Source organism: Streptomyces sp. NPDC001970 (assembly GCF_053594115.1).
Genome location: NZ_JBSFDW010000001.1, coordinates 225,779 through 283,449, shown reverse-complemented (window position 1 = coordinate 283,449; position 57,671 = coordinate 225,779). Strand labels below are relative to the sequence as shown.

The window sequence follows — 57,671 nt, the reverse complement described above, 5'->3', positions numbered from 1 at the left end:
GCGGGGGCACGGGGCACGTGGAAAACAGACGGAGCACGGGAGCGGGACTGCTGCTGGCCGGCCGGTACCGGCTGGCCGAAGGCATCGGTCGCGGCGGCATGGGCAAGGTCTGGCGCGCCCACGACGAACTCCTGCACAGAACCGTCGCGGTCAAGGAGCTCACCGCCGGGCTGTACGTGTCCGAGGCCGACCGGACGGTCCTGCACGCCAGGACCCAGAAGGAGGCCAGGGCCGCCGCCCGGATCTCCCACCCGAACGTGGTGACGGTGCACGACGTCCTGGAGTACGACGACCGCCCGTGGATCGTCATGCAGTACGTCGACGGGCCGTCACTCGCCGACGCCGCCAAGGAATCGGGCCCTGTCCGCGCCACCGAGGCCGCCCGGATCGGCCTGCACGTCCTCGGCGCGCTGCGCGCCGCGCACGCCGCCGGTGTGCTGCACCGCGACGTCAAGCCGGGGAACGTGCTGCTCGCCTCCGACGGCCGCGTCCTGCTCACCGACTTCGGCATCGCCGCCATCGAGGGCGACTCGACGATCACCAGGACCGGCGAACTCGTCGGCTCCATCGACTATCTGGCTCCGGAACGGGTACGCGGCGGCGACCCCGGACCTGCGTCCGACCTGTGGTCCCTCGGCGCCACGCTGTACACCGCGGTGGAAGGGAGCTCTCCGTTCCGCCGTACGTCGCCGCTGTCCACGATGCAGGCCGTGGTGACCGAGGAGCTGCCGCCCGCCCGGAACGCGGGCCCGCTGGCCCCGGTCATCACGTCGCTGCTGTGCAAGGATCCCGGGCAGCGCCCGTCCGCCGCCGAGACCGAGCGGATGCTGATGGAGGCGATGGAGGGGCGCAGCCCGAGGGCGGCGCAGGCGTACGTACCGACGCAGACGGTGGATCGCGAGGAACGCCGCGCGGCGACGGCGCAGTTGCCAGGGCCTCCGTTCGCACCCGCCCCCACCACCGCGCCCACCGTTCCCGCGGAATCCGCGGCCCCCGCTTCGGCCCGGAAGCCGGCCGGCCGCTGGCGTGCGGCACTCCTGGCCGGCGCCATCGCCGCGATCGTCGGTGGCGGCGCGGGATTCCTGGCGATGCACTACGCGGACGGGAGCGGCGGCGGTACCCCGACCGGCCGTGGCACCACGCCGGGGCCCGGCGCGTCCTCGTCTCCCGCGCCCGCCAGGACCGGTTCCGTGCCGGAGGGCTGGCATCGGGAGAACGACCCCGAGGGCTTCAGCCTGCTCGTACCGGACGGCTGGACGCGGCAGCTGGACGGAGATCAGATCGACTACACGCCCGACAACGGCCGCCATCGCATCCGGATCAGCATCGACACGTCGCCCGACTTCGAGAACCCGTACATGCACCTGCTGGATCTGGAGAAGATCGTCGACGGGCGGGCGGACTACCATCGGCTGACGCTGCACCCCATCACTTACCGCGACCAGACGAAGTCGGCGCTCTGGGAGTTCACGTGGACCGAGATCAAGGACCACCCGGGCAAGCGCCGTGCGATCGACCAGGTCTATTACGACGACGACGGGACCGAGTACGCCCTCTTCATGGCCGGCCCCGCCGAGGACTGGCCCACGATCCGGCAGCAGTTCGACGTCATGGTCCAGAGCTGGCAGCCCCCTCCGTCTGCCGCCTGACGGCTCCGTTACCGTTTTGCATCGCTCAACTACGCAAGTAGCGACCGCAGTCGCGTTTCGCCAGGATGTGAACATGACGAACGACGGGGGACGGGCCCACGAGCCCACGAGCTATGCGCTGCAACCGCCGCAGCATCCGGTGCCGCCGCAGGCGCAGCACCCGATGCAGCAGCAGAACGGCGCGGAGCCCCAAGCCACGCACCAGGCGCACCAGGCGCACCAGCCCACCCAGTACGCCCCGCAGGCGCAGGCGCCCCAGGGGTCCGACGGCCGGCTCATCGGCGGCCGCTACCGCCTCGTCGCCCGGCTCGGCCACGGCGGGATGGGCACGGTGTGGCGCGCCCACGACGAGGTCGTGGACCGCGACGTCGCCGTCAAGGAACCGCGCGTGCCGGAGCACCTGGGCGAGCGCGAGCGCGAGACCGTGTACCTCCGGATGCAGCGCGAGGCGCGCGCCGCGGCCCGTATCTCCCATCCCTCCGTCGTCACCATGCACGACGTCGTCATCGAGGACGGCAAGCCGTGGATCGTGATGGAACTGGTCCGTGGTCAGTCTCTCGGCGACCGGCTCCAGGAGGGCACCCTCGACGTCCGTGAGGCGGCCCGCATCGGACTCGCCGTTCTCGGCGCGCTGTCCGCGGCGCACGAGGCGGGTGTGCTCCACCGGGACGTCAAGCCGGACAACGTGCTCCTCGGCAGCGGCGACCGGGTCGTCCTGACCGACTTCGGCATCGCCCAGGTCGAGGGCGAGCAGGGGCTGACGGAGACCGGCGCGTTCGTCGGCTCGCCCGAGTTCATCGCGCCCGAGCGGGTGCTGGGGCAGCGGCCGGGGCCGGAGTCGGACCTGTGGTCGCTGGGCGTCGTGCTGTACGCGGCGGTCGAGGGCATGTCGCCGTACCGCCGTTCGCACACCCCCGCCACCCTCCAGGCCGTGCTGTCCGCCGAGCCGCAGATGCCGGCGCGGGGCTCCGGGGCGTTCGGCATGCTGGTGATGCAACTGCTGCGCAAGGACCCGGCGGCCCGGCCGGGCGCGGCCGAGATCCGCGCGACGCTGGAGTCGGTGGCCAGGCCGCCGCAGGCGACGCTCGATCCGACCGCGGTGTTCGGGCCCGCAGGGGCCGGGGCGGCTTCGGGGACGGGCGGCTCCCGCTGGGTGCCGCCGGTCCTGCACCGCAACAGGCCCGCGCAGTTCAGCCTGCTCGGCAGCGTGCTCGCGGTCGCCGTCGCCCTCGTGTTGATCCTCGTGAAGCCCTTCGGCGGTGACGAGCTGCCCGAGGGATGGCAGGTGCGGCCCGAGAGCGAGATCCTCTCGGCGGACGTGGGCGTTCCCAGCGAGTACGAGCGCTCCGAGGGCGACAGCGGCGACGGCGTCACGTACCGCGACCCGAGCGGCGTCTTCGGCATCTACCTGGAGCACGTCGAGATCACCGAGGACAACGCCGACAAGGTGCTCGAGCCCAAGAAGGACGTGTGGGACGAGTACTACACGGCGGGCGGCGAGAACGGCGTGGACTACAAGGAGCCCGACGTCGACACCAAGGACGTCACGTACCAGGCCGAGCCGGCCTTCGAGACGACCGTCGACTACATCCCGTACAGCTCGTCGGGCGACGACCCGATCCGCTACCGCCTGCACGAGCTGATCGTGCCGGGCAAGGACAAGGAGAAGTCGTACTGGCGGCTGCAGGTGACGATGCCGGCGGAGGGCGCCGCGCGGCAGGACGGTGAGGAGATCTTCACGAACGTCGTCAAGCACCTGAAGATCCAGGGTCTGTGAGTCCGCAGGGCTCGACAAGCCCCTGATCAGGCCTTATCGCGCCAGTGATCACTGGCGCGATAAGGGACGCGCCCGGTCGGGGGTGTGAGGGCCTCGCGAAAAGCTGTTACCGACGGGTACCCAAAGCCTTGATTGCGTCATACTCTCGCCCCCATGACGGACTCGCAGGCCCTCGCCCCCCACCCCAGCAGTCACCTCGGCACGAACCCGGTCGCCGCCGCCCCGGCCGGCGCGCGCTCCGCCGCCGACGTGGTCACCCCCGAGGTGGTCGCCCAGCTCACCCGTGGTGTCGTCGGCTCCGGCCGCACCGCCAACCACACCCCGTTCACCGGGGAGAAGCTGGCCGACCTGCCCGAGTCCACCCCCGAGGACGTCGCCGAGGCCTTCGCCCGCGCCCGTGCCGCCCAGCCCGCCTGGGCCGCGACATCGCCGCGCGCCCGCGCCGCCGTGCTGCTCCGCTTCCACGACCTGGTCCTGGAGCGTCAGGCCGAGGTGCTCGACCTGATCCAGCTGGAGACCGGCAAGGCCCGCCTCCACGCCCACGAAGAGGTCCTCGCCGTCGCCGTCGCCGCCCGCCACTACGGCCGCAAGGCCCCCTCGTACCTGAAGCCCAAGCGGCACACCGGCGTCGTCCCCGTCCTCACCAAGACCACCGAACTGCGCCAGCCGCGCGGTGTCGTCGGCCAGATCGCCCCCTGGAACTACCCGCTGGAGCTGTCGGTCGGCGACGCGCTCCCGGCCTTCGTCGCGGGCAACGCGGTCGTCATGAAGCCCGACACCGAGACCGCCCTGACCGCCCTGTGGGCCCGTGACCTCCTCGTCGAGGCCGGACTCCCGGCCGGCGTCTTCCAGGTGGTCATCGGTGAAGGCCCGGTCGTCGGCCCCGAGGTCGTCAAGCACGCCGACTACGTCTCCTTCACCGGCTCCACCCGCACCGGCCGCGAGGTCGCCCAGGGCGCCGCCGCCCGCCTCATCGGCGTCTCCCTCGAACTCGGCGGCAAGAACGCCATGCTGGTCCTGCACGACGCCGACATCGACAAGGCGGCCGCGGGCGCCGTTCGCGCCTGCTTCTCCTCCGCCGGGCAGCTGTGCATCTCCATCGAGCGGCTGTACGTCCACGAGTCCGTCGCCGACGCGTTCCTGGAGCGCTTCGCGGCCCGTACGAAGGCGATGCGGCTCGGCAACTCCCTCGCCTACGGCGCCGACATGGGCTCCCTCGTCGGCGAGCGCCAGCTGGAGACCGTCAAACGGCATGTCGAGGAGGCCGTCGCCAAGGGCGCCACGCTCGTCGCGGGCGGCGTCCACCGCACCGACATCGGCCCGCTCTTCTACGAGCCGACGATCCTCGACGGCGTCGAGGCGCCGATGGCCGTGTGCACCGAGGAGACCTTCGGCCCCGTCGTCTCCCTCTACCGCTTCAAGGACGAGGACGACGTCATCGAGCAGGCCAACGCCACCCCGTACGGCCTCAACTCCAGTGTCTGGACGAAGGACGGCAGGCGCGGCCACGCCGTCGCCGCCCGCCTGCGCACCGGCACGGTCAACATCAACGAGGGGTACGCGCCCGCGTACGGCAGTGTGCAGTCGCCGATGGGCGGAATGAAGGACTCCGGTCTGAGCCGCAGGCACGGCTCCGAGGGCATCCTCAAGTACACCGAGGCCCAGACCGTGGCACAGCAGCGGCTGATCCCGCTGGCCCCGTCCTTCGGCATGGACGACGCGAAGTACGCGGCGTTCATGAGCACGTCCCTGAAGGTCATGAAGGCCCTGCGCCTGCGCTAGCACCCGCCCCCAACCCCGCACCCGCACGTTTCTCGACGAGGAGAGCCGCCATGTCCGAGGTCCCCCCTGCCCAAGAACAGGACGACTCCGCATCCGAATCCGGCTACGACTACGACGTCATCGTCGTCGGCTCGGGCTTCGGCGGCGCGGTCTCGGCGTTGCGGCTGACCGAGAAGGGCCACCGCGTCGGGGTCCTGGAGGCGGGCCGCCGTTTCACGCGCGAGACGCTGCCCAGGAACTCCTGGGACCTGCGCAACTACCTGTGGGCCCCGGCCCTCGGCCTCTTCGGCATCCAGCGCATCCATCTGCTCGGCAATGTGATGGTGCTGGCGGGCGCGGGAGTCGGCGGCGGCTCCCTGAACTACGCCAACACGCTGTACGTCCCCCCTGCCCCGTTCTTCAACGACCCGCAGTGGAAGGACATCACGGACTGGCAGGAGGAGCTGGCGCCGTACTACGACCAGGCGAAGCGCATGCTCGGGGTTCGCCTCAACCCGACCATGACCCCGTCGGACGTGCATCTGAAGGCGACCGCCCAGGCGATGGGCGTCGGCGACACCTTCCACATGGCGCCGGTGGGTGTCTTCTTCGGGGACGGGAAGGATGCCGTCGGCAGGGATGAGGTCGGCACGGCGAAGGCCGAGCCGGGCGCGGAGGTCCCCGACCCGTACTTCGGCGGTGCGGGCCCGTCGCGCCGGGCCTGCACCGAGTGCGGCGAGTGCATGACGGGCTGCCGCCACGGCGCCAAGAACACCCTCAACGAGAACTACCTCCACCTCGCGGAGAAGGCGGGCGCGGTCATCCACCCGATGACGTCGGTGGTCGCCGTCACCGAGGACTCCCGCGGCGGCTTCGCCGTCAAGACCCTGCCCAGCGACAACAAGCGCAAGAGCAAGGGGCGTACGTTCACGGCCCAGCGCGTCGTCATCGCCGCCGGTACCTACGGCACCCAGACGCTCCTGCACCGGATGAAGGACAGCGGGCTCCTGCCCCGCATCTCCGCGCGGCTCGGCGAGCTGACCCGTACCAACTCCGAGGCCCTCGTCGGCGCCCAGACCGACAACCGCCGCTACCGCAGGCGCCACGGCGCGGACACGGTCGACTTCACGCGCGGCGTCGCGATCACGTCCTCGATCCACCCGGACGAGCACACCCACATCGAGCCGGTCCGCTACGGCAAGGGCTCGAACTCGATGGGCAGCATGACCGTCCTCCAGGTCCCCTACAGCTCACGCCGGGTCCTGGCCTGGCTGGCCAACTGCGCCCGTCACCCGTGGCTCACGGTCCGCGCGCTGTCCAACCGCCGCTGGTCGGAGCGGACCATCATCGGCCTGGTCATGCAGTCCCTGGACAACTCCCTGACCACGTACCGCAAGCCCAAGGGTGTCGGCAAGGGCCTTCTCACCGCCCGCCAGGGCCACGGAGCCCCCAACCCGAACCAGATCCCCGAGGCCACCCGCGCGGCCTCCCTCCTCGCGGAGGAGATCAACGGCTTCGCCGGGTCCAACATCGGCGAACTGATGGGCACCCCGCTCACCGCCCACTTCCTGGGCGGCTGCCCCATCGGCGCCTCCGCGGAGTCGGGCGTCATCGACCCGTACCACCGCCTCTACGGCCACCCGGGCATCTCGGTCGTCGACGGTGCCTCGGTCTCCGCGAACCTCGGCGTGAACCCGTCCCTCACCATCACGGCCCAGGCCGAGCGCGCGATGTCCTTCTGGCCCAACAAGGGTGAGACGGACCGCCGTCCGGAACAGGGCACGGTCTACGAACGCCTCACCCCGGTCGCCCCGAAGTCCCCGGCGGTTCCGGCCGACGCCTTCGGCGCGCTGAACCTCCCGTTCCTGGGCATGCCGGCGGTCCCGCCCAAGTCCTCCTGACCGCCCCGGAACAGACGAGAGGCGCTGCACCCCCCTCCGAGTGCAGCGCCTCTCTTGCTGTGGTGCGGTGTTACGCGACCGCGTCGCTCTTGCGGCGCTTCATCGCGAAGACGACGCCGGCACCGGCGACGATCGCGATACCACCGGCGATGCCGATGGTGGGCAGCATCGAGGAGGAACCGGTCTCGGCGAGGTTGCCGGTGACCGGGATCTCCTTGATGTCACCCTGCGGCTTGGTGTCGGGGCCCTTGTCGTCCGGCTTCTCGTCGCCCGGCTTCGCCTCGCCCGGGTCCTCGTTCGAGGAGCCCGGAGCCAGGACGACGAAGTCGACGATCTCGCCGGCGTTCTCGGCGATGCACTCCTGGCCCTCGACGTCACCGAGGTAGCCGCCCGAGCCGAAGGAGTAGCTGTCGCCGGCCGGAGCGTTCTTGTCGATGGTGAGGCGGAGGTCGATCTTCACGAAGTCCTGGGACTTCATGGTCTCGACGCCCCAGAAGTAGCCGCCGGCCCACTCCTTGTCGCCGATGCCGACCCACTCGTCGGTGCCGGGAAGCTTGAACTCCAGGTCGATGTACTTGCTGAGGAACTTGTCCTCGTCGAGCTCGTAGTTCTCGACCTCGGCGTAGAAGGCGACCTCCTTGAGGTCGGCATCCGACTTGTTCGCGATGGTGAGGTTGAACTCCTCGGCGGCGCTGCCCGCGACGATCTTGCCGGGCAGGCCCGAGATCTCGATGTCGAGAGCCTGCTCCTCGAAGTTCTCGTCGATCTCCTCGCAGTACGGCGGGAGTTCGCCGCCGGGCTCTTCGCCGGGCCCGCCCGTGGTGCCGGTCTCGCCCGTGGTGCCCGTCTCACCGGTGGTGCCGGTCTCACCGGTGGTGCCGGTCTCGCCCGTGGTGCCGGTCTCGCCCGTCGTACCCGTCTCACCGGTGGTGCCGGTCTCGCCCGTGGTGCCCGTCTCGCCGGTGGTGCCGGTCTCCCCGGTCTCGCCCGTGGTGCCCGTCTCGCCCGTGGTGCCCGTCTCGCCGGTGGTGCCGGTCTCGCCGGTGGTGCCGGTCTCGCCGGTGGTGCCGGTCTCGCCCGTGGTGCCCGTCTCGCCCGTCGTGCCCGTCTCACCGGTGGTGCCGGCAGAGGTCGTGCTGGTGTTGCCGTCGGTCGCGTACGCGACCGGCGCCGCCAGGAAGGCGGCAGGGGCTATGACAGCCGTCGCGGCAGCGACAGCCATAGCGCGGCGAAGCTTCATGAAGACCTCAGCGAAGTCCGGCGTACCGCAGCGCGCGGTACGGAGTCTGGTGGGCCGTTCCCGGTTGTGGGGTCACGGGTGTGGCCGTTGGTTCCGCATGCATGACCTGTGACCGGAGGCATTGGTTGCACGGCGCCTCACAGAATCTTTATGTGGCCCCTGTCACATTGCGCTAGGCATATGCCATGGGTCCATCTCGTAACTCATCGCCGGTGCGGCCGGTCGGGCGCCTCGCCCAGCGGCACGCCTGCGCAGACGACCGGCCCCAGCCGGACGGCGAAGCCGCGCACGACGGGCGCGGAAAGGGGCCGGGTGACGGGAAGTCGTCCCGCCCTGCCCCGGCCGCGCAGCCGGAGGAGCCGCAGAATCCCCATCGCGGCCCCGACCCGCCTACCGCACCGCCCTTTCCCGAGCCCACGCCCGAGTGGAGCGATGCCGGCCGGAAGCCGGGCGGCCCGGTGGAGGAGACAGCCGAGGCCACAGCAGACAGGAAGGGCCCCGCGGACATCGCGTCCGCGGGGCCCTTGGCTGTCGGCACCGACGTCAGGGCAGCGTCGGTGCCGAGGGGCGGCGCCGGGGGGTGCGCCGCTCGTAAGGGGTGCCCGGGTCGGGGCGGCGTGCTCGCGGCCGCGCCGACGGTCTCGACCAAGGGCAGTGGTGGTGCGCAGTGCGGGACTCGCTGGTTCCGCATCGTGCCGGCCGACTGCGGCCGACACAGTGGTTCCGACCGGATGCGGCCGGCCCCGGGCGTCCCCGGAGCCGACCGCCCTTGGGGTGACCGGGCTGCTGTCCCCTGCCGACCGGTCACGCGCGCTGGGGCGAGGTCCCACGACGTACCTGCGGTACGCCACACGCCCCAGCGGAGCCACGCGTGGATTCTTCCTTCGGGCCCGCCCCTGGCTGGCACGGACATGGGGACCAACGAAGCCCCGCGGCCTGCGGTCACGCGCCGTACGGGTGAGAGCGGGCTCGTACGCATGTACGTGCTCAGATGCGGCCCCGGCACAGCTCCAGCAGCGTCATCGCCAGTGACGTACCCGGCTTGCCCAGGGCGTCCCTGTAGTGGCCGAGCACCTCCATCTCGCGCGAGAGGTTCACCCGGCGGCCGCCCGAGGTGATCCGGGCCTCCTGGATGACGGCCGAGACGGCCATCCGTTCCTGGATCAGACCGATGATGCGGTCGTCGAGGGCGTCGATGCGCTCGCGGGCGTTGCCGATCACCTGCGCGGCCTCGTCGGTGCGGGCTCCGGTGTCGGTCGAGAGGGAGGTGGCGGTCATGAGAGGGCTCCTTGGACGGTAGCCCCGGACCGACCAGCCCGGAAAACACAGCGCGCCCCGGGCCTTGTCGGCCCGGGGCGCCTGGGAAGTCGCTTGTCAGTTGCTCAAGCAGCACGACCATGGCAGCCGGCGGGCCGGATGCCATAGGTAAAGACGAAGGTCGAGTGCTTGCGCATGGGCGTCAGTATGGACCTCTCGTTCCCGCGGGTGCCAATCCCGGTTCGGATGGTGAGACGAAAAGGGACCCCCACGCGCCGGTAGAATCGACAAATAGAGACCCTCCCACCCCCGCCGGAAGGCCGCCGTAGTGTCCTCAGCGTCCCCTGCTGCCGCGCCCGACGTCGTCCTCGTTGTCGACTTCGGCGCGCAGTACGCCCAGCTCATCGCCCGCCGCGTCCGTGAGGCCCGGGTCTACAGCGAGATCGTGCCGTCCACCATGCCGGTGGAGGAGATGCTGGCCAAGAACCCGGCGGCGATCATCCTCTCCGGCGGCCCCTCGTCCGTGTACGAGGAGGGCGCCCCGCGCCTCGACCGCGCGCTCTTCGAGGCCGGCGTCCCCGTCTTCGGCATGTGCTACGGCTTCCAGCTGATGGCGCAGACCCTCGGCGGCACCGTCGACAACTCCGGCGCCCGCGAGTACGGCCGTACGGACCTGCACGTCAGCAGGACCGGCTCCACCCTCTTCGAGGGCACCCCGGCCGAGCAGCCCGTGTGGATGTCGCACGGCGACGCCTGCTCCGCCGCGCCCGAGGGCTTCGCCGTCACCGCGTCCACGGACGTCGTCCCGGTCGCCGCCTTCGAGAACGACGAGAAGAAGCTGTACGGCGTGCAGCACCACCCCGAGGTGATGCACTCGACCTACGGCCAGCAGGTCCTGGAGCACTTCCTCTACCGCGGCGCCGGCATCGAGCCGACCTGGACGACGCACAACGTCGTCGAGGAGCAGATCGCCCTGATCCGCGAGCAGGTCGGCGCCAGGCGCGCCATCTGCGGCCTGTCCGGCGGCGTGGACTCCGCCGTGGCCGCGGCTCTCGTACAGAAGGCCATCGGCTCCCAGCTGACCTGCGTGTACGTCGACCACGGTCTGATGCGCAAGGGCGAGACCGAGCAGGTCGAGAAGGACTTCGTCGCCGCGACCGGGGTCTCGCTGAAGGTCGTCGACGCGCAGGAGCGGTTCCTGACCGCGCTCGCCGGGGTCTCCGACCCGGAGGAGAAGCGGAAGATCATCGGCCGGGAGTTCATCCGGGTCTTCGAGCAGGCGCAGGCCGAGATCGTCGCCGAGGCGGGCGCGCACGGCGAGCAGCCGGTCCAGTTCCTGGTGCAGGGCACCCTCTACCCGGACGTGGTGGAGTCCGGCGGTGGCACCGGCACCGCGAACATCAAGTCGCACCACAACGTCGGCGGCCTTCCCGAGGACCTCGAGTTCGAGCTGATCGAGCCGCTGCGCAAGCTGTTCAAGGACGAGGTCCGGATGGTCGGCCAGGAGCTGGGCCTGCCGGACGAGATCGTCCACCGCCAGCCCTTCCCGGGCCCGGGCCTCGGCATCCGCATCGTCGGCGAGGTCACGAAGGAGCGCCTGGACCTGCTGCGCGAGGCCGACGCGATCGCCCGTGAGGAGCTCAGCGCGGCCGGTCTCGACCGTGAGATCTGGCAGTGCCCGGTCGTGCTGCTCGCCGATGTGCGGTCGGTGGGTGTCCAGGGCGACGGCCGGACGTACGGGCACCCGATCGTGCTCCGCCCGGTGTCGAGCGAGGACGCCATGACGGCGGACTGGACGCGGATGCCCTACGACGTGCTGGCGAAGATCTCGACCCGGATCACGAACGAGGTCGCGGACGTCAACCGCGTCGTGCTGGACGTGACGTCGAAGCCGCCGGGCACCATCGAGTGGGAGTGACCCCTACGCATACGTAGCAGGTCAACGCCGACGCCGTCGCTCATTCGTTTGGGCGGCGGTGTTGTCGTATCGGCTGGGTACGCTGCCCATACGGACCAGAATCCCGTCCATGGGAGGAATCCTCATGACCGCTGAGACCGCGCACCACTGGCCGGTGCCGCCGCAGGACGGTTACACCGTGGACGACCTGCTGACGTTGCCCGACCTCCCGCCGCACACCGAGCTGATCGACGGGGGCCTGGTTTTCGTCAGCCCGCAACGCTATTTCCACAGCATCGCGATCGACCTGTTGGTGAACGGGCTCCGCAGCACTGTGCCACCCGAGCTGAAGGTCGTTCGCGAGATGACCGTGGTGATCGACAGACGCAACGGCCCGGAGCCGGATGTGCTCGTCGTACGGGCCACGGCGGCGAGAAGTCCGCAGCAGACCTACTTCCAGGTCAGGGACGTCCTGCTCGCGATCGAGGTGGTCTCGCCGGACTCGGAGTCCCGCGACACCGACACCAAGCCGCACAAGTACGCCGGCGCGGGGATCCCGTACTTCTGGCGGGTCGAGATGGCCGAGCCCAAGGCACGCCCGGTCGTCCATGCCTTTGAGCTCGACAAGGAGACCCGCGTCTACGAGTCATCCGGTACGTTCCACGACCGGCTCAAGCTCTCCGTCCCCTTCGACATCGACTTCGACCTCGCGGAGATCGACAACCTCTGATCCGCAAGGCACGTGAAATCTCTGGTCAGTTGGGGTGGTCGGCGCTACCTTCCGCCCCATGACCGAGACTCCGGCCGGGGCATTCGCACCCGCACCTGCCCCCGTCCCCGTCGAGCGGCTCCACTTCGCCATGCCGCCCGTCCACGAGTCCCCTGCCGACGAGCGGGCGTACCGCAAGCAGCGGATCGCCGGGGCGCTGCGCCTCTTCGCGCGCTTCGGGTACGAGGAGGGCGTCGCCGGGCACATCACCGCCCGGGACCCGGAGTTCCCGGACTGCTACTGGGTCAACCCCTTCGGTGAGCCGTTCGCGTCCATGACCGCGAGCGCGCTGGTCCTGGTCAACGGTGACGGACAGGTCGTCGAGGGCACCCGGCACGTCAACCAGGCCGCGTTCGCCGTACACGCCGAGGTCCACCGGGCCAGGCCCGAGACCGTGGCCGTCGCGCACACCCACTCCCTCCACGGCCGCGCCCTGTCCGCGCTCGGCGAGCTGCTCGAACCGATCACCCAGGAGGCCTGCGCCTTCTACGAGAACCACGCGCTGTACGACGCGTACACGGGCGTGGCCGTGGACGCGGACGAGGGCCGACGCATCGCCGCCGCGCTCGGCGGGCACAAGGGCATCATCCTGCGCAACCACGGGCTGCTCGCGGTCGGCGACTCGGTGGACGCGGCGGCCTGGTGGTTCATCGCCATGGAGCGCTGCGCCCAGGTACAGCTGGCGGCGCGGGCGGCCGGAAAGCCGGTGCTGATCGAGCACAGGTACGCCGTCGCCACCCGCGGGCAGCTCGGCAGTGATCTTGCCGCGTGGATCAACTACCAGCCGCTGTGGCGGCAGATCGCCACCGCTGAGCCCGAACTCATGTCGTAGTACGTCAATTTGATCGTGAGTCAATCACCCTCGCACCGCCTTGCCGGTGCGTGCGTGAGCGCGCTCGTACGGCACAATTCCTTGGCACTGCAGGGTTGTTGGTCGAATCGAAGGGTGCGTCGCCGTGGCGGTGCAAGAAGCGGGACAGAGCGTGCACGGCGGTGGCTGCACCTGCGGCGACTGTCCGCACGGCGCGCGCGAGCGACATCGGCGGGCCCTTGCCGAGTTCGGAGCGCGCCGGGACGAACTCGCCACCGGGCGGGGGCTGCCCGTCCAAGTGGCGTACTCCGAAGGCGCGTCCCGGCAATGGATCTCCGACGAGCTGACCGAGTCGGCGCGTGCCGTCGCCGAGCGCAGCCGCGCGGTCGGCGAGGCCTGGCTCAACGTCGTCTGGCGGCGCACCCTCGTCGTGCTGTGGGGCTGGGTCGCCCTGCTGTTCCTCGTCCACGCGGTGACCGCGCTCGGCCCCGGCTGGACCGTGTCGCGGACCGCGGGCCTGGCCGCCGCGGCCTGTCTCGCCGCCCTGCTCACCGGCGCGGCCGCGCTGTACCGGGCGCGCGGCGGACTGCTCGCCCCGCTCGTCGGCGAGGACAACCGGCTGTCGACGTCACGGGTGGTCGCCGCCGCGTGGGTGCTGTGCGCCGCCTACTCCGTGCTGTTCCTGGCGTTCCGGCTGGCCGCCGCGGCCCCCGCAGGGCTCGGACTCCGGCGCGCCACCGCCCTGCTGACCCTCGTCGCGGTGAGCTGCCTGGTCGCGGTCGTCGTACGCCGCGTCGTCACCGTACGCATCCTCACCCAGCGCCTCCAGAAGGTGGAGGCGGACCGGCCGCACCCCTCCGATCTGCTGTGCGACGACGACGGGCGCGGCAGCTTCCCGGACGCGCAGTACGTCCTCATCAGCGCCGCCGCCCTTGTCCACGCCGTGGTCCTGCTCACCCGCCGCCCGGAAGAGCTGCCCCGCCTCCCCTGGGGGCTGGCCGCCCTCGTGCTCGTCTCCGCCGCCGTCTATCTCGCGGGGAAGTACGCCGAGGGCGGCCGGCCCATGGTGCTCTCCATCGTCCGTGCCCGCGAACCCGGCGGCCTGGACGGCCCCATCCGCACGGGAGACGACATCGAGATCCGCGGCGCCGGTTTCGTCCCCCCGGGCGCCGGCTCTCCCGACCGGCTGGCCCGCATAACGGTCCGGATCGGTGCCGTCCACGTCCATGTCCCGCTGGTGCCCGTGTCCGGCGGCTTCACCAACCCCACGGACACGAGCGTCACCGTCCCGGTACCCGTCGAGGTGGAGCCGGGGCGTGTCGACGTGCAGGTCGTGACGGCGGCGGGGGCGGAGTCGAACCGGGTGACGATCGACGTCACGGACTGAGCGGGCTCGGCGACGCCGCTCGCGACGCCGCCCGGCGACGCCGAATGAGCCGTACGGCCCTCCTCCCCGTAGTCATATGTACGGGGCGTGGGGAGAATCGTCCCAGCCGGAGGAATCGCGGAGGCGACGATGACGCATGTGGACCGGACGACGGCGACGTACGGGATGATCGACGAACGGCGAGGCGGTAGAGGCGCCTGGAAGGAGACCGCTCAGCGGTATGCGCTGCTGCCGCTGCGGATCTTCCTCGGGGTCACCTTCATCTACGCAGGAATCGACAAGCTCACCGACAGCGCGTTCATGGCGGCCGGCGGCACCGGGTCCGTCGGGGAGCTCATGAAGGCGGTGCGGGACACGTCCGCCATCCCCGGGCTGGTGGATCTGGCGCTGAAGAACCCCGAGGGGTTCGGCTACGCCATCGCCCTGGGTGAGCTGGCCGTCGGGATCGGCACCCTCCTCGGGCTGCTGGCGCGGCTCGCCGCACTGGGCGGGGCGCTCATCTCGCTGAGCCTGTGGCTGACCGTGAGCTGGGCGACCGACCCGTACTACTACGGGAACGACCTGATCTATCTGATGGCCTGGCTGCCGCTGCTGCTGGCGGGGGCGTCGGTGCTCTCGGTCGACGCGGTCTTCGCGGAGCGGCGCCGACGGATCCGGTAGTGCACGAACGCCGCGGCGCCGGCGAGGAACAGGCCGTCGAAGACGATCACGAGGGCCACGAACCACTGCGTCTGCCAGGCGCCCACCGCATCGCCGAGGAAGAGCGCGGCGGCGGCCGCTGCCGCCGCGCCCGCGATCAGCCGCGCCGGGCGGAACTCATGAAGCAGCACGGGTGACCTCCACCTGTCCGAATCCGACCTCGAGGTCGAGTGCCAGGGTGCCCGCCGGTTTCGTGCCCGTGGGCGGGGCGAGCGTACGGGTACGGGCCTGGGCCGGGGAGATGTCCACGTCGTTCGGCGGGTCGTCGGGGAGCCGGACCTCGCCGAGCCCGGCCTCGGCGGTGACCTTCACCGTCGCGTCCTTCGGCACGATCACATGCAGCCGTCCGATGCCGAGCTCGGCCCGCGTGCTCACGGTGCGGTCGGCGGGGATCGCGACCCGGGCGAGGTCGAGCGTCGCGACGCCCGTGCCCAGCTCGTAGCGCGGCGCCACCGCCGCGACCGTGGCCGGCTGCCACTCCGTACGCGCCCACTCCGTGCTGATGTCCTTGGGCAGCGCCGCCGCACCCGTCAGCAGCACGGCCGTGAGCATGGTCATCAGGATCGTGCCGAAGCCCGTACGCCCCAGGAAGCTGCTCACCGCCAGGCCGAGGCCGAACACCGCCAGCGCGCACGCCAGCCCGAACTGCAGGCTCGTGCCGAGCGGATGGCCGCCCCAGGTCAGCCCGGTGCCGAGGCCGCCCGCCACCAGGGCGAGGAGGAGGACGAGACCGCCGATGGAGCGCGGCCCGCGCGGGCGGGGAGCGGCGGTGACGCCCCAGTTCGCGGGACCCCAGTCCATGGGAACCCGGTCCGTGCGGCCGCGCTCCGGGGTGCGGTGCGGCGGCGGTCCGTCCGTCACCACGGCGTCCGGCGGGCCCCACAGATAGCCGGTGGCGACCGGGCCGGTGGTGCCGTCCTTGATGATGGGATCGCGCCACCAGGAGGGGCCCCCGGGGGTCGGCGGCGCCTTGGTCTCCGGCGGCGCCTCCGCCACGGCGTGCGCGGTCGCCGGATCGAGCGGGCCGCCCTCGGGCGTGATCGTCGTGCGCCGCTGTGACCAGACGGCGGCGCCCGTCACCGCGAGCGCCAGCAGCGCGGCGAACGCGAGCGTGCCGCCGTTGCCGAGCATCGACAGGAAGAGGGCGCAGCCGAGCAGGGCCATCAGCACGGCCGCCAGCGCCGCGCCGTCGACGCGGCCCGACAGCGCACGGCGCGCCTCGTTCTCCTCCTCGCCTTCGAGGGGGATGAGCAGCCAGGCGAAGCCGTAGAAGATCAGGCCGAGGCCGCCGGTCACCGAGAGCACCCCTATGGCGATCCGGAAGATCACCGGGTCGATGTCGCAGAACCGGCCGAGGCCCCCGCACACACCGGCGACCAGCTTCTGCCGCGGCGCCCGGCGCAGCGGGGCGGGCGGGGACTCCTGCTCCTGCGGTGGCTGGGGCGGCACGGCGGTCGGCTGAGTCATGACTCCATGGTGACGGGGCGCGCCCGCGGGTGGCAGCCGCCCCGACCCTGGCCCGTCCCTGATATTCCTCCCGGGGTCCCCCTGAGGTTCAGGGTCGGTCTCAGGGACGGCCCTGATGACCGGGCCCGTACGGACGTGTGACGATCGAGCCATGCCCGTCGCCGCCGCCCGCCTTCCCGAGACCGAAGAGCCGCCCGTCCGCAAGCTGTACCGCAGCGCCGACGGGCGCTGGCTCGGCGGTGTCGCGCGCGGCCTCGCCGGACATCTCGGGCTGCCCGTCATCTGGGTCCGGCTGGTCTTCCTGGGCCTCTTCATGGCGGACGGCCTCGGCGTGCTGCTGTACGCGGTGTTCTGGATCGTCGTCCCGCTCGGCGTCGGGGGCAGGTCGGCCGAGCCGAGGCCCGTCTTCGAGACGATGCCGGACGGCCGGCGTCGGCTGCGCAAGCCCGACAAGGGCCAGCTGTTCGCGCTGATCGCCCTGCTGATCGGCGCGGTCGTCTTCGTCGGCAATGTCGACATGGGCAGTGCCAACCGCTACGTATGGCCGTTGCTGCTCATAGGCGCCGGTGTCGTCCTGGTGTGGCGGCAGGCCGACAACGCCCGCCGCGCCCAGTGGACCGGCGACGGCCGGCGGCGCCGTCTGCTGCAGCTCGCGCGCGGACTCGCGGGCGTCGCGCTCGTCGGCATGGGCCTGACCGTCTTCGTGGTGGTCCGCGGCTCGGCGGCCCAGCTCGGCAACGTCCTGACCGCGGCGCTCGCCGTGATCGCCGGCGTCGGTCTGCTCGCGGGCCCCTGGCTGGTGCGCATGACCCAGGACCTCTCCGAGGAGCGCCTGATGCGCATCCGCGCCCAGGAGCGCGCCGAGGTCGCCGCCCACGTCCACGACTCCGTGCTGCACACCCTCACGCTGATACAGCGCAACGCGGACGACGCGGGCGAGGTGCGCAGGCTCGCCCGCGCCCAGGAGCGGGAGTTGCGCAACTGGCTGTACAAGCCGGAGGGCAACGGCAAGGAGGAGGACGAGGAGCCCACCACGCTCGCCGAGGCGGTGAAGAAGGCGGCCGCCGAGGTCGAGGACAAGCACGGCGTCCCGCTGGAGGTCGTGGTCGTCGGCGACTGCCCGCTCGACGAGAAGCTGAGCGCGCAGATGCAGGCCGCGCGCGAGGCGATGGTGAACGCCGCGAAGTACGGTGGCGAGGGCGGTCCGGTCCAGGTGTACGCGGAGGTCGAGGGCCGTACCGTGTTCGTCTCCGTACGGGACCGGGGGCCCGGATTCGACCCCGACGCGGTACCGGAGGACCGGATGGGCGTACGAGAATCGATCATCGGGCGTATGCAGCGCAACGGCGGGACGGCGCGCCTGCGTTCCGTACCCGGCGAGGGCACGGAAGTGGAGCTCGAGATGGAGCGGGAGAGGGAGAGGGCGGACGGATGACCGAGCAGACCGACGCAAACGAACGGACCACGGAGCGTCGCGTACGGGTCGTGCTCGTCGACGACCACCGGATGTTCCGCGCCGGAGTGCAGGCCGAGATCGGCCGCACGGAGACCACGGGCGTCGAGGTGGTCGGCGAGGCGGCCGACGTCGACCAGGCGGTCACGGTGATCACGGCCACCCGCCCCGAGGTCGTGCTCCTCGACGTCCACCTGCCGGGCGGCGGCGGGGTGGATGTGCTGCGCCGCTGCGCGAGCCTGATGGGGGCGGCGGAGCACCCGGTGCGGTTCCTGGCGCTGTCGGTGTCGGACGCCGCGGAGGACGTGATCGGCGTGATCCGCGGCGGTGCGCGCGGCTACGTCACCAAGACGATCACCGGCACCGACCTGGTCGACTCGATCTTCCGGGTACAGGAGGGGGACGCGGTGTTCTCGCCGCGGCTGGCGGGCTTCGTGCTGGACGCGTTCGCGTCGACGGACGCACCGCCGGTCGACGAGGACCTTGACCGGCTCACCCAGCGGGAGCGGGAGGTGCTGCGGCTGATCGCGCGCGGATACGCCTACAAGGAGATCGCCAGGCAGCTCTTCATCTCCGTGAAGACGGTCGAGTCGCATGTCTCGGCGGTGCTGCGGAAACTGCAGTTGTCGAACCGGCACGAGCTGACGAGGTGGGCGACGGCGCGGCGGCTCGTCTGACGGCGCCGACCGGCCGGACGGGGCCGGCTGCCCGGACGGGCCGGACGGGGCCGGCTCGTCCGACGGCCATGTGTGAGGCAACCGGCACACAGGGGTGGCAACCCGGGCGGTTCCCGTCTCCTCTGACCGACCGTGATGAGCTTGACCGGGACCCCCTTCTTCGTGACCGCGATCGTGCCGGCCGTGGTCGCCGTGCTGCTGCCGCTCGCCCTGTGGAGCCGGGCGCGCGGACTCGCCCTCGTGCGGGGCGGCGCCCGGCTGCTGATGGTCGGATTCGCGCAGGTGACCGCGCTGCTGGTGGTCTTCGTCGCCGTGAACAACAGCAACGGTCTGTACGGCGGCTGGGACGATCTGCTCGGCACCGGGGACCATGTGAGGGCCGCGGTCGACCTCGGCGAGGACGGTATGGGCGGGGTGCGGTTCGCCGATCTGCCGGTGTCGAAGCAGACCTTCAGCCCCGCGGACGACCCGCACGTCGGGCCGGATGTCCGGGTCACGGAGTTCGACGGGCAGGTCTCCGGCGTGCGGGGCGAGGTCTACGTCTGGCTGCCGCCGCAGTACGACGACACGGCCTACCGGAACGCGAAGTTCTCTGTGGTCGAGCTGCTGCCCGGCCACCCCGGCTCGTCCCGTGCCTGGTTCACCTCGCTCCGGGTGCACGAGCAGCTGAAGCCTCTGATGGAGAGGGGTGAGGTGGCGCCGTTCATCCTCGTGTCCCCGCGCACGACGCTGCTCGGCGGTATGGACACGGGCTGCGCCAACGCCCCGGGGAGGATCAACGCGGACACCTGGCTCAGCGTCGACGTCCGCAAGATGGTCATGGACAGCCTCCGCGCCTCGCAGCGGCCCGGCGGCTGGGCCGTCGCCGGCTGCTCGGCGGGCGGCCACTGCGCGGCGAAGCTCGCCGTCGCGCACCCGGTCCGCTATCGGGCCGGTGTGAGCCTGTCCGGCTACAACGACCCGGCCGCCGAGAAGGCCTCCATCGCCGCCTACGAGCCCGGACTCCGCCGCGCCAACAACCCTCTCAGCATGCTGGAGTCCGCCCCGGTCCCTCCGCGGACCGCGCTCTGTGTCTCCGGGGCGCGGGGCGACGGCTTCGAGGCGGGCCTCGCGCTGCGTGCCGCGGCCAAGCCCCCGACGAAGGTCGACGTCGTCGAGGTCGGCGACGCCCATGACACCGAAGGGTGGAAGCTCCAGGTCCCGGACGTCTTCCGCCGGCTGACCCGCCAGGTCGGCGTCGAGGGGGGCCCGACGACATCGGCGGCGGCGCGCTGACGGCCGTGTGCCGAGGGCCGTTCAGGGGGCCGGGGGTTCAGAGGGAGGCCGACCTGCCTACGCCACCCGGGTCGCGCCGGCGAACGGCATCTGGTCGATCGGCGCGATGCGGACCGGTGCTCCGGGCCGCGGGGCGTGGATCATCTGCCCGCCTCCGATGTAGAGCCCCACATGGGAGACGCCGGAGTAGAAGAAGACCAGGTCCCCGGGCGCGAGCTGGGAGCGGGGGACGCTGCGGCCCGCGTTGATCTGCGTGTACGTCGTGCGGGGGAGCGAGACGCCCGCCGAGCGCCAGGCGGCCTGCGTGAGCCCCGAGCAGTCGTACGAGGACGGTCCGGTCGCGCCCCAGACATACGGTTTGCCGAGCGCCCCGTACGCGTACGCCACGGCCTGCGCCGCACGGGGGTTGGGGGCGGCGACCCGGGCACCGGGGGCGGTGCGGGCGGCGTCGCGGTCGGCCCGGGACGCCGAGGTGCCGTCCTGGCCCGCGTAGGCGGCGCGCCCGCCGGGGGTGAGCTGCGTCAGGAGCTTCTCGGCCGCGGCGAGCTTCGTGCGTATCGTCGTCCGGTGCCGGGCCAGCTCCGCCTGCCGGGCCGTCAGCGTGGCCAGCCGCTCGCCCGCCTCCGCACGCAGCTGGGCCAGCTCCCGCGCCTGCTTCTGGATCCCGGCGATCGTGGCGGCCTGCCGCGACCCGGCCCGCTCGGCCAGCTCCGCCCCGGCCAGATAGTCGTCGGGGTCGGCGGAGAGCGCGAGCTGTACCGCCGGGTCGAGCCCGCCCGCGCGGTACTGCGCGGTGGCGATCGAACCGAGTGCGTTCCGCGAGGCGTTGAGCCGCTCCGTGCGCCTCGCCGCCTCGTCCCGCAGCTCGTCCAACGACTCACGGGCCCGGTCGGCGGCTTCCTTGGCGCCGTTGTACTTCTCGGTGGCCTCCTCGGCCTCCTGGTACAGCTTGTCGGCCTTGGCCTTCAGCTGCTCGGGCGTGGGGCGGGGCTCCGCGTGTCCGGAACCGTCGAAGGCGGTGGCGGTCGCGGCACCGGCGAGCGCGAGTGTGAGGGCGGTGCGGGCGGCCGGGCCGCCGATCGTGCGCTGCTTGGGTTTGCGGTGCGCTGCCACGAGGGCCAGTCCTTCCGGAGTCCGGCGGTTCGCGCCGTACGGTCCGGCGGCGGGCCGCACAGGGAACGGCCCACCGCCGGATCCATCGGCGTGGTGGCCGGCGTGCCGCCCGGACGTGCGGCGGCGTTGGGGAGTCGGTCACCTGGGGGAGGACGCTAAACCTCCGGGGCGCGGCGAAGTGGTGACATGACTGTTATTGGCAGGAGTCGGCGGGAGTCGGACCGCCGGGGTCGCTTTCGGACCGTACGGCTAGGCTCCCGTGCCATGGACATACTCATCAATGTCTTCGTCGCCCTGCACATCATCGGCATTGCGTCGTTGCTCGGCGGCTTCCTGACCCGGATGAAGGCGATGGGCGAGGGTACGGCGCGCTTCACGCCCGCGATGCTGCACGGCGCCCTGACCATGCTGGTCACGGGCGTGGCGCTGGTGGGGCTGAACCAGGCGGACGACCAGGCGGTCAACAACCTCAAGGTCGGCATCAAGCTGGCGGTGCTGGTGGTGATCCTCGCACTGGTCTACGTCAAGCGGGACGACGAGAAGGTGGGGAAGGGCCTGTTCGGCGCGGTGGGCGGCCTGACGCTGGCGAACATCTTCATCGCCACGTTGTGGACGTGAGTCGGCCGGGGGTCCGGGGGTTGTCCCCCGGGACGGCACGGCATCGCGATGTTGTGGTGTTGTCGACCTGAGCCTGGCGTCCGCGTAAGCCGTTCGCGCAAACACCTCACGCCGCAACGCGCCCTCTTCACAGGGCGCGTTGCGGCGTGAGTGCGAGTGGGTCTACGCGGGGCGGACGCTCCCGTAGATCGGCATGTAGTAGATCGACTCCTCACGGACGTTCGCGCCCGGCTTCGGGGCGTGGATCATCATGCCGTCGCCTATGTAGATGCCGACGTGGCTGATGTCGTCGTAGAAGAAGACCAGGTCACCCGGGAGGAGATCGTTCGTGGCCACGCGCTGGCCGACCTTGACCTGGTCCCACGTGGTGCGGGGCAGGTCGACGCCGGCGGCCTTCCAGGCGGCCTGGGTGAGGCCCGAGCAGTCGTACGAGCTGGGGCCGGTCGCCCCCCACACGTACGGCTTGCCGATCTGGGCGCGGGCGAAGGTGAGGACCTTCTCGGCCTTGGCGGCGTAGGTCCCGGTCCCAGTCCCGGTCCCGGTCCCAGTCCCGGTCCCGGTACCCGTCCCCGTCCCCGTGCTCGTTCCCGTGTCCTGGTTCTGTGCCTCCTGCTGCGCGCGCTCCTGTGCCAGGCGCTCGGCCTCGGCCTCGGCCTCGGCCTTGGCCTCCGCCTCCGCCTTGGCCTTCGCCTCCGCCTGGCGGCGGGCCTCTTCCTCGCGCTCTCGCTCCAGCGCCTCGAGCCGTGCCTTCTCCTCGGCCGTCAGCTGTGACAGCAGCGTCCGCGCCTCGGCGAGCTTCTTCTGGACCTGCTCCTTGCTGGTGCGCAGCGACTGCTGGGAAGCGGTCAGCGTCTCCAGGCTCGTGGTCGCCTTCGCACGCTGCTTCGCCGCCTCCGCCTGCTGGGCCTCGAAGTCGGCGACGGCGCCGCGCTGCTCGTCGGAGAGCCGGTCCATCAGATGGGTCTGGTCGAAGTACGCCTGCGGGCTGTCGGCGAAGAGCAGCGCGGCGGTCGGCGTGACCGCACCGGTCCGGTACTGCGCGGCCGCGTACGAACCGAGCGTGCGTCGGGCCTCGTTCAGCGATTCCGTGCGCTTGGCGACGTCGTCGAGGATCGTGTCCACCTCGCGGCGCTGCTGCGCGGTCTCCTCCTTGGCCCGGTTGTACTCCTGGGTCGCGGTGCCCGCCTGCCGGTAGAGGTCGTCGACCTTCTTCTGGACCTCTTCGATGCTGGGTCTCGGGTCGGCCTGAGCACTCTGGGCGGAGAGGAGGGTGACGCCCGCGAGGGCGGCCGTCGTGAACCCGACGGCGGGGGATTTCGTACGGGGACCTGTACGGGTGCGCGTCTTGCGATGCGACGCCAAGGCCGACATCTCCTTCCGTGGACCGCCTACCGGGTTAGCTGTCGGGTTCGGACGAAACGGAAGGCTGTCCTACGGGCCGAGTTGAGCTGGCCCGATTCACCCCGGTTGTGCATGATGGGTCCCCGGTTCCGAACTTCCTTGAAGAAAGCCCGGATTCGGCGTGGGCTGCCCGATTGGCGTTGGTCACCAAGGGGGTTCGAGCCGCCTGAGCGAGCACGCTAGCCAAACTGTGGTGCCCTTGTGAAGGACGATGCGCGATATGTCCGATACATTTCCGTGACCTTCGCGTGTCGTGGTCGATACGCTACGGAGCGTGCCGGGCCGGATTCGGGACGGTTGTCGCCAAGGCGGCCGCGGGCTGTCAGTGGGGCGGCCTAGACTCGTAGAGCGATGAGCAGCCTCTTTGACGACAGCTTCCTGGCCGACCTCCGGCGCACCTCGGGCCCGGCGGGTCCCCCGCCGCCCGGGCACGACGAGCCCTATGAGCCCGACGAGCACGGCCCCCACGAGGAGGTCCCGGACGACCTCTTCGAGGGGAAGTTCGACGTGCCTCCGGCCAGGGACGCCTACTACCGGGACGGAGCGCCCCGCACCGCCGTGGACCCGGCCGCGCTGCTCGACGGCCTGAACGAGCAGCAGCGTGCCGCCGTCGTGCACACCGGCTCCCCGCTGCTCATCGTGGCCGGCGCCGGCTCGGGCAAGACCAGGGTGCTGACCCACCGGATCGCCCATCTGCTGGCGACCCGCCATGTCCACCCCGGCCAGATACTGGCGATCACGTTCACGAACAAGGCCGCGGGCGAGATGAAGGAGCGCGTCGAGCACCTCGTCGGCCCGCGTGCCAACGCGATGTGGGTCTCCACCTTCCACAGCGCCTGCGTGCGCATCCTGCGCCGGGAGAGCAAGAAGCTCGGCTTCACCTCGTCGTTCTCGATCTACGACGCGGCCGACTCCAAGCGGCTCATGGCCCTGGTCTGCCGCGATCTCGACCTCGACCCGAAGCGCTACCCGCCGAAGTCCTTCAGCGCCAAGATCTCGAACCTGAAGAACGAGCTGATCGACGAGGAGACCTTCGCCGACCAGGCCGATGGGGGTACCTCCCAGGCCGGAGGCTCTGGGGGAGGCTTCGAGAAGACGCTCGCCGAGGCCTACCGGATGTACCAGGCGCGGCTGCGCGAGGCCAACGCTCTGGACTTCGACGACATCATCATGACCACGGTCCATCTGCTCCAGGCGTTCCCGGACGTCGCAGAGCACTACCGGCGCCGGTTCCGCCATGTCCTCGTCGACGAGTACCAGGACACCAACCACGCTCAGTACACACTGGTGCGCGAGCTGGTCGGCTCCGGGTACGAGGACCTGGACCCGGCCGAGCTGTGCGTCGTGGGCGACGCCGACCAGTCGATCTACGCCTTCCGTGGTGCCACGATCCGTAACATCCTCCAGTTCGAGGAGGACTACCCGGACGCGACGACGATCCTGCTGGAGCAGAACTACCGCTCGACGCAGACGATCCTCTCCGCCGCCAATGCCGTCATCGAGCGGAACGAGAGCCGTCGCCCCAAGAACCTGTGGACGAACGCGGGGGCCGGAGCACAGATCACCGGCTACGTGGCGGACACCGAGCACGACGAGGCCCAGTTCGTCGCCGACGAGATCGACCGGCTGACGGACGCGCGCGAGGCGAAGGTCGGCGATGTCGCGGTCTTCTACCGGACGAACGCCCAGTCCCGTGTCTTCGAGGAGATCTTCATCCGCGTCGGCCTGCCCTACAAGGTCGTCGGCGGCGTGCGCTTCTACGAGCGCAAGGAGGTCCGGGACGTCCTGGCCTATCTGCGCGTCCTGGCCAACCCCGAGGACAACGTCCCGCTGCGCCGCATCCTCAACGTCCCGAAGCGCGGCATCGGCGAGCGCGCGGAGGCGATGATCGACGCGCTGGCACTGCGCGAGAAGATCACTTTCCCGCAGGCGCTGCGGCGTGTGGACGAGGCGTACGGCATGGCCGCTCGGTCGGCCAATGCCGTGAAGCGGTTCAACGCGCTGATGGAGGAGCTCGGCACGATCGTCGAGTCGGGCGCGGGGCCGGCCACGGTGCTGGAGGCCGTGCTCGAACGGACGGGGTACCTCGCCGAGTTGCAGGCCTCGACCGACCCGCAGGACGAGACGCGCATCGAGAACCTCCAGGAGCTGGCCGCGGTCGCGCTCGAGTTCGAGCAGGAGCGCGGTGCCGAGGAGGGCTCGGGCACCCTCGCCGAGTTCCTGGAGCAGGTCGCGCTCGTCGCCGACTCGGACCAGATCCCGGACGAGGACGAGGAAGGCGCCGGGGTCATCACGCTGATGACGCTGCACACGGCGAAGGGCCTGGAGTTCCCGGTCGTGTTCCTCACGGGCATGGAGGACGGCGTGTTCCCGCACATGCGGGCGCTGGGCCAGACCAAGGAGCTGGAGGAGGAGCGGCGGCTTGCGTACGTGGGCATCACGCGCGCCCGTGAGCGGCTCTACCTGACGCGGTCGTCGATGCGGAGCGCGTGGGGCCAGCCCGCGTACAACCCGCCGTCGCGCTTCCTGGAGGAGATCCCGGACGCGCACCTGCAGTGGAAGCGGACGGGACCGATGGCCGCCCCGGCCGGGCCGACGTCCGGGATCACGTCCTCGCTGTCGTCCTCGCGGTCGCGTTCCGGTCCTTCGGGCTTCGCCACGCGCCGCGCTGCGGACAAGCCGGTGATCGCCCTGGCCGTCGGAGACCGGGTCACGCACGACCAGTTCGGCCTCGGCACGGTGATGGTGGTGACCGGGTCGGGCTCGGACGCGCAGGCGACGATCGACTTCGGGGACGCGAAGCCGAAGCGGCTGCTGCTGCGCTACGCGCCGGTGGAGAAGCTCTAGGAGTGGCAGCCGGGTCCGTTCACCGGGCCGATTCGCCTGACCGTGACGCGGCTGTTCCTGAGCCGTCCGACCGTGACTTGTCTGTTCCTGAGCCGTCCGATCCTGGCTCGTCGGCCCGGCCGGTCCTACGACGGGTTGAGGCCGTGGCTGCGCAGCCACGACAGCGGGTCGATCGCCGATCCGCCGCCCGGCCGGACCTCGAAGTGCAGGTGCGGGCCGGTGGAGTTGCCGGAGTTCCCCGAGTACGCGATGACGTCGCCTGCCTTGACCGAGCCCGAGCGGATCTTGGTGCTGCTCAGGTGGCAGTACCAGGTCTCCGTACCGTCGGCGGCGGTGACGATGGCCATGTTGCCGTACGCGCTGTTCCACTGGGTGCGTACCGTGCCGTCGGTCGCGGCCATCACGGGGGTTCCGTACGAGACCGGGAAGTCGATGCCCGTGTGCATGGACATCCAGTTGACGCCGGCCTGGCCGTAGTAGGCGCTGAGCCCGTTCTGGCTGACCGGCAGGGCGAACTTGGGGCGCAGTGCCTCGCGGCGAGCTGCCTCGTCCTCGCGCTTCTTGCGCTCCGCCTCCTGGCGCGCCTTGAGGTCGATGCGCTCCTGGGTGCGGCTGGCGCGGTCGCCGAAGTCGCGGGCGTCGGCGCTCAGCGCGGCGAGCTGTGTGTCGAGCTTGTTGTTGACGGCGACGGGCTTGACCGACGCCGGATCGGCGGCCGTGACCGCGGTCGTGTCGTCCTTCTTCTCGTCGCCCCCGGTGAGCCCGCTGACGGATGCGGCTGCGACACCGGCGACGCCCATGACACAGGCGGACGGTACGGCCACGGTGAGCATCGCCGAACGCTTTGCGGGGGTGCGGCGACGGCCGCGGCTGCCGCCGGAGCGGCGTACGGGGCGGGCGGCGTCGAGGTTCACGGCCGGGGCGGTGACGGTGGCCGCGGCGGCGACGAGTTCGGCTTCGTCGCTCTCTTCCTCGTAGTTGCCGTATTCGTCACTTACGTCGTTTACGTCGCTTGTGTCGGATTCGGGCTCGAGCGCGGTCTCGGACCGGGCATCGGGGCCGAGTTCGGCGACGTGCTCCTGTGCGTACTCCTGGGCGGATGCCGAGTCGGTCCCGAACTCACCCTCGGGGGAGTACTGCTCCGGCACGACGGCCCGGGCGTGAGCGGTCTCGTCGTAATAGCCACCGCTGTACTGGGCGTACTCCGTGTGTCCGGTGTATTCCGGGGCGTATTCCCCGTAGGCCGCGTACTCCGCCTCCGGCTGGTAGGCCTCCGTGGCCTGCGACGTGTCGGTGCCGGCCGAGTTCCAGGCGGTGGCGTCGTAGGCCCCGGTGCCGTACGAGGTCGCGCCGTACCCGGCCGCGGGCCACTGGTCGGTCGTGCCGTACGCGTCGTACGCGAACGTGGCGGCGGCGGTCTCGAACTGCCCGGTCTGGTTCCAGGCGTTGGCGTCCCACTGGCCGCTGGTGTCGTACTGCTGCTGGTGCCCCTGCGCCGCGTAGGCGTCGTACCCCGTCGTCGCCGACTGCCACTGCGTCGCGTCGTACTGCCCGCTCTGTCCTGCGCCGTAGTCGTAACTGCCCGGAAGGGCGCCGAAGAGCGGGTCGGTGTCGAAGCTGCCGGCGGCGTAGGGGTCGTACCCGGCGTCGGGGTGCTGGTCGTTCACCAACTTCTCTCTCGCCTCGGCAGCAGGACCAGGATCCGGGGCCACCCGCAACGGGGTTCCCGGGGAACGCAGTGGGCGCGACTGTACCCGGCGGTATGCGACGCCGACAATCTTCCGCAGGTTTTGCGTGAGCGGGAAACGGGCATTCGGCCGTGTTTCGGCGGAGTGTGGGGAGACCTTTGGCCTTACGTTCGAAGATTGTTCGAGATCCGGTCAGGTGCCGGGGACGTCAGGCGACCGACACGATTCCGGACATTCCGGCATCGGATTCCGATGCCTCGATCGCTTCCCGGATGCTCGCCGCGATGGTGGGGTGCACGGGCAGCGCGAGGTGGCCGATACCGCTCACCCGGACGTTGCGCACGATCAGGTCCGGATGGTCGAGGCAAGCCCCTTCCAGCGGCACCATCAGTTGGTCGAGATCGCTCCAGAAGCTGACGAACCGCGTCCGGCACCCCGGGGCCGGCAGTCGCAGCTCTTCCAGTACGGCGGAGCCGGGTCGCATCTGCCGCACGATGGGGTGAGCGCTCGCGAGTGGGGCGACGCTGGTGCCCGAGTGCGGCGTTCCGAGCGTGACGAGCGTACGGACGCGCCGGTCACCGCCGAGCCGCTGGACGTAATAGCGGCCGATGAGGCCGCCGAGGCTGTGTCCGACGATGTCGACCTCGCGATGGCCGGTGCGGGCGCAGATCTCCTCGATGTGGCGGCCGAGCAGCTCGGCCGCCGTCCGTATGTCGCAGGTCAACGGTGAGTAGTTGAGCGACTCGACGTGACGCCATCCGTTGCGGGCGAGGGAGCGGCGGAGGAGAACGAAGACCGAGCGGTTGTCGATGAAGCCGTGCAGGAGGACCACAGGGGGACGCTGCGTGGTGGGCAGCGTCGGGGTCTCGGTCTCGGGAGACCTGGCGGGCCGTGGGGTCCGGGAGGGCGCGACGGAGGCGGGATCCGGGCGGCCCGGGCGCTCCGGGGTCATCCCCGAGGGGTAGAGGAGCAGATGCCCGGCGAGAATCGCCAGCTCCAGGGCGGTGGCCCGCAGCAGCGCGATCGACAGCTGTATCCGCAAGAGCGGCAGGAAACCCATGGCCGACCTCCGAACGGCACACGGGTCGACGGCTCCGTCCCCCGTATGCCCTCATGGGGCTGCCGACGGGCCGTACCGCCGTGCCGCGCGGCTGGCGGCACGGTGGTACGGCGGCCGTGTAGCGGCTCCCCTTGCGCTCGTCCCGTCCATGCTGCGGTGGTGTCGCGTACGACTCGATGCGGCCCGATGCGGGTACGACGCGTAGCGAACATGTCCCACGTGTGATTTCCCCCTCGCTGTCCACCGTGAAACGGCCGGTTGCGGGATGCTGTAGATAACGTTCGTTCACTCCCCGGCCCTATCCGGTGCGGGGGTCCGTGCCAGTGACGGCGCAGTCGGTATGTGGAGGCAGTGATGGGTGTGACCGGTCCGATCCGCGTGGTGGTGGCCAAGCCGGGTCTCGACGGCCACGATCGCGGTGCGAAGGTGATCGCGCGGGCGCTGCGCGACGCCGGTATGGAGGTCATCTACACCGGGCTCCACCAGACCCCCGAGCAGATCGTGGACACCGCCATCCAGGAGGACGCCGACGCGATCGGCCTCTCCATCCTGTCCGGCGCGCACAACACTCTGTTCGTCAAGGTCATCGAGCTCCTGAAGGAACGCGACGCGGAGGACATCAAGGTCTTCGGCGGCGGCATCATCCCTGAAGCGGACATCCCGCCGCTCAAGGAGAAGGGCGTCGCGGAGATCTTCACGCCCGGCGCCACGACGGCGTCGATCGTCGCCTGGGTCAACGCGAACGTCCGCCAGCCGGCGGAGGCGTAACTTCTGCGGGCTGCGTTGTGGTGACCCGCGCGGGGCTGTGCCCTCTGCTGGGTCGTGCCCTCTACGGGGGCCGGCCCCTGACGGTCCGACCCGGGCTGTTTTCCGGGTGTGGATCGAGGGTGATTCGTGCCCTCCGGAGCTGTGGCCCGCAGAGCTCTGCCTCAGAGCTGTGCCCCCGGAGCTCGCCGCGGCATTTCCCCGGCAGAGTTCGGGGGAGGAACGACGGCCCGCAATCCAGAGGCACCGGCCTCCGGAGCCGCGCCGGACGGCAACCGAGCCGGCGCGGGTCAACCCTGAGGGGCCCTCGGTACCCGACCCGGCACGGGTCGACCGACGGGCCCAGCGGCACGGCCCGGGGTCAGCCCGTGAAGGCCCGCGCGGCGTGCTGCACGTCCGCCCTCGGTTGCGCCTGCATCGTCAGTTCCGCGTGCATCGCCGCGCGCAGGCGCAGCGTGGAGACGAGGCGCTGGAACGCCTCGGACCAGTAGCTCCCCGCCCCCGGCGACGCCCCCTCCGTCTCGTCCGGCGTCGCCGTCAGCAGCTCCAGACGTGACGCCTCCGCGGGATCGAGGCAGCGCTCGGCGAGGCCCATCACACCGCTGAAGCTCCAGGGGTAGCTGCCCCCGTCCCGGGCGATGTCGAGCGCGTCGACCACCGCACGGCCGAGCGGCTCTGCCCAGGGCACCGCGCAGACGCCGAGCAGCTGGAACGCCTCCGACAGGCCGTGCGCGGATATGAACGCCGCGACCCATTCCGCCCGTTCCTCCTCCGGCAACGTCGCCAGCAGCTTCGCCCGCTCCGCCAGTGACGACGTCCCCGGCCCGGTCGACGGCGGCGCGGCGGGCGCGCCGAGAAGGGCGCGGGACCACTCCGGGTCCCGCTGCCGCACCGCCGCCCGGCACCACGCCGCGTGCAACTCGTCGCCCCAGCCGTCGGCGACGGGCAGGGCGACGATCTCCTCGGCCGTGCGCCCGCCGAGCCGCTCGGACCATGCGGACAGCGGCGTGGCCTCCACCAGCTGCCCGAGCCACCACGAGCGTTCGCCCCGCCCGGACGGCGGCGTGGGCACGACACCGTCACGCTGCATCTCCGCGTCACACTCGTGCGGCGCCTCCACGGCGATCCCTTCCACGCCCTCCGTCCGGTCCAGGCCGACACAGGTGGCCGCCCGTGCGGCCATCCGCGCGGCGAGCGCGGAGTGCGGCAGTGCGGACAGCAGCTCCGCCGCGGTCGCCCGGACATTGCGGCTGCGGTCGGACAGCGCCTGCTCCAGGAAGGGCTCGTCCGCGTCGGACAGTCCTGTCCGCAGCGAGTCCAGGAACATCAGCCGGTCCTCCGCCCGCTCGGTCGGCCAGGTCGCGGTCAGCAGCGCCCGGGCCGCCGCCGGGTCGTGCGCGCGGACGGAGGCGAGCAGGGCGACCCGCTCGGCGAAGAGCCCTTCCTCCCACAGCCGCCGTACGGCGCTCGCGTCCTCGGGGGCCGGCAGCGCCGACCCTCCGGAGCCACCGCGCAGCGCGAACTTCCAGTCCGCGTTGAGCCGGGCGAGCCACAACCCGCGCGGCCCGGCGAAGCGCAGGGCCAGGGGCCGCAGATCGGTGCGGGCGCGGGCGGCGTCGAGCAGGGCGGGCAGCGTGGACGCCGGGGCGCGGTATCCGTGCTCGTTGGCGGCGGCGAGCCACTGCGGCAGCAGCTCCGTGAGGTCGGGTGCCGCGCCGCGCCGGCCGCCGGAGCCCGCGGGCGCGGCGCGGTCGGCCAGCAACTGGGCGAGCCGCCACCGGGCGGGCTCGGGCAGCGCCGGCCGGGAGTCGTGCGGCGCCGGTTCCGGAAGCGGCCGCGCCGCTGCGGGCCGCAGCCCGGCCCGCCGTCGCACCGTGTGCAGCGCGGCCGCGTCGAGCAGCGCGAGCGGCGCCTCCTTGCCGGGCGGCACGAGACCGCCGGGCGGGGTCCTGCGGTCGGTGCCGAGAAGAGCCGAGGTGACGAGCTCTTCCCAGGCGGTCGTACGGGTGGTGCTGGTCATCGGGTCGTCCTCCGTCGTACGTCCATGCGCGCGTCCATACGGTCAGGTGAGGGTGACCGTCTCGGGGGTCTCCTCGGACCAGGCGGCCAGCGGCATGAAGCCGCGGTGCCCGAACTCGCCGAAGACGGTGACCGGGCCGCCGCCGGACACGGCGGCGAGCTTCCACGATCCGGGGCGGGACAGCGCGGCCGGCGCGACCGGCAGCGCGGACCGTCCGTCCGCGTCGGCCAGTTGCCAGCCGTCGTCCGCCGGGACGGGTATGACCCCCGACAGCGTGACGGGCCATGAGTCCAGCCAGGGGTCCTCGCGCAGGGCCGCCCCGTACGCCGCGAGCGCGTCGGCCGTCGAACCGCCCGGCGGCGGCGCCTTGATCGGGGCCGGGGCGCCGAACTGCTCGCCCAGATCCGCCCGCAGCTGCCCCGCACCCCCGTACGGCACGAGCTCGGCGTCGATCATCAGTCCGGCGGGCAGGGCCAGTTGCGGCGCGCGCCCGGCCGCACCGAAGGAGAGCAGCAGTGCGGTCCGCCCGGTCTCCCGCCCGTGGAGCCAGGTACGCCGCGTGGTGATCTTGCCGTCGGCCGTGTCGTACTGTGCGAGCACCAGCCAGTCGTCCCTGACCGCGGGCCCCTCCGCGGGCGCGGTCAGTCCGACCCTCGTGCGCACGGTGGCGGCCAGCGGCTCCGGCAGCCGGTCCACGTCCAGCCAGGCCCGGTCGAGGAGGTGCACCAGCGCACTCTCCTCGAGCAGCCGCACGGGCCAGCCCGGCCCCGAGCCCGGGATGGCCCCCAACTCCCGGACCCGCCCTGCCAGCCCGGGCGCCTGGGCGTCGACCATGCGTGCGGCCGTCTCCTCCCACAGCCCGTACCCGGCCTGCTCCGCCGAAGCCAGGCCTCCGCGCAGCAGATCCGCCAGCCGCTGCTCCAGCTCCGTGGCGCCCGCGGTGATACGGCCGGCCCTGCGCTCCGCCCTGCGCCTGGCCGCCTCCGGATCGGCGGTCTTCGCGGACTGCCCCTCGCCCGCGCCCCGCTGCTCCTTCTCCGCCGCGCGCGTGCGGCGCCCGGCCAGCCATTCGTCGGCCCAGTCGGGCACTTCGGCGTCCCGGACCGTCTCCTCGTCGCCCGCCCAGAGCAACAGCAGCCCCAGTGCGTGCTTGCACGGGAACTTCCGGCTCGGGCAACTGCACTTGTACGCCGGGCCGGCCGTGTCCACGATCGTCCGGTACGGGTTGCTGCCGCTGCCCTTGCACAGACCCCAGACGGCGCCCGAGCCGTTGCTGCCCGCGCCCGACCACGGCCCGGCGGAGCCGAGCTTGCTTCCCGCTTTGCGTGACGCGGCGTCAGGAGCCAGGGCCAGCACCTGCTCCGCCGTCCAGCGCACCCCCTGCTGATTCATGGGAACGACCGTACGGGCCACCTCTGACAATGCCCTCTGACCTGCGTATCTGCGGGATTGATAACGACTTGACCTTGCCTGTTCTTTGCGATTCGCTGCGCGTGTCAGCCACACGATCCAGGGGGGATCCCGCATGAACCGCACCATCCGCTCCGCCGCCGGCGCCTTTGCCGCCGCAGGGCTCGCCTTCGGCCTCGTCGGCTGCGACGCGGCCGTCGACCAGGTCGACAAGGCCGTGAACGAGACGTACGAGGTGACGTACGAGGTCACCGGCAAGAACGTCGACTCGATCGAGTACAACGCCGGCGGCGGCACCGCGACCGAGCCCAAGCTCGAATCGGTGCAGAAGCCCACGCTGCCGTGGAAGAAGACCGTGACGCTGAAGGGCATCGAGGCGCCCACGGTCGTGCCGATCGCGGTGGACCTCGCCGGGGGAGAGGTCGGCTGCAAGATCACGTACAAGGGCAAGGTCATCAAGGAGGAGTCCGGCGCCGGCGTCGCGGCCGCGACCGGGTGCATCGCCCTGTCCCCGATCGTCGAGTAAGTCCGCCCCGGCACAGTCGACTTCGGCCTCGCTCTACGGCGCCGGCCTGCGGAAACAGCCGATTGTCAGTGGCATGGTGCACGGTGGGAACCACATCCGGTCGATCGATCTGGAGGGGGATCCATGACCGTGCCCGAAACCGGTGCAGACACCGGCACCGAGGTCCTGCGGCCGCATGCCGAGGACGCCTTCGCCGACGAACTCAAGGCGCTGGCCGCGGCCGACGACCGGCCGCGGCCTGCCCGCTGGCGACTCTCGCCGTGGGCCGTGGCCACGTATCTCCTCGGCGGCACGCTGCCCGACGGGACGGTGATCACGCCGAAGTACGTGGGGCCCCGCAGGATCGTCGAGGTCGCCGTCACGACGCTCGCCACCGACCGGGCGCTGCTCCTGCTCGGCGTGCCCGGCACCGCGAAGACCTGGGTGTCCGAGCATCTCGCGGCCGCCGTCAGCGGAGACTCCACCCTGCTCGTGCAGGGCACGGCGGGCACGCCCGAGGAGGCCATCCGGTACGGGTGGAACTACGCGCAGCTGCTCGCCCGCGGCCCGAGCCGTGACGCGCTCGTGCCCAGCCCCGTCATGCGCGCGATGTCCGAGGGGATGACCGCGCGCGTCGAGGAGCTCACCCGCATTCCGGCGGACGTGCAGGACACGCTCATCACGATCCTGTCGGAGAAGACCCTGCCGATCCCCGAGCTCGGCCAGGAGGTGCAGGCGGTCCGCGGTTTCAACCTCATCGCGACGGCGAACGACCGCGACCGAGGGGTCAACGACCTGTCGAGCGCGCTGCGCCGCCGGTTCAACACGGTGGTGTTGCCGCTGCCCGCGACCGCGGACGCGGAGGTCGACATCGTGTCGCGGCGTGTCGACCAGTTGGGGCGCTCGCTCGACCTGCCCGCCGCGCCCGAGGGCGTCGACGAGATCCGGCGTGTGGTCACGGTCTTCCGCGAGCTGCGCGACGGCGTCACGACCGACGGCCGTACGAAGCTCAAGTCCCCCTCGGGGACGCTCTCCACGGCCGAGGCGATCTCGGTCGTCACGAACGGCCTCGCGCTCGCGACCCACTTCGGCGACGGCGTCCTGCGCCCGGGCGATGTGGCGGCCGGCATCCTCGGCGCGGTCGTCCGCGACCCGGCCGCGGATCGTGTCATCTGGCAGGAGTACCTGGAAACGGTGGTGCGGGAGCGGGACGGCTGGAAGGACTTCTACCGCGCCTGCCGCGAGGTGAGCGCATGACGGCGGCGGTCATGGCTGCGACGCCCGGGTCCAGGGCGGCGACGCCCGGGTCCAAGGCCGCGATGTCCGGCGCCACGGCCGGGCTCCGCGACACGGCCGCGGCGCCGGACGCCCTGCCGTCCGCCGTGCAGGCTTCGGCCCCCGCTGCGGTCCCGCCGGGGTCGACGGCCCCAGCCGGCCCCCGCGCCGCCGGACCGGACGAGTCCGGGATCCGGCCGCACGGGAGCGCCCCGCATGCCGTCGCCGCTCCGGCCGTGGAAAGGGCGTGGCCCGGTGACGGGCCGCTCGTGCTCGGGGTGCGGCATCACGGGCCCGGGTCGGCACGGGCGGTGCGGGCAGCGCTCGACGCGGCGGAGCCACGGGCGGTGCTGATCGAAGGACCGCCCGAGGGGGACGCCCTGCTGCCGCTCGCCGCGGACGAGGGGATGGTCCCGCCGGTCGCGCTGCTCGCGCACGCCGTGGACGACCCCGGCAGGGCGGCGTTCTGGCCGATGGCGGAGTTCTCGCCGGAGTGGGTCGCGATCCGCTGGGCGCTGGCGCACGACGTGCCCGTACGGTTCATCGACCTGCCCGCCACGCACTCCCTGGCGGCGGCCTCCGACCCCACGTGGGGCGACGAGGAAGACGAGGCGCATCCTGGCGGAGGCGGGCCGGCGCTGCGGGTCGATCCGATCGCGGTGCTCGCCGAGACCGCCGGTTACGACGATCCGGAGCGCTGGTGGGAGGACGTGATCGAGCACCGCGGCGCCACGCCGTCGACGCCCGGCGCCACGCCACCTGCCGACCCGCTCACGCCCTTCGCCGTGCTCGGCGAGGCCATGGCCGCGCTGCGCGAGGCGTACGGACACGGCGGGCACGACCGCGATCTCGTGCGCGAGGCCCATATGCGGATCCGACTGCGGGCCGCGCGCAAGGAGTTCGGGGACGAGATCGCCGTCGTCTGCGGCGCCTGGCACGTCCCCGCACTGACCGGGCAGACCGGGAAGCCGACGGTCACCGCCGACCGCGCCCTGCTCAAGGGCCTCCCCAAGGTCAAGACCGAGACGACCTGGGTGCCCTGGACGCACCGCAGGCTCTCCCGGCGCAGCGGATACGGCGCGGGAATCGACTCGCCCGGCTGGTACGCGCATCTGTTCAGCGCCCCGGACCGCCCCGTGGAGCGCTGGATGACCAAGGTCGCGGGACTGCTCAGGGACGAGGACCGGATCGTCTCGTCGGCCCATGTCATCGAGGCGGTCCGGCTCGCCGGGACACTCGCCGCGATGCGCGCGCGGCCGCTCGCCGGACTGAGTGAGACCACCGACGCGATCCGGGCCGTGATGTGCGACGGCTCCGACGTGCCGCTCGGGCTGATCCAGGACAGGCTGATCACCGGCGATGTGCTCGGCGAAGTGCCCGAGGCCGCTCCGGCCGTCCCGCTGCAGCGCGACCTGACCCGCCTCCAGCGCACCCTGCGGCTGAAACCGGAGCTGCTGGAGCGCGAGTTGGAGCTGGATCTGCGCAAGGAGACCGACGCCTCGCGCAGTCGGCTGCTTCACCGGTTGCGGCTCCTCGGCGTCGGCTGGGGCACCCCGGCGGCGGGGCGCGGCTCGACCGGCACGTTCCGGGAGACCTGGCGGTTGCGCTGGGAGCCCGAGCTGCACGTCAAGGTCGCCGAGGCGGGGGTGTGGGGCACCACCGTGCTCTCGGCCGCCACCGCGAAGGCCGAGTCCGAGAGCGCGTCGGCGACCGCCCTCGCCGAGGTGACGGCCCTCGCCGAGCGGTGTCTCCTGGCCGAACTGCCCGATGCGCTTCCCGTGGTGATGAAGGCCCTCGCCGACCGCGCGGCCCTCGACGCGGACGTCGGCCACCTCGCCCAGGCGCTGCCCGCCCTCGCCCGCTCCCTTCGGTACGGGGACGTGCGGGCCACGGACACCGCCGCGCTCGGCGAGGTGGCGGCCGGGCTGGCCGAGCGGATCTGCGTCGGCCTGCCGCCCGCCTGCACCGGGCTCGACGCGGACGGCGCCGCCGAGATGCGCGGACATCTCGACGGCGTCCACACGGCGATAGGCCTCCTGCCCGGAGCCGGAGCCGGAGCCGGAGCCGGAGCCGGAGCCGGGGAGCTGGGCGGGCGCTGGGCGGCCGTCCTGCGCAAGCTCGCCGCGCGGGACACCGTGCCCGGGGTGATACGGGGGCGCGCGGCCCGGTTGCTGCTGGACGACGGGCGACTCACCGAGGACGAGGCCGTGCGGCTCATGGGCCTCGCGCTCTCGCCCGGCACTCCGCCCGCCGACGCCGCGGCCTGGGTCGAGGGCTTCGTCGGCGGCGCGTCCGGAGGAGGCATGCTCCTCGTTCACGACGAGCGCCTGCTCGGGCTCGTCGACGCCTGGCTGACGTCGGTGCCGGCGGGCGCGTTCACGGACGTACTGCCGCTGCTGCGGCGCACGTTCTCGGCGTACGAGCCCGGCGTCCGCCGCACCTTGGGCGAGTTGGTGCGGCGCGGCCCTGCAGGAGCGGGCGACGCACCGGCGCCGGGGGAGGCAGGCATGCCCGGATTCGGGGCCGGACTCGACGAGGAGCGGGCCGACGCGGTGCTGCCCGTACTGCGGCTGATCCTGGAGGGGGACCACGTATGACAACGGCCGACTCGGTGGTGGGCGCGGCAGCGGACGCAGCGGTTGACGCGGCAACGGACACGGCTGTCGACGCGACGGCCGGCAGGGCGGTGGACAGCGCCCCCGACGAGCGGCTGCGGCGCTGGCGGCTCGTGCTCGGCGGGGGAGGAGCGGACGGGACCGGCTGCACCCTGACCGGGACGGACGCCGCGATGGACGGCGCGCTCGGCGCGCTCTACGGCACGGGGAGCGGCAAGGAGCGTGGGAGCGGAAGGCGTTCGGGGGGCCTCGAAGGGTCCGCGCCGAACGTGACGCGCTGGCTCGGCGACATCCGGACGTACTTCCCCAGCTCCGTCGTCCAGGTCATGCAGCGCGACGCGATCGACCGTCTCGGCCTCAGCACCCTGCTGCTGGAGCCGGAGATGCTGGAGGCCGTCGAGGCGGACGTCCACCTCGTCGGGACACTCCTCTCGCTCAACAAAGCGATGCCCGAGACGACGAAGGAGACGGCCCGGGCGGTCGTCCGGAAGGTGGTCGAGGACCTGGAGAAGCGGCTGGCGTCCCGCACCCGCGCGACCCTCACCGGCGCGCTCGACCGCAGCGCCCGCATCAGCCGGCCCCGCCACCGGGACATCGACTGGGACCGCACGATCCGGGCCAACCTGAAGAACTACCTCCCCGAGTTCAACACCGTCGTGCCCGAGCGGCTCATCGGTTACGGCCGCGCCTCGCAGGCGGTGAAGAAGGACGTCGTCCTGTGCATCGACCAGTCCGGGTCGATGGCGGCGTCGGTGGTGTACGCGTCCGTGTTCGGGGCGGTGCTCGCGTCGATGCGGTCGATCACGACCCGGCTCGTCGTCTTCGACACCTCGGTCGTCGATCTGACGGACCAGCTGGACGACCCGGTGGACGTCCTGTTCGGCACTCAGCTCGGCGGCGGTACGGACATCAACCGGGCCCTCGCGTACTGCCAGTCGCAGATCACCCGGCCCGCCGACACCGTCGTCGTACTGATCAGCGACCTCTACGAAGGCGGCATACGGGACGAGATGCTGAAGCGCGTCGCGGCGATGAAGGCGTCGGGCGTGCAGTTCGTCGCCCTGCTCGCGCTCTCCGACGAGGGGGCACCGGCCTACGACCGCGAGCACGCGGCGGCGCTGGCCGCGCTGGGGGCACCGGCGTTCGCCTGCACGCCCGACCTGTTCCCGGAGGTCATGGCGGCGGCGATAGAGAAGCGGCCGCTGCCCGTGCCGGCCGTCGGCTGAGGCGCCGACGTCGGCCGAGGCGCCTGGCCGCAGGGCGCCGGGCGAGACGAGCGGGCTGCGCGCCGGGGTGTGCGTCGCCGGGCCGTGGAGGGGGCTGGTGCGTCCCGGACCGCTACTCATAACGGACATGGCGACTCATCAGTAACAAGGGGCTTGCGTGACCCCAGGAGTCTCGTGCAAGCATCGTCCCTGTTGCCCCTGGAGGGGCAAGTTCCGCGACTGGGAGGGCTCGTCCCGCTTTGATCGTCACCGCTGCTCGGCCCGCAGCCGCCGTGCGCTTCGTGCGCGGGGCGGCCAGGCGGCATGCGGTGCGCGCGGTGCAGGTGTTGCTGTTCGTCGGCGGGCTGGTGGTGCTGGGGTTCGTCCTCGGCGGCCAGGCGCACGCGGCGGAGCAACCGGCCGCGGGTACGCCGGTCGAGAGCGTCGCCCGTACCGAACCGGTCGAGCAACTCCCCGACACGGCGGAGCCGGTGGCCCGGCGCGTTGCCGAGCCAGTCGCCGAGCGGGTGACCAGACCGGTCGTCACGTCGGTCGTCACACCGGTGGTCACATCGGTCGTCACACCCGTCGAGTCGACCGGCGGCGCAGTCGCCGAGAGGGCCGTCAAGCCCGTGGCCGAGCCCGTCGAGCAGGTCGTGGAAGGGGCCGTCCAGGGCGTCGCGCAGGCCGTGCCCGTACCGCCGCTGCCCGAGGAGCCGTTTCCCGCGCAAGGCCTGCCCTCTCCGACGTGGCCCGGCGACGGCGACGGGCTCGGTCTGCCCGTCCCCGCGCCCGGACAGGACCGGCCGCAGGACCCGGCTCCGGCCGCCGTCCACCGCGACGAGCCGCTCTCCGACAACTCCGCGGCCGATGCGCCGCAGCACACCTCGACGGGGGTGCACACGCGCACGCAGCTCCACCCCCACGTGTATGTGGACGGTGCGCACGAGTCGTATGTGACGGCCGGGCCCCACAGCCCGTTCGGCGGGCGGCTGCCGTTCCTCCCCGGTCACGCGCCGGCAGGTCCGGGCGGCAGCGCCGTCGTCCAGTCCGTCGGTGACGGTCACACGCAGCGCGACGGCGACCCGCACGGCACCTGGTTCTCGCAGGCCGTGGCGTTCGGGCTCGTTCCCGGTTCCGTGCAGCCGGTCACCGGCACAGGGGTGCGCGAGCGGCACCGCGGCATTCTCGAATTCCCCGGCTAGGGCAGGCCGTTCCACTCGCCTGAGACCTGCCGCGCGGGGGCGGAGCAGGTCTGCCCGAACCCCCCGAATTCGAAGGAACCTTCCGAACCATGAACAAGAACATCCGCCGTTCCATAGTCGTCGCGGCCGGTGCCGCCGGTATGTGGGCCATCGGTACCGCCGCCGCAAGCGCGGACGAGCTTCCCTCGCTGTCCCTCTCGACCCCGGACCAGGGGATCGACGTCCTCGACACGGTCGAGGACACGGTCACCGGCGCCACCGATGCCGCCGACGACGTCCCGGCCGTCGCCGCCGCGACCGGCACGGCGCAGGCCGGCGCCGGCGCCGCGGTCGCCCAGGCCGAGGAGGCCAAGGGAGCCGCGCAGGACGCCACCCGGGCCCCGGTCGTGTCCACCGCGGACCAGGCCCGTCAGTACGCCGAGGGCGAGCTGTCCGACGCCCAGGGCGAGATCGACTACCTCTTCGGCCCGCTGTCCTCCTTCGCTCCCGAGCTGGTGGACCAGGCCCCCGGCGCCGCTCAGGGCTACGCCCGGGGTGCCGTCGCCGCCGCGACCCCGATCGCCGACGAGACGTGCCAGGACGTCCTGCCCCCGATCGCGGACCGGGCGGTCGACGGCGTCCTCCCGGTCGCCGGCCAGGCCGTCGGCGACGTCGCCGGTCTCGCCACGGGCGTCGTCGGCGAGGTGACCCCGTTCGCGGGTGGTGTCGTGAGCGAGGTCCAGCCCTTCGCCGGCAGCGTGGTCGGCGAGGTCCAGCCCTTCGCGGGCGGGGTCGTCGGCGAGGTCCAGCCGCTCGTCGAGACCGTCGTCGACCACGTTGAGCCGGTCGCGTACGGGGTCGGCGGCTCCGCCGGCAACCTCGCGCACGGCGTCGTCGGCGACGTCCGGCCGTTCGCGGGCGGGGTGGTCTCCGAGGTGCGGCCGTTCGCGCAGGACGTGACCGGCACGGTCGCCGGCACCCCGGTCGCGGGCAACGCCGTCTCCGGCGTGCAGGACGTGGCCTACGCGGTCACCCCGAGCTACGTCGACAGCCTGGGCCACAGCCTGACCCAGGGCATCTGACCCCAGGGCATCCGACCCGGGGCATGTGATCCACGGCATGCGACTCAGGGCGTCCGGCTCGGGGCATCCGGCCAAGGGCATGACGCAGGAAGGCTGACGCCGCCGCGTGCCGCGTGACCGGCGGGTCCCGGACAAACGACGAGGCGGTCCCCATTGGGGTGGGGGCCGCCCGTTCCGTTCCCCGGAAGGCGCTCGCCCCTTCCCGTTCTCCGGACCGTGTCCCATTCTCCGGACCGTGCCCGCCCGTACCCGGCCCGTGCCCACGCCGTGGTCGTCCCGTAACCACAGCGTTCCGCCACGCGCGCTATCTGTGACAGGTATCACCGCTCCGGTGTGATCTGTGATTTAGGGACCCACGGCCCTCGGGGATAACCTGCGAGACGGACATGCCGCGTACCCGGCCACCGTGTACGCCTCCCTAGTGACAGCGCAGTCACGTTGCCCTTCGCGGCACGCCCACGCAGACAACGAACCGCGAATCACTGAAAAGGGACGGACGCGCGTGGACCTGTTCGAGTACCAGGCGAGGGACCTCTTCGCCAAGCACGGTGTACCGGTGCTGGCCGGTGAAGTCATCGATACGCCTGAGGCGGCGCGCGAGGCGACCGAGCGACTGGGCGGCCGTTCGGTCGTCAAGGCGCAGGTGAAGGTCGGCGGCCGTGGCAAGGCCGGTGGCGTCAAGCTCGCCGCCACACCGGACGAGGCCGTCGCCCGCGCGACGGACATCCTCGGCATGGACATCAAGGGCCACACGGTCCACAAGGTGATGATCGCCGAGACCGCGCCCGAGATCGACGAGGAGTACTACGTCTCGTACCTCCTCGACCGCACCAACCGCACCTTCCTGGCCATGGCCTCCGTCGAGGGCGGCATGGACATCGAGGAGGTCGCGGCCACCAAGCCCGAGGCCCTCGCCAAGATCCCGGTCGACGCCAACGAGGGCGTCACCGCCGCGAAGGCCCGCGAGATCGTCGAGGCCGCGAAGTTCCCGGCTGCCGTCGCCGAGCAGATCGCCGAGATCCTGCAGACCCTGTGGAAGACCTTCGTCGCCGAGGACGCGCTCCTCGTCGAGGTCAACCCGCTCGCCAAGGTCGACGACGGCCGTGTCCTGGCCCTGGACGGCAAGGTGTCGCTTGACGCCAACGCCGAGTTCCGTCAGCCCTCGCACGCCGAGCTCGAGGACAAGGCATCGGCCAACCCGCTCGAGGCCGCTGCGAAGGCCAAGGGCCTCAACTACGTCAAGCTCGACGGCGAGGTCGGCATCATCGGCAACGGCGCGGGTCTGGTCATGTCGACCCTCGACGTCGTCGCGTACGCCGGTGAGAACCACAACGGCGTGAAGCCCGCCAACTTCCTCGACATCGGTGGCGGTGCCTCCGCCGAGGTCATGGCGAACGGCCTCGAGATCATCCTCGGCGACCCGGACGTCAAGTCCGTCTTCGTCAACGTCTTCGGCGGCATCACCGCCTGCGACGCGGTCGCCAACGGCATCGTGCAGGCCCTGGAGCTCCTCGAGTCCAAGGGCGAAGAGGTCACCAAGCCGCTGGTCGTGCGCCTCGACGGCAACAACGCGGAGCTGGGTCGCCAGATCCTGGACGACCGCAACCACCCGCTCGTGCAGCGTGTGGACACCATGGACGGTGCGGCCGACAAGGCCGCCGAGCTGGCTGCGAAGTAAGGGACGAGGGACACCAACACCATGGCTATTTTCCTCACCAAGGAATCCAAGGTCATCGTCCAGGGCATGACCGGCTCCGAGGGTCAGAAGCACACCAAGCGCATGCTGGCTTCCGGCACGAACATCGTCGGTGGCGTGAACCCGCGCAAGGCGGGCACGACGGTCGACTTCGACGGCACCGACATCCCCGTCTTCGGGTCGGTCGCCGAGGCGATCGAGAAGACCGGCGCTGACGTCACGGTCATCTTCGTCCCGGAGAAGTTCACCAAGGACGCGGTCATCGAGGCGATCGACGCCGAGATCGGCCTCGCGGTCGTCATCACCGAGGGCGTCTCGGTCCACGACACCGCGCAGTTCTGGGCGTACGCGGGTGCCAAGGGCAACAAGACCCGGATCATCGGCCCGAACTGCCCGGGTCTGATCACCCCCGGCCAGTCGAACGCCGGCATCATCCCGGCCGACATCACCAAGCCCGGCCGCATCGGTCTCGTGTCCAAGTCCGGCACGCTGACGTACCAGATGATGTACGAGCTCCGTGACCTCGGCTTCAGCTCCTGCGTCGGCATCGGCGGTGACCCGATCATCGGCACCACCCACATCGACGCCCTGGCGGCCTTCGAGGCCGACCCGGACACGGACCTGATCGTGATGATCGGCGAGATCGGCGGCGACGCCGAGGAGCGTGCGGCCGACTTCATCAAGGCGAACGTCACCAAGCCGGTCGTCGGTTACGTCGCGGGCTTCACCGCCCCCGAGGGCAAGACCATGGGCCACGCGGGCGCCATCGTCTCCGGCTCCTCCGGCACCGCACAGGCGAAGAAGGAGGCCCTGGAGGCCGCGGGCGTGAAGGTCGGCAAGACGCCGACCGAGACGGCCAAGCTGGCGCGCGCCATCCTCGCCGGCTGACCTCTCCGGTCGCCCGGACCTCTTCGGTCTGCCGGACCTCTCCGGTCCGACCTGTTTGCGCGGAAGGGCCCGCACCCCACCATCCGGGGTGCGGGTCCTTCCGCGTTGCCTGCGCGTCAGTGGGCGAACGGCAGGAGACGTTCCGGACCCTTCAGCGGGTGGTGCCTCAGCATCGTGCGCAGCTCGATGTACCGCTTGGTGACGGCCGGAGGGCCGTAGGCGGACCGTACGCCACCGACCGACTCCCCGGGTGCCTGCGGGGCCTCGTAATGGCTGTCCGACACGACCATCGTGAGCGCCGCCGCTCCCAGGATCAGCGCGGTGAGGCCGAACGCCGCCCGTGTCCAGAACCGGGTACGGCGTTCGCTGCCGGCCCGTACGGCTTCCGCCGACGCGATCTCGGCTGCCGCGGCATGGACGACCAGGTCGGCGAGCTCCTCCTGCAGGGCCTCCGGTTCGGCCAGCTCGGGGAGCAGCTCGGCGACGGCGGCGCGGGCGTGCAGCAGCCGGTTCGCGGCCGCGGGGGTGCTTGCCTCGGTCTCCGCGGCAGTGTCGGGAAGGTCGAGGCCGAGCCCGTCGTACAGGATCAGCGTGCGGCGGTACGTCGGCGGCAGCTCGAGCAGCGTCTCGCGGAGCGACGGCCAGGGCTGGGGGCTGCCGGAATCCTCGGGGTGGCGGAGGGAGCGGCGCAGCTTGTGCCAGGGGGACATCGCGTATTCGTACGCCGCCGCGCGCACCCAGCTCGCCGGGTCGCGGTCGACGGCGACCTCGGGCCAGCGCTGCCAGGCGACGTGGAAGGCGTGCTCGACGGCCTCGAGGGACAGATCGCGGCGGCCGGTGAGCAGATAGGTCTGGCGGGCGAGGCCGGGGGCGGTTTCCGTGTAGAGGGCGTCGAAGGCCTCTTCGGCGGTGAACGCGGGGCCCTCGGACGGCATGGGGGGCAGTGCAGGGGCGGTGGGTGCCCGGCGTCCGGCGCCCGGCGCGGAGCGCGCGGGGGCGTGCGGGCGAGCGCGTGCGGGCATGGTCGAGGGGGAGACAGCGGCGGCGGCGGGCGGGGCGGTGCGCCGGTCGGCCGTGGGATCGTCGTCCTGCCGTACCTGCTGCTGTGCCCTCTGCACCTGCCGTGCCTGCTGCACCTGCTGTGGCTTCTGCACCTGCTGCACCTGCTGTGCCTGCTGTGCGTGCTGTGCCGCGCCCGCCTCGGGTGCCTCTGCAGCCTTCTCCCTGGCCGCCGTCGCCTCCCTGGCGGCGATCTCCTCCTCGTACGTCGCGAGCAGCTTCGCGTACACGTCGCGCCTGCGGCCGCGCGGATTGGTGCGGCCCGCCTCCCAGGACTTGATCGTCGCCCGCGTGACCCCGACGGCCTCCGCGACCTGCTTCTCGCTCAGTGACCGCGCCTCGCGCAGCCTGCGCCGCTCCTTGGGGGAGGGCAGCGCGGCGGCGTCGGTCCTGGCGGGGTCCGCGGGGCTCTGCGTCATGAAGGGCTCCCCGGGGCCGAGCGACTGCACTGGGGCGAAAAGTACATAAGCGTATTTTGTGCGACACAACGGCTATCCGCCTGTTACGTGGATAAAACGCGTGTCGTTGGCAGCATGGCCGCGTGACCCAGTTGACCGACCGCAGCCCGACCTACGTGGCCGTGCACGGCTCCCGGCCGCCCGCCGCCGTGCTGACGGCGTCCGCCCTGCGCGGGATGATCGCGGCCGGGCTGGGACTCGGCACGATCGCCGCCCTGGTGATGGTGATGTGGATCAGCTCGCCCTACCCGGACAGCGGCCCCGCAGGGGTGCTGCACGTGGCGGCCGGGCTGTGGCTGCTCGCCCACGGCACCGAGGTGGTCAGGCCCGACACGCTCTCGGGCACGCCCGCGCCCGTGGGTGTCGTACCGCTGCTGCTGGCGGTGCTGCCCGTCTGGCTTGCGCACCGGGCCGCGCGCGAGGCTCTCGAGACGGACGCCGGGCCACGGGCTTCGGTGGGAGTCGTCGTGTCCGGGGTGACCTGCGGCTATCTGCTGGTCGGTACGTGCGCGGCGCTCTACTCGGCAGGTGGGTCGCTCGCCGCCGAGCCGGTCAGCGCGGCGCTGCACCTGCCCGTGGTGGCCACCCTGTCCGCGGCGGCGGGCGTGTGGACCGCGCGGGGGCGGCCGCTCGGGCCGCTGCCGCGGTGGGTGCCGGAGGGCGTACGGGTCGCACTGGCGCGCTCCCGGGCCGTTGTCGCGCTCCGGGCGGCAGGTGCGGCGGGTGCGGTGCTGCTCGCCGGCGGGGCGGTGCTCGTCGCGGGGTCGCTCGTGTGGCACGCGGGTGAGGCGCAGGATTCGTTGCTGCGGCTCGCGGTGGACTGGCCGGGGCGCGCCGCAGTGCTGCTGCTGGCTCTGGCTCTGGTGCCGAACGCGGCGGTGTGGGGGGCGGGGTACGGGCTCGGCCCGGGGTTCGCGCTCGGTACGGGCGCGACGGCGGCGCCCTTCGCGGTCGCGGGGGAGCCCACGCTGCCCCACTTCCCGCTGCTGGCTGCGGTTCCTGCGGAAGCGCTGGGTACGACGCCGTCCTGGGCGTGCGCGGCGGTGCCGGTCGTTGCGGGAGGCGCGGCCGCCTGGGCCACGGCCCGTGCGGAGGCGGCCGCCGGTGCCGCCTCTCGCGCCGCCTGGACCTGGCGCGGCACGGCTCTGACCGCGCTGCTGGCGGCGGTGCTGTGCGGGGCACTCATGGCATTTCTCGCGGCGGCGGCCGGAGGACCGCTGGGCACGGGGTCGCTGGCCGCGTTCGGCCCGGTGTGGTGGCAGGTGGGCATGGCGGCGTATGCCTGGACGGCGGTCGTTGCCGTGCCGTCCGCGGTCGCCGTCCACGCCTGGCGCGCGCGCCGCGCCCGCCGGCCCTTGTCCACCACCCTGGCGGACTGGTCCGCTGCGCGTGAGGCGTGGTGGGCGGCGCTGAAGCGGGTGTCGAGGCGGATGATGTCCGCGTTTCCGGCACGGCTGCGGGTGCCTGCGGTGCCTGCGGTGCCGGTGCCTCCGGTGCCGGGGCCTGCCGTGCCGTTGCCTGTCGTGCAGGAGCCCGTGCAGCCGCCGCCCGTGCCGTCGCCGCCCTCCGCGACGGCCGCCGTGGCGACAGTGCCGGGGGCCGCGGAGGCGCCGCCCGTGCCCTCGGGGCTTCCGGACACGGGCGAGGAGCCCGCACACACCGCCACGCCGGACGAGCCGGGAGCGACGCCCACGTCCCCCACTCCCGAACCGGGGCCCTGCCCCGACCCCCCTCTCGTCTGCGGACCGTGGTCCGGCTGTGCCCACCATCCACCGGAGCTTCGCCCGGGAGATGCCCCCGGCGCTGCGGAACGACTGCCCGCAACCGGGGAAGGTGGCGCCGGCGCCGATACGGCAACGCCCCCGCTGCCCGGATCCGGAGAGGCGGGAGCGGGGGCAGGGGCAGGGGCGTAGTGCGGCCGTGGGCTACTCCGGGACGCCGATCACGTTGCGCAGGGGCTCCGGGAGCAGTTCGTTGCAGGCGATCTGGCCCGTCTTCGTGAGGGCGTCGTCGCGGCAGGTGTAGAAGTCGCGGTAGACGAGCTGCATCGTGAAGGTCATCGCCACGATCGCGAGCGCGATCGCCGCCATCACCATGCCGCTGACGGCCGCAGTGACCTGGGGCTTTCCGCCGCCGGTCTGGGCGGGAGGAGTCGCCGACGCGGCCGCGGAACCCTCCGCCGGGCGGCGGTTCTTCGCGCGCAGGGAGCTGGCGCCCCAGTACAACGCGAGCGCACCCAGCAGCAGCGCGATCTCCGAGAGGTCGAAGAGGGCGAAGAAGAACGCCCACATGCCGGCGAGCAACGCATAGCGGGCGCGGCGCTGGGCCGGGTCCGTCGGGTCCCAGCGCAGGCCCGCGCCGGGACCGCTGCCCTCGGGGCCGCCCTGACCGCCGCCACCCGGGCCACTCGGACCACCTTGGCCGCCCGGACTGCCCTGGCCGCCCTGACGGCCGCCGAAGCCCCCCGACGACCGCCCCGGCTGGCGGCTGCTCCACTGGCTGCCCCAGCCCGAGGACGGACGCCCGTCCTCCTCCTGGCGGCCGCCGTCCTGACGGCCACCGTCGTCCCCGGATCCGGTCCCGGTCCCGGACCCGGTCCCGGACTCGGATCCGGGCCCCGATGCCGAGCCGCGGCGCGGCTGCCACGGCCGGTCAGGAGTGCCTTCCGGTGGCGGTGCGAACGGATTCGTGGGCTCCGTGGACCCCGCCGAGTCCGTGGACTGGCGATCCCGCAGCAGCAGGGAGCCCCGCTCGCGGGCGAGCGGGAGGCGGAGAGCCGTGCGGCGGCGTCGGTCCGGCATGTGGTGAACGTCTTCCCCTCTTGTACCTCTGTACGCGGGTACTCCGTCTGGGGACGGGCCCTGCCCCAGACGCTACCTCCCGGCCACGCCCCCGTCCCGTGGGGGCCGCTCGGTGTGCCGGTATCGTTGCTGACGGTCGACGGCTTCGTAGAGTTCCCCTATCGGCGGTCTCATTTCTTTCGTACGACCACACAAAAACACCCCACAGACGTACCGCAACGCGAAAAGAGTCCCCCAGTGGCTGCCGCCCGCCTCGTCGTCCTGGTCTCCGGATCCGGCACCAATCTCCAGGCGCTGCTCGACGCCATCCACGAGGATCCCGAAGGCTTCGGCGCCGAGATCGTCGCGGTCGGCGCCGACCGCGAGGGCATCGCCGGCCTCGAGCGCGCCACCCGCGCCGGGATCCCCACCTTCGTGCGCAAGCTCGGGGACTACGCGACCCGCGAGGAGTGGGACCGGGCCCTGACCGAGGCGACCGCCGCGTACGAGCCGGATCTGGTCGTGTCCGCCGGCTTCATGAAGATCGTCGGCAAGGGCTTCCTCGACGTCTTCGGCGGCCGGTTCGTGAACACCCATCCCGCCCTGCTCCCCAGCTTTGCCGGTGCCCACGGAGTGCGCGACGCGCTCGCGTACGGCGTGAAGGTCACCGGATGCACCGTCCACTTCGTCGACGACGGCGTCGACACCGGCCCGATCATCGCGCAGGGCGTGGTGCACGTACGGGACGAGGACGACGAAGCCGCTCTGCACGAGCGCATCAAGGAAGTCGAGCGTCAGCTGCTCGTCGATGTCGTGGGGCGTCTGGCCCGCAACGGCTACCGCATCGAGGGACGAAAGGTAATTATCCCGTGACCGCCGAAACCATGAAGCGGCCCATCCGGCGCGCGCTGGTCAGCGTCTACGACAAGACCGGCCTGGAGGAGCTGGCCCGCGGCCTCCACGAGGCGGGCGTGGAGCTGGTCTCCACCGGCTCGACCGCCGGGCGCATCGCCGCGGCCGGTGTGCCGGTCACCAAGGTCGAGGAGCTCACCGGCTTCCCGGAGTGCCTGGACGGCCGCGTCAAGACGCTGCACCCGCGCGTGCACGCCGGCATCCTCGCCGACCTGCGCCTCGAGGCGCACCGCGAGCAGCTCGCGGAGCTCGGCGTCGAGCCGTTCGACCTCGTGGTCGTGAACCTCTACCCCTTCCGGGAGACCGTCGCCTCCGGCGCGACACCCGACGAGTGCGTCGAGCAGATCGACATCGGTGGCCCCTCGATGGTCCGGGCCGCCGCCAAGAACCACCCATCGGTCGCGGTCGTCACCAGCCCCGCCCGGTACGCCGACGTCCTCACCGCGGTCGCCTCGGGCGGCTTCGACCTCGTGGCCCGCAAGCGCCTCGCCGCGGAGGCGTTCCGGCACACGGCCGCGTACGACGTGGCCGTGGCCTCCTGGTTCGCGTCCTCGTACGCCCCGGCCGACGAGTCGGGCTTCCCCGACTTCCTCGGCGCCACCTTCGAGCGCTCCAACGTCCTGCGCTACGGCGAGAATCCGCACCAGGACGCCGCGCTGTACGTCACCGAGGCGGGCGGCGGGCTCGCGCAGGCCGAGCAGCTGCACGGCAAGGAGATGTCGTACAACAACTACACGGACACGGACGCCGCGCGCCGGGCCGCGTACGACCACGCCGAGCCGTGCGTCGCGATCATCAAGCACGCCAACCCGTGCGGCATCGCGATCGGCGCCGACGTCGCCGAGGCCCACCGCAAGGCGCACGCCTGCGACCCGCTGTCGGCCTTCGGCGGCGTGATCGCGGTCAACCGCCCGGTGTCCGTGGCGATGGCCGAGCAGGTCGCCGAGATCTTCACCGAGGTCATCGTCGCCCCGGCGTACGAGGACGGCGCGGTCGAGGTCCTCGCCCGCAAGAAGAACATCCGCGTGCTGCGCTGCCCCGACGCCCCGTCGGCCGCCGTCGAGCTCAAGCCGATCGACGGCGGTGCGCTGCTCCAGGTCACCGACCGCCTCCAGGCGGACGGCGACGACCCGGCGAACTGGACGCTCGCCACCGGTGAGGCGCTCTCCGCGGACGAACTCGCCGAGCTCTCCTTCGCCTGGAAGGCCTGTCGCGCAGTCAAGTCCAACGCGATCCTCCTCGCCAAGGACGGCGCATCGGTCGGCGTCGGCATGGGCCAGGTCAACCGCGTCGACTCCGCGAAGCTCGCGGTGGAGCGCGCGGGCGAGGAGCGGGCGCGGGGCGCCTACGCCGCGTCCGACGCGTTCTTCCCCTTCCCGGACGGTCTGGAGATCCTGACCGCGGCGGGCGTCAAGGCCGTGGTGCAGCCTGGCGGTTCGGTGCGGGACGAGCAGGTCGTCGAGGCCGCGAGCAAGGCGGGCGTGACGATGTACTTCACGGGGACGCGGCACTTCTTCCACTGACCGCGCACCGCGCCACCCGCGCACAAGGCCGAAGGCCGTGCCCCGTACGAACGGGGCACGGCCTTCGGCCTTGTGCCACTTGCTGCTTGAGCTACTTCTTGATGACCAGGGTGCCGGCGGCACGGTCGTGCCAGCCCTGCAGCTTCCCGGAGTTGTCGAAGAACGGGGAGAGGTAGACCAGGATCTGGCCGATACCGCAGAGGAACGAACCCACGAGCGGGATGATCCAGCGGATGAAACCACCACCGATGCCCGGGACCTGACCCGTGCTCTCCTTCACGACCTTCAGGCCGAGCGCCATCTTGCCGACGGTCGCGCCGACGAAGGAGATCATCAGCCACTCGTAGAGCATCGTGGCGATGCCGACCAGGGCGATAATGCCGAACAGACCGGCGATCATGCCACCGGCGGCCTCGGCAGCGTCGTTGATGCACGCCTCGTACGCCGGCGACAGCGGGTCCATGCCGGAACAGTCGTTCGCTGCGTTCTCGGCGACGCCGAAGGCACCGGCGAGACCGATGGCCGCAAAGATCCACACGATGATGCTGATGGCCACCCAGTCGATCAGACGGGCGCCGAGGCGGCGACCCATCGTCGCGACCTGGACGGTGCCCAGCACGGGCACGTTGATGTAGCCGTTGTTGGCCTGGAGAGCGCCGGGGACCTGCGGGGCCTGCGGGTACTGACCCGGCTGCTGCGGGTACTGCCCGGGCTGCTGCGGGTAGCCGTAACCCTGCTGGGGCACTCCCTGCGGGGCCTGCTGCGGGTAGCCGTAGCCGGGCTGACCCTGCGGGGGCTGCTGGGGCTGCTGCCCGTAAGGGTTGTTCGGGTCGCCAAAGCTCATGGCGGGATTCCTCCGTCGGGTTTGCGGGGACGACGCGGTCCGAACCGGAGGAACGTCACAAAGAATCAAGCGGTCTGCCCCCCGACACTGCCCGCGGCACTGCGCGGATCATCGTCGTCGTAATCTCGCTTTTTTGTCCAGTCGATAACCGTATGTGTTGTGCAAGTGCAACCTCGTGTTCTCGCCGGAGTCCCCGAATTGGAACAGGAGCGGGGTCATCCGCGAGGATGGGGGCATGACCGCCCAGATTCTCGATGGCAAGGCCACCGCAGCCGCGATCAAGTCCGACCTGACTGCCCGCGTGGCGGCGCTCAAGGCCGCGGGCGTGACGCCCGGCCTCGGAACGCTGCTGGTCGGCGACGACGTCGGCAGCCAGAAGTACGTGGCCGGAAAGCACCGCGACTGCGCGCAGGTGGGCATCGCGTCCCTTCAGCGCGAACTCCCCGCCACCGCCACGCAGGAGGAGATCGAGGCGGTCGTCAGGGAGCTCAACGAAGACCCGGAGTGCACGGGCTACATCGTCCAGCTCCCGCTCCCCAAGGGCATCGACACCAACCGGGTGCTGGAGCTGATGGACCCGGAGAAGGACGCCGACGGGCTGCACCCGATGAACCTGGGGCGGCTCGTGCTCAACGAGAAGGCGCCGCTGCCGTGCACCCCGGCGGGCATCGTCACGCTGCTGCGCCGCCACGGCGTCGAGATCAACGGCGCGCATGTCGTGGTTGTGGGCCGCGGCGTGACGATCGGCCGGCCGATGCCGCTGCTGCTGACGCGCAAGTCCGAGAACGCGACGGTGACGCAGTGCCACACGGGCACGCGCGACCTCTCCGCGCAACTGCGGCAGGCCGACATCATCGTCGCGGCCGCAGGCGTGCCGCACCTGGTCAAGCCCGAGGACGTCAAGCCGGGCGCCGCGGTGCTCGACGTCGGCGTGAGCCGTGACGAGACCGGCAAGATCGTCGGCGATGTGCACCCCGGTGTCGCGGAGGTGGCCGGATGGGTCGCCCCGAACCCGGGTGGCGTCGGCCCGATGACCCGGGCGCAGTTGCTGGTCAACGTCGTCGAGGCGGCGGAGCGCGCCGTGACCGGCGCTGCGGGCTGACGGGACATGGGCGAGCCCACACCGGGGCCGGACACCCCGGACCACGACTCCGACACGGCAGGCGGCGCGCGTCAGGCCGACGGCGTAGCGGCGTCGTCCAACGGCACCGGGCCGGAGAAGGCGCAGAAGCCGCAGAAGCCGGAGAAGGCGGAGAAGGCGGAGAAGCCGGAGAAGGCGAACGGCCGGGACAGGGCGCGCGCCAACGGCCGGGCGAGCGAGCAGGGCAACGGCCGGACCAACGGTCGGTCGGGCACGGCCGCCGCCGCCACACGGGGCGGCGCCGCACCCGAAGCGGGCGCCGAGGCGCGCGCGCACGCGAACGGGCACGCCCGTGAGCCCGACGCCACCGGCCCCGGCACCGACGCCACCGGCCCCGGCACCGACGAGCCGGGCGCCAACGGCACCAGCGAGAACAACGGGGCCCGCCCCGGCGAGCGTGGAACAGCCGCCCCCGGCGCGGCCCCCGACACCGCAGGCGCGGGCCGGTCACGCCGGCCGCCCACCGTCACGCGTGACACCGCCCGTCCCGAAGGCGGCGGCCGTGCCGCGCCCGGCGACGCCCCCGCCCCTGCTCGCCAGTGGCCGCTGCTCACCGTGATCGGCCTCGCGGCGCTCGGGCTGCTGATCGTCGGTACGGATCCGTTCCCGCAGGCGTTCCGGGTCGGCACGATCCTTGTCGGCGTCGCTCTGCTCACCGGCGCGGCGCTGCGCCGGTGGCTGCCTTCCGTGGGCATGCTGGCGGTGCGCTCGCGGTTCACCGACATGGTGACGTACGGCCTGCTCGGCATCGTGATCGTGCTGCTCGCCCTCATGACCCAGCCACGGCCCTGGCTGAAGATTCCGTTCCTGGAGGAAGTGGTCCGCTTCACTGTCCGTTAGGTCACGTATCACGTGTGACGTGTGCACGGAGAGGTCTCCGGGCTCCCGCGGCATCTCGAAGTCAAGTATCTTGACGTCGAGATAAGTCGACGAGTCCGGCTGCACGGTTGCGTTGCGCGATGCGCTGACCGACCGACGTGCCGAATCGACCGAGCGTGAGAGGGATGTCCGACCTCATGGCCAAGATCAAGGCAGCAAACCCCGTCGTCGAGCTCGACGGCGACGAGATGACCCGCATCATCTGGCAGTTCATCAAGGACAAGCTGATCCTGCCGTACCTCGACATCGAGTTGCTGTACTTCGACCTGGGCATCGAGCACCGCGACGCCACCGGCGACCAGGTGACGGTCGACGCCGCCCACGCCATCAAGGAGCACGGCGTCGGCGTGAAGTGCGCGACGATCACGCCGGACGAGGCGCGGGTCGAGGAGTTCAAGCTCAAGGCGATGTACCGCTCGCCCAACGGCACCATCCGCAACATCCTCGGCGGAGTGATCTTCCGCGAGCCGATCATCATGGAGAACGTGCCGCGCCTGATCCCGGGCTGGACCAAGCCGATCGTCGTCGGCCGTCACGCCTTCGGCGACCAGTACCGCGCCACCGACCTGAAGGTCCCGGGCGAGGGCACGCTCACCATGACCTTCACCCCGAAGGACGGCTCGGAGCCGGTCGAGCTCGAGGTGTACGAGTTCCCGGGCGCCGGCGTCGCGCTGTCGATGTACAACCTGGACGCGTCGATCCGCGACTTCGCGCGCGCCTCGTTCCGCTACGGCCTGGCCCGTGACTTCCCGGTCTACATGTCCACGAAGAACACGATCCTCAAGAAGTACGACGGCCGCTTCAAGGACATCTTCCAGGAGGTCTTCGACGGCGAGTTCAAGGCCGAGTTCGACGCCAGGGGGCTCACCTACGAGCACCGCCTCATCGACGACATGGTCGCCTCGGCCCTGAAGTGGGAGGGCGGCTACGTCTGGGCCTGCAAGAACTACGACGGTGACGTCCAGTCCGACGTCGTGGCCCAGGGCTTCGGCTCGCTCGGCCTGATGACCTCGGTCCTCATGTCTCCCGACGGCCGTACGGTCGAGGCCGAGGCCGCGCACGGCACGGTCACCCGCCACTACCGCCGGCACCAGCAGGGCAGGCCGACCTCCACCAACCCGATCGCCTCGATCTTCGCCTGGACGCGCGGCCTCGCCCACCGCGGCAAGCTGGATGGCACCCCCGAGGTCACCCGGTTCGCGGAGACCCTGGAGCAGGTGTGCATCGAGACCGTCGAGGGCGGCCACATGACCAAGGACCTGGCGCTGCTGATCTCCAAGGACCAGCCGTGGCTGACCACGGAGCAGTTCCTCGACGTCCTGGACACCAACCTGCAGAAGAGGATGGCGTCAGCGTGATTCTCTGACGCGCCCGCGCGCCTGCCCCCTCGCACGCGCCCCCTCGCACGCGCCCTCGTCCGCGTCCCCGCGCTTCCGCCGCGTCTCATCCGCAACACGGGCTGCTCGGGCCCGCCTTCGGTACGCCGAGCTGTGCGACCAGGTGACGGCGTCCGCCCTCTCCCCCGAGGGAGGGCGGACGCCGTCATGTGCAACAGCGTCATGCACGCGCCAAACGTGTTCAAGAGACGGCCGAGGCCTGTGTCACGGAAGTGACGGTTCCGCCATGGTGTGATCGTCGGGCAACGGATGCGAAACTGGGGCGGGCTTCGGGGCGGGGCGCGCTCGGGGGAGAGCAGCCGCCCTCAATGCCCCCGTGCGCCCCGCGCTCAGGAACTGTCATCCTGGCTCTGCGCATCCCTCTGGGTAGTCCACCCCGGTCGTCTTCTCACGGGCGGGTCAGACGGAACGTCCGAGAGGCGTGGCGGGGCAGTACGGGGGTCCGCCCACGCCCAGGGCGAAGGGGAGCGGGGCACATCAGGCACGTTCGGGGGGACAAGGGGGAGGCAATGCCTCGTTGGAAGGCGCTACCGGAAGAGCTCGACCCACAGGTCAGGGAGTTCACGGGCCAGTTGCGCCGGCTCGTCGACCGCAGCGGGCTGAGCATCGCGGCGGTCTCGGACCGCACCGGCTACAGCAAGACGTCGTGGGAGCGCTATCTGAACGGGCGGCTGCTCGCGCCGAAGGGCGCGATCGTCGCACTCGCCGAGGTGACGGGGACGAACCCGATCCACCTCACCACCATGTGGGAGCTCGCGGAGCGCGCCTGGAGCCGCTCCGAGATGCGCCACGACATGACCATGGAGGCCATACGGATCTCCCAGGCGCGGGCGGCGCTGGGGGAGTTCGGAGGCCCGGCCGCCCCGGCTGCCGGGGCGTCGCGGACCGCCGCGCCGCCGACGGGCCAGGACCGCGAGGCGTACGTTCCCGCGCAGGGCGGCGGGCGCTCCGTACCGCCGCCCCACGCCGGCGGCCTCGCCGGCGACGCTGCGGCGGCCCCGGACCAGGGCCGCGGGCGGCGCAAGATGACGATGTTCCTCGCGGGCGTCGTCGGCGCGCTGCTCGTCGTCGCGGCGGCCGTGCTCCTCACCGATCTCGGCGGAGGCGGCGACGACGGCGGCGCCAAGAACGTGGCCCAGTCGCCCAGCGCGGCCCCCACGACGAGTGATCCGCAGTTGCCCGTCGGAGTGAAGTGCTCCGGCGCCGACTGCACCGGCCAGGACCCGGAGAACATGGGCTGTGGCGGCCAGTTCGCCACGACCGCCTCGCGGGTGAAGGTCGGCACGGCCCTCGTCGAGGTGCGCTACAGCAAGACGTGCGCGGCCGCGTGGGCCCGTATCACCCAGGCCGCGCCGGGCGACAAGGTGTCGATCACCGCGGACGGCGCGAGCCAGAACGGCCTGGTCAACGCCGACAAGGACGCGTACACCCCCATGGTCGCGGTGACTGCGGCGTCCGACGCGAAGGCATGCGCGACGCTGACGACGGGCACGAAGGGCTGCACCGAGGAACAGTGACGAGGCCGCGCGGGGGAGCGGCGAGAGGCGGCACGGGGAGTGGCGAGGGCCTGTAGAGGACCGGCGGGCCAGTGAGCCGGACCACAAGGGGGTGGCGGTCCGCAGGGGGCGCCGTCGGATAGCCTGACCGCTGGATATCTCTTCACATCGAGAGATCGATCAGTACGGTGGAGATATCCAGCACCAGGGGCAGGGACCCCCACCGCCAGCTGTCTTACGGAGATCGCCATGACCCGCACTCCCGTGAATGTCACCGTCACCGGCGCGGCCGGCCAGATCGGCTACGCGCTGCTCTTCCGCATCGCTTCGGGCCAGCTGCTCGGCGCGGACGTGCCGGTCAAGCTCCGCCTCCTGGAGATCCCGCAGGGACTGAAGGCCGCCGAGGGCACCGCCATGGAGCTCGACGACTGCGCCTTCCCGCTTCTCCGGGGCATCGACATCACCGACGACCCGAACGTCGCCTTCGACGGCGCCAACGTCGCGCTGCTGGTCGGCGCCCGTCCGCGGACGAAGGGCATGGAGCGCGGCGACCTGCTCTCCGCCAACGGCGGCATCTTCAAGCCGCAGGGCAAGGCCATCAACGACCACGCCGCGGACGACATCAAGGTCCTCGTCGTCGGTAACCCGGCGAACACCAACGCGCTCATCGCGCAGGCCGCGGCGCCGGACGTACCGGCCGAGCGGTTCACCGCGATGACCCGCCTCGACCACAACCGCGCGATCTCGCAGCTGGCCGCCAGGACCGGCGCCGCCGTCACCGACATCAAGCGCCTCACCATCTGGGGCAACCACTCCGCGACGCAGTACCCGGACATCTTCCACGCGGAGATCGCCGGCAAGAACGCCGCGGAGGTCGTGGGCGACCAGGCCTGGCTCGCCGACACCTTCATCCCGACCGTCGCCAAGCGCGGCGCGGCCATCATCGAGGCCCGTGGCGCCTCCTCGGCCGCCTCCGCCGCCAACGCCGCGATCGACCACATCCACACCTGGGTCAACGGCACCGCCGAGGACGACTGGACCTCCATGGGCATTCCCTCGGACGGCTCCTACGGCGTCCCGGAGGGCCTGATCTCCTCCTTCCCCGTCACCTGCAAGGACGGCAAGTACGAGATCGTCCAGGGCCTGGACATCAACGAGTTCTCCCGCACCCGCATCGACGCGTCGGTCGCGGAGCTCGTGGAGGAGCGCGAGGCGGTCCGCGGCCTCGGCCTCATCTAGTACGTGCTCGCATACGTACGCGTACGTATGCGAGCACGTACTGACGTCACTGTGGGGCGCTGCGCCGTTGCGTGGCGCCCCGCGGTGCTCTCTGCGAACCTGGGCGCATGACTGAGCGAGACGCGGCCCGTCTGGTGCTGCTGCGGCACGCCAAGTCCGCCTGGCCGGACGTCGCGGACCATGAGCGCCCCCTCGCGCCGCGCGGCCGGCGGGACGCCCCCGCTGCCGGACGGCTCCTGCGCGAGCTGACGTACGTCCCCGACCTGGCGATCTGCTCGACCGCCCGGCGGGCCCGCGAGACCTGGGAACTCGCGGCCGGTGAACTGGGAGCAAAGGTGCCGGTCCGCCACGACGAGCGGGTGTACGGGGCGGATCCGGCCGAACTCTTCGACGTTCTGCGGGAGTTGCCCGCGGAGGTGGGGACGGCCCTGCTGGTCGGCCACAACCCTGGCATGGAAGACCTGGCGGGTGCGCTCAGCGGTGAGGCCGAGGGCGACGCCCTCGCCCGGATGACCGAGAAGTTCCCGACGTCGGCCTTCGCGGTGCTCGAC

General features: G+C 71.8%; 45 protein-coding genes and 1 riboswitch. Of the genes, 32 read left to right on the top strand and 13 right to left on the bottom strand.

Features of this window, described 5'->3' with window-relative positions:
• Positions 1-17: 17 nt before the first annotated feature.
• The 4 genes from ACWCP0_RS01315 (at position 18) to ACWCP0_RS01300 (ending at position 7,088) form a co-directional block, all read left to right on the top strand.
• The gene (locus ACWCP0_RS01315) at positions 18-1,649 is read left to right on the top strand and encodes a serine/threonine-protein kinase (protein ID WP_451076813.1); all 1,632 of its coding nucleotides are present in this window, start codon (positions 18-20) and stop codon (positions 1,647-1,649) included.
• Between the two features lie 73 nt (positions 1,650-1,722).
• Positions 1,723-3,426, top strand: a complete 1,704-nt coding sequence (locus ACWCP0_RS01310) for a serine/threonine-protein kinase (RefSeq protein ID WP_451076812.1) — start codon at positions 1,723-1,725, stop codon at positions 3,424-3,426.
• A 153-nt stretch (positions 3,427-3,579) separates the two neighbouring features.
• A complete protein-coding gene (locus ACWCP0_RS01305) occupies positions 3,580-5,208 on the top strand; it encodes a succinic semialdehyde dehydrogenase (protein WP_451076811.1) in 1,629 nt (542 codons plus the stop codon).
• Positions 5,209-5,258: 50 nt separating this feature from the next.
• Positions 5,259-7,088: a GMC oxidoreductase gene (locus tag ACWCP0_RS01300; RefSeq protein WP_451076810.1), complete on the top strand. Its 1,830-nt coding sequence runs from the start codon at positions 5,259-5,261 to the stop codon at positions 7,086-7,088.
• A 70-nt stretch (positions 7,089-7,158) separates the two neighbouring features.
• Here the strand turns inward: ACWCP0_RS01300 and ACWCP0_RS01295 are convergent, their stop codons facing one another.
• Positions 7,159-8,310 carry an LPXTG cell wall anchor domain-containing protein gene (locus ACWCP0_RS01295; RefSeq protein WP_451076809.1) on the bottom strand — a complete coding sequence of 384 codons (1,152 nt, stop codon included), beginning with the start codon at positions 8,308-8,310 and terminating at the stop codon, positions 7,159-7,161.
• 1,005 nt (positions 8,311-9,315) lie between these two features.
• Positions 9,316-9,606 (bottom strand): chorismate mutase, encoded by a 291-nt coding sequence (locus tag ACWCP0_RS01290; RefSeq protein ID WP_351235452.1) that lies wholly within the window; start codon positions 9,604-9,606, stop codon positions 9,316-9,318.
• Positions 9,607-9,913: 307 nt separating this feature from the next.
• Between ACWCP0_RS01290 and guaA the strand changes: the two genes are divergently transcribed.
• The 5 genes from guaA (at position 9,914) to ACWCP0_RS01265 (ending at position 15,109) form a co-directional block, all read left to right on the top strand.
• Positions 9,914-11,503, top strand: a complete 1,590-nt coding sequence (gene guaA / locus ACWCP0_RS01285) for a glutamine-hydrolyzing GMP synthase (RefSeq protein WP_451076808.1) — start codon at positions 9,914-9,916, stop codon at positions 11,501-11,503.
• 124 nt (positions 11,504-11,627) lie between these two features.
• On the top strand, positions 11,628-12,212 hold the full coding sequence (locus ACWCP0_RS01280) for a Uma2 family endonuclease (RefSeq protein WP_451076807.1): 585 nt from the start codon (positions 11,628-11,630) through the stop codon (positions 12,210-12,212).
• A 58-nt stretch (positions 12,213-12,270) separates the two neighbouring features.
• Positions 12,271-13,083: a class II aldolase/adducin family protein gene (locus ACWCP0_RS01275; RefSeq protein ID WP_451076806.1), complete on the top strand. Its 813-nt coding sequence runs from the start codon at positions 12,271-12,273 to the stop codon at positions 13,081-13,083.
• A gap of 124 nt (positions 13,084-13,207) precedes the next feature.
• Positions 13,208-14,449, top strand: coding sequence for a hypothetical protein (locus ACWCP0_RS01270; protein WP_451076805.1), 1,242 nt, complete (start codon positions 13,208-13,210; stop codon positions 14,447-14,449).
• A 129-nt stretch (positions 14,450-14,578) separates the two neighbouring features.
• A complete protein-coding gene (locus tag ACWCP0_RS01265; protein ID WP_451076804.1) occupies positions 14,579-15,109 on the top strand; it encodes a DoxX family membrane protein in 531 nt (176 codons plus the stop codon).
• Here ACWCP0_RS01265 and ACWCP0_RS01260 read toward each other — a convergent pair.
• Positions 15,016-15,279, bottom strand: a complete 264-nt coding sequence (locus ACWCP0_RS01260; RefSeq protein ID WP_451076803.1) for a hypothetical protein — start codon at positions 15,277-15,279, stop codon at positions 15,016-15,018. The two genes, ACWCP0_RS01265 and ACWCP0_RS01260, sit on opposite strands and share 94 nt — an antisense overlap.
• Positions 15,266-16,615, bottom strand: coding sequence for a PspC domain-containing protein (locus ACWCP0_RS01255; RefSeq protein WP_451076802.1), 1,350 nt, complete (start codon positions 16,613-16,615; stop codon positions 15,266-15,268). The genes ACWCP0_RS01260 and ACWCP0_RS01255 overlap by 14 nt, the downstream gene beginning before the upstream one ends.
• Before the next feature lie 151 nt (positions 16,616-16,766).
• On the opposite strand from ACWCP0_RS01255, the gene ACWCP0_RS01250 reads away from it, so the two are divergent.
• The 3 genes from ACWCP0_RS01250 to ACWCP0_RS01240 all read left to right on the top strand — a co-directional run bounded on the left by ACWCP0_RS01250 (position 16,767) and on the right by ACWCP0_RS01240 (position 20,020).
• Positions 16,767-18,050, top strand: coding sequence for a PspC domain-containing protein (locus ACWCP0_RS01250; RefSeq protein ID WP_451076801.1), 1,284 nt, complete (start codon positions 16,767-16,769; stop codon positions 18,048-18,050).
• Positions 18,047-18,745, top strand: a complete 699-nt coding sequence (locus ACWCP0_RS01245) for a LuxR C-terminal-related transcriptional regulator (RefSeq protein WP_451076800.1) — start codon at positions 18,047-18,049, stop codon at positions 18,743-18,745. The genes ACWCP0_RS01250 and ACWCP0_RS01245 overlap by 4 nt, the downstream gene beginning before the upstream one ends.
• Positions 18,746-18,880: 135 nt before the next feature.
• Positions 18,881-20,020, top strand: coding sequence for an alpha/beta hydrolase (locus ACWCP0_RS01240; protein WP_451076799.1), 1,140 nt, complete (start codon positions 18,881-18,883; stop codon positions 20,018-20,020).
• Positions 20,021-20,077: 57 nt separating this feature from the next.
• Here ACWCP0_RS01240 and ACWCP0_RS01235 read toward each other — a convergent pair whose 3' ends face one another.
• Complete coding sequence (locus ACWCP0_RS01235) at positions 20,078-21,133, bottom strand: NlpC/P60 family protein (RefSeq protein WP_451076798.1); 1,056 nt, start codon at positions 21,131-21,133, stop codon at positions 20,078-20,080.
• Between the two features lie 264 nt (positions 21,134-21,397).
• Here ACWCP0_RS01235 and ACWCP0_RS01230 point away from each other — a divergent pair, with 264 nt between their 5' ends.
• A complete protein-coding gene (locus ACWCP0_RS01230; RefSeq protein ID WP_451076797.1) occupies positions 21,398-21,751 on the top strand; it encodes a hypothetical protein in 354 nt (117 codons plus the stop codon).
• Between the two features lie 162 nt (positions 21,752-21,913).
• Here ACWCP0_RS01230 and ACWCP0_RS01225 read toward each other — a convergent pair whose 3' ends face one another.
• Positions 21,914-23,122, bottom strand: a complete 1,209-nt coding sequence (locus ACWCP0_RS01225) for an NlpC/P60 family protein (RefSeq protein WP_451076796.1) — start codon at positions 23,120-23,122, stop codon at positions 21,914-21,916.
• A riboswitch (cyclic di-AMP (ydaO/yuaA leader) is annotated at positions 23,121-23,284 on the bottom strand. (Overlaps the previous gene by 2 nt.)
• 219 nt (positions 23,285-23,503) lie before the next feature.
• On the opposite strand from ACWCP0_RS01225, the gene pcrA reads away from it, so the two are divergent.
• Positions 23,504-25,999 (top strand): DNA helicase PcrA, encoded by a 2,496-nt coding sequence (pcrA, locus tag ACWCP0_RS01220; RefSeq protein ID WP_451076795.1) that lies wholly within the window; start codon positions 23,504-23,506, stop codon positions 25,997-25,999.
• Positions 26,000-26,124: 125 nt separating this feature from the next.
• On the opposite strand, the gene ACWCP0_RS01215 is transcribed toward pcrA, so the two are convergent.
• Together ACWCP0_RS01215 and ACWCP0_RS01210 are read right to left on the bottom strand one after the other, a co-directional pair.
• Complete coding sequence (locus ACWCP0_RS01215) at positions 26,125-27,666, bottom strand: M23 family metallopeptidase (RefSeq protein WP_451076794.1); 1,542 nt, start codon at positions 27,664-27,666, stop codon at positions 26,125-26,127.
• 229 nt (positions 27,667-27,895) lie between these two features.
• Positions 27,896-28,747: an esterase/lipase family protein gene (locus tag ACWCP0_RS01210; RefSeq protein WP_451076793.1), complete on the bottom strand. Its 852-nt coding sequence runs from the start codon at positions 28,745-28,747 to the stop codon at positions 27,896-27,898.
• Between the two features lie 354 nt (positions 28,748-29,101).
• Between ACWCP0_RS01210 and ACWCP0_RS01205 the strand changes: the two genes are divergently transcribed.
• Positions 29,102-29,515, top strand: coding sequence for a cobalamin B12-binding domain-containing protein (locus tag ACWCP0_RS01205; protein WP_451076792.1), 414 nt, complete (start codon positions 29,102-29,104; stop codon positions 29,513-29,515).
• Between the two features lie 358 nt (positions 29,516-29,873).
• On the opposite strand, the gene ACWCP0_RS01200 is transcribed toward ACWCP0_RS01205, so the two are convergent.
• Together ACWCP0_RS01200 and ACWCP0_RS01195 are read right to left on the bottom strand one after the other, a co-directional pair.
• Complete coding sequence (locus tag ACWCP0_RS01200; RefSeq protein ID WP_451076791.1) at positions 29,874-31,532, bottom strand: DUF5691 domain-containing protein; 1,659 nt, start codon at positions 31,530-31,532, stop codon at positions 29,874-29,876.
• Between the two features lie 42 nt (positions 31,533-31,574).
• Entirely contained in the window at positions 31,575-32,924 is a 1,350-nt protein-coding gene (locus tag ACWCP0_RS01195) for an SWIM zinc finger family protein (protein WP_451076790.1), read from the bottom strand.
• A 133-nt stretch (positions 32,925-33,057) separates the two neighbouring features.
• Between ACWCP0_RS01195 and ACWCP0_RS01190 the strand changes: the two genes are divergently transcribed.
• From ACWCP0_RS01190 to sucD, 8 genes are all read left to right on the top strand, one after another.
• Positions 33,058-33,468, top strand: coding sequence for an MmpS family transport accessory protein (locus ACWCP0_RS01190; protein WP_451076789.1), 411 nt, complete (start codon positions 33,058-33,060; stop codon positions 33,466-33,468).
• Positions 33,469-33,591: 123 nt separating this feature from the next.
• Positions 33,592-34,704 carry an ATP-binding protein gene (locus ACWCP0_RS01185; RefSeq protein ID WP_451076788.1) on the top strand — a complete coding sequence of 371 codons (1,113 nt, stop codon included), beginning with the start codon at positions 33,592-33,594 and terminating at the stop codon, positions 34,702-34,704.
• The gene (locus ACWCP0_RS01180; protein ID WP_451076787.1) at positions 34,701-37,319 is read left to right on the top strand and encodes a DUF5682 family protein; all 2,619 of its coding nucleotides are present in this window, start codon (positions 34,701-34,703) and stop codon (positions 37,317-37,319) included. Before ACWCP0_RS01185 ends, ACWCP0_RS01180 begins: the two co-directional genes overlap by 4 nt.
• 17 nt (positions 37,320-37,336) lie before the next feature.
• The gene (locus ACWCP0_RS01175) at positions 37,337-38,563 is read left to right on the top strand and encodes a VWA domain-containing protein (RefSeq protein WP_451077008.1); all 1,227 of its coding nucleotides are present in this window, start codon (positions 37,337-37,339) and stop codon (positions 38,561-38,563) included.
• Positions 38,564-38,802: 239 nt separating this feature from the next.
• On the top strand, positions 38,803-39,747 hold the full coding sequence (locus ACWCP0_RS01170; protein ID WP_451076786.1) for a hypothetical protein: 945 nt from the start codon (positions 38,803-38,805) through the stop codon (positions 39,745-39,747).
• A gap of 89 nt (positions 39,748-39,836) precedes the next feature.
• Positions 39,837-40,808 carry a hypothetical protein gene (locus ACWCP0_RS01165; protein WP_451076785.1) on the top strand — a complete coding sequence of 324 codons (972 nt, stop codon included), beginning with the start codon at positions 39,837-39,839 and terminating at the stop codon, positions 40,806-40,808.
• A gap of 502 nt (positions 40,809-41,310) precedes the next feature.
• Positions 41,311-42,486: an ADP-forming succinate--CoA ligase subunit beta gene (gene sucC / locus ACWCP0_RS01160; protein WP_451076784.1), complete on the top strand. Its 1,176-nt coding sequence runs from the start codon at positions 41,311-41,313 to the stop codon at positions 42,484-42,486.
• 21 nt (positions 42,487-42,507) lie between these two features.
• Positions 42,508-43,392 (top strand): succinate--CoA ligase subunit alpha, encoded by an 885-nt coding sequence (sucD, locus tag ACWCP0_RS01155; RefSeq protein ID WP_451076783.1) that lies wholly within the window; start codon positions 42,508-42,510, stop codon positions 43,390-43,392.
• A gap of 116 nt (positions 43,393-43,508) precedes the next feature.
• Here the strand turns inward: sucD and ACWCP0_RS01150 are convergent, their stop codons facing one another.
• Positions 43,509-44,870 carry a sigma factor-like helix-turn-helix DNA-binding protein gene (locus tag ACWCP0_RS01150; RefSeq protein ID WP_451076782.1) on the bottom strand — a complete coding sequence of 454 codons (1,362 nt, stop codon included), beginning with the start codon at positions 44,868-44,870 and terminating at the stop codon, positions 43,509-43,511.
• 122 nt (positions 44,871-44,992) lie between these two features.
• Here ACWCP0_RS01150 and ACWCP0_RS01145 point away from each other — a divergent pair, with 122 nt between their 5' ends.
• The gene (locus ACWCP0_RS01145; RefSeq protein ID WP_451076781.1) at positions 44,993-46,822 is read left to right on the top strand and encodes a cell division protein PerM; all 1,830 of its coding nucleotides are present in this window, start codon (positions 44,993-44,995) and stop codon (positions 46,820-46,822) included.
• A gap of 12 nt (positions 46,823-46,834) precedes the next feature.
• Here ACWCP0_RS01145 and ACWCP0_RS01140 read toward each other — a convergent pair whose 3' ends face one another.
• Positions 46,835-47,710: a hypothetical protein gene (locus ACWCP0_RS01140; protein ID WP_451076780.1), complete on the bottom strand. Its 876-nt coding sequence runs from the start codon at positions 47,708-47,710 to the stop codon at positions 46,835-46,837.
• 237 nt (positions 47,711-47,947) lie between these two features.
• Between ACWCP0_RS01140 and purN the strand changes: the two genes are divergently transcribed.
• Positions 47,948-48,562: a phosphoribosylglycinamide formyltransferase gene (gene purN / locus ACWCP0_RS01135; protein WP_451076779.1), complete on the top strand. Its 615-nt coding sequence runs from the start codon at positions 47,948-47,950 to the stop codon at positions 48,560-48,562.
• An 11-nt stretch (positions 48,563-48,573) separates the two neighbouring features.
• Positions 48,574-50,124 (top strand): bifunctional phosphoribosylaminoimidazolecarboxamide formyltransferase/IMP cyclohydrolase, encoded by a 1,551-nt coding sequence (gene purH / locus ACWCP0_RS01130; protein ID WP_451077007.1) that lies wholly within the window; start codon positions 48,574-48,576, stop codon positions 50,122-50,124.
• 91 nt (positions 50,125-50,215) lie between these two features.
• Here purH and ACWCP0_RS01125 read toward each other — a convergent pair whose 3' ends face one another.
• Positions 50,216-50,968, bottom strand: coding sequence for an RDD family protein (locus tag ACWCP0_RS01125; protein WP_451076778.1), 753 nt, complete (start codon positions 50,966-50,968; stop codon positions 50,216-50,218).
• 235 nt (positions 50,969-51,203) lie between these two features.
• On the opposite strand from ACWCP0_RS01125, the gene ACWCP0_RS01120 reads away from it, so the two are divergent.
• The 6 genes from ACWCP0_RS01120 to ACWCP0_RS01095 all read left to right on the top strand — a co-directional run.
• The gene (locus ACWCP0_RS01120; protein WP_451076777.1) at positions 51,204-52,070 is read left to right on the top strand and encodes a bifunctional methylenetetrahydrofolate dehydrogenase/methenyltetrahydrofolate cyclohydrolase; all 867 of its coding nucleotides are present in this window, start codon (positions 51,204-51,206) and stop codon (positions 52,068-52,070) included.
• A gap of 6 nt (positions 52,071-52,076) precedes the next feature.
• Positions 52,077-52,949 carry a DUF3017 domain-containing protein gene (locus tag ACWCP0_RS01115; RefSeq protein ID WP_451076776.1) on the top strand — a complete coding sequence of 291 codons (873 nt, stop codon included), beginning with the start codon at positions 52,077-52,079 and terminating at the stop codon, positions 52,947-52,949.
• Positions 52,950-53,125: 176 nt separating this feature from the next.
• The gene (locus ACWCP0_RS01110; protein ID WP_451077006.1) at positions 53,126-54,346 is read left to right on the top strand and encodes an NADP-dependent isocitrate dehydrogenase; all 1,221 of its coding nucleotides are present in this window, start codon (positions 53,126-53,128) and stop codon (positions 54,344-54,346) included.
• A 548-nt stretch (positions 54,347-54,894) separates the two neighbouring features.
• A complete protein-coding gene (locus ACWCP0_RS01105; RefSeq protein ID WP_451076775.1) occupies positions 54,895-55,902 on the top strand; it encodes an XRE family transcriptional regulator in 1,008 nt (335 codons plus the stop codon).
• Positions 55,903-56,130: 228 nt separating this feature from the next.
• Complete coding sequence (locus ACWCP0_RS01100) at positions 56,131-57,120, top strand: malate dehydrogenase (protein ID WP_351229336.1); 990 nt, start codon at positions 56,131-56,133, stop codon at positions 57,118-57,120.
• A gap of 107 nt (positions 57,121-57,227) precedes the next feature.
• Positions 57,228-57,671 (top strand): SixA phosphatase family protein (locus ACWCP0_RS01095; RefSeq protein WP_451076774.1); only part of this gene is annotated, 444 nt, incomplete at its 3' end.

Excerpts from the sequence above, each read along its gene's own strand:
- ACWCP0_RS01195 (WP_451076790.1), bottom strand. The coding sequence starts at position 32,924 with ATGAATCAGCAGGGGGTGCGCTGGACGGCGGAGCAGGTGCTGGCCCTG.
- ACWCP0_RS01120 (WP_451076777.1), top strand. The coding sequence starts at position 51,204 with ATGACCGCCCAGATTCTCGATGGCAAGGCCACCGCAGCCGCGATCAAG.
- ACWCP0_RS01240 (WP_451076799.1), top strand. The coding sequence starts at position 18,881 with ATGAGCTTGACCGGGACCCCCTTCTTCGTGACCGCGATCGTGCCGGCC.
- ACWCP0_RS01305 (WP_451076811.1), top strand. The coding sequence starts at position 3,580 with ATGACGGACTCGCAGGCCCTCGCCCCCCACCCCAGCAGTCACCTCGGC.
- ACWCP0_RS01295 (WP_451076809.1), bottom strand. The coding sequence starts at position 8,310 with ATGGCTGTCGCTGCCGCGACGGCTGTCATAGCCCCTGCCGCCTTCCTG.
- ACWCP0_RS01190 (WP_451076789.1), top strand. The coding sequence starts at position 33,058 with ATGAACCGCACCATCCGCTCCGCCGCCGGCGCCTTTGCCGCCGCAGGG.
- pcrA (WP_451076795.1), top strand. The coding sequence starts at position 23,504 with ATGAGCAGCCTCTTTGACGACAGCTTCCTGGCCGACCTCCGGCGCACC.
- ACWCP0_RS01115 (WP_451076776.1), top strand. The coding sequence starts at position 52,077 with ATGGGCGAGCCCACACCGGGGCCGGACACCCCGGACCACGACTCCGAC.
- ACWCP0_RS01280 (WP_451076807.1), top strand. The coding sequence starts at position 11,628 with ATGACCGCTGAGACCGCGCACCACTGGCCGGTGCCGCCGCAGGACGGT.
- ACWCP0_RS01210 (WP_451076793.1), bottom strand. The coding sequence starts at position 28,747 with ATGGGTTTCCTGCCGCTCTTGCGGATACAGCTGTCGATCGCGCTGCTG.
- ACWCP0_RS01230 (WP_451076797.1), top strand. The coding sequence starts at position 21,398 with ATGGACATACTCATCAATGTCTTCGTCGCCCTGCACATCATCGGCATT.
- ACWCP0_RS01185 (WP_451076788.1), top strand. The coding sequence starts at position 33,592 with ATGACCGTGCCCGAAACCGGTGCAGACACCGGCACCGAGGTCCTGCGG.
- ACWCP0_RS01150 (WP_451076782.1), bottom strand. The coding sequence starts at position 44,870 with ATGACGCAGAGCCCCGCGGACCCCGCCAGGACCGACGCCGCCGCGCTG.
- ACWCP0_RS01275 (WP_451076806.1), top strand. The coding sequence starts at position 12,271 with ATGACCGAGACTCCGGCCGGGGCATTCGCACCCGCACCTGCCCCCGTC.
- ACWCP0_RS01310 (WP_451076812.1), top strand. The coding sequence starts at position 1,723 with ATGACGAACGACGGGGGACGGGCCCACGAGCCCACGAGCTATGCGCTG.
- ACWCP0_RS01110 (WP_451077006.1), top strand. The coding sequence starts at position 53,126 with ATGGCCAAGATCAAGGCAGCAAACCCCGTCGTCGAGCTCGACGGCGAC.
- ACWCP0_RS01265 (WP_451076804.1), top strand. The coding sequence starts at position 14,579 with ATGACGCATGTGGACCGGACGACGGCGACGTACGGGATGATCGACGAA.
- ACWCP0_RS01300 (WP_451076810.1), top strand. The coding sequence starts at position 5,259 with ATGTCCGAGGTCCCCCCTGCCCAAGAACAGGACGACTCCGCATCCGAA.
- ACWCP0_RS01140 (WP_451076780.1), bottom strand. The coding sequence starts at position 47,710 with ATGCCGGACCGACGCCGCCGCACGGCTCTCCGCCTCCCGCTCGCCCGC.
- sucD (WP_451076783.1), top strand. The coding sequence starts at position 42,508 with ATGGCTATTTTCCTCACCAAGGAATCCAAGGTCATCGTCCAGGGCATG.
- ACWCP0_RS01250 (WP_451076801.1), top strand. The coding sequence starts at position 16,767 with ATGCCCGTCGCCGCCGCCCGCCTTCCCGAGACCGAAGAGCCGCCCGTC.
- ACWCP0_RS01290 (WP_351235452.1), bottom strand. The coding sequence starts at position 9,606 with ATGACCGCCACCTCCCTCTCGACCGACACCGGAGCCCGCACCGACGAG.
- ACWCP0_RS01245 (WP_451076800.1), top strand. The coding sequence starts at position 18,047 with ATGACCGAGCAGACCGACGCAAACGAACGGACCACGGAGCGTCGCGTA.
- ACWCP0_RS01225 (WP_451076796.1), bottom strand. The coding sequence starts at position 23,122 with ATGTCGGCCTTGGCGTCGCATCGCAAGACGCGCACCCGTACAGGTCCC.
- ACWCP0_RS01200 (WP_451076791.1), bottom strand. The coding sequence starts at position 31,532 with ATGACCAGCACCACCCGTACGACCGCCTGGGAAGAGCTCGTCACCTCG.
- ACWCP0_RS01205 (WP_451076792.1), top strand. The coding sequence starts at position 29,102 with ATGGGTGTGACCGGTCCGATCCGCGTGGTGGTGGCCAAGCCGGGTCTC.
- ACWCP0_RS01165 (WP_451076785.1), top strand. The coding sequence starts at position 39,837 with ATGAACAAGAACATCCGCCGTTCCATAGTCGTCGCGGCCGGTGCCGCC.
- ACWCP0_RS01255 (WP_451076802.1), bottom strand. The coding sequence starts at position 16,615 with ATGACTCAGCCGACCGCCGTGCCGCCCCAGCCACCGCAGGAGCAGGAG.
- ACWCP0_RS01100 (WP_351229336.1), top strand. The coding sequence starts at position 56,131 with ATGACCCGCACTCCCGTGAATGTCACCGTCACCGGCGCGGCCGGCCAG.
- ACWCP0_RS01180 (WP_451076787.1), top strand. The coding sequence starts at position 34,701 with ATGACGGCGGCGGTCATGGCTGCGACGCCCGGGTCCAGGGCGGCGACG.
- ACWCP0_RS01125 (WP_451076778.1), bottom strand. The coding sequence starts at position 50,968 with ATGAGCTTTGGCGACCCGAACAACCCTTACGGGCAGCAGCCCCAGCAG.
- purH (WP_451077007.1), top strand. The coding sequence starts at position 48,574 with ATGAAGCGGCCCATCCGGCGCGCGCTGGTCAGCGTCTACGACAAGACC.
- ACWCP0_RS01105 (WP_451076775.1), top strand. The coding sequence starts at position 54,895 with ATGCCTCGTTGGAAGGCGCTACCGGAAGAGCTCGACCCACAGGTCAGG.